Source organism: Streptomyces sp. NPDC058619 (assembly GCF_042717785.1).
In the GTDB taxonomy this organism is placed as follows: Bacteria; Actinomycetota; Actinomycetes; order Streptomycetales; family Streptomycetaceae; genus Streptomyces.
The window spans coordinates 1-54,518 of record NZ_JBHXQN010000028.1; the positions used below are offsets into that span (position 1 = coordinate 1).

At 73.0% G+C, this 54,518-nt stretch carries 53 protein-coding genes and 6 pseudogenes (1 of these 59 running past the window's edge); 38 read left to right on the forward strand and 21 right to left on the reverse strand.

Annotated elements, in window-relative coordinates; translation table 11 throughout:
• Positions 1-190: 190 nt before the first annotated feature.
• From ACFWTC_RS24705 to ACFWTC_RS24755, 11 genes and pseudogenes are all read left to right on the forward strand, one after another.
• Positions 191-1,249, forward strand: coding sequence for a VWA domain-containing protein (locus ACFWTC_RS24705; protein WP_384074551.1), 1,059 nt, complete (start codon positions 191-193; stop codon positions 1,247-1,249).
• A gap of 68 nt (positions 1,250-1,317) precedes the next feature.
• Positions 1,318-1,641 carry a hypothetical protein gene (locus tag ACFWTC_RS24710; protein WP_383932374.1) on the forward strand — a complete coding sequence of 108 codons (324 nt, stop codon included), beginning with the start codon at positions 1,318-1,320 and terminating at the stop codon, positions 1,639-1,641.
• A gap of 117 nt (positions 1,642-1,758) precedes the next feature.
• Entirely contained in the window at positions 1,759-2,151 is a 393-nt protein-coding gene (locus ACFWTC_RS24715; RefSeq protein ID WP_383932373.1) for a DUF3662 domain-containing protein, read from the forward strand.
• 69 nt (positions 2,152-2,220) lie between these two features.
• Positions 2,221-2,445 carry a hypothetical protein gene (locus ACFWTC_RS24720; RefSeq protein ID WP_383932371.1) on the forward strand — a complete coding sequence of 75 codons (225 nt, stop codon included), beginning with the start codon at positions 2,221-2,223 and terminating at the stop codon, positions 2,443-2,445.
• Between the two features lie 138 nt (positions 2,446-2,583).
• Complete coding sequence (locus tag ACFWTC_RS24725) at positions 2,584-3,012, forward strand: hypothetical protein (RefSeq protein WP_383932369.1); 429 nt, start codon at positions 2,584-2,586, stop codon at positions 3,010-3,012.
• 79 nt (positions 3,013-3,091) lie between these two features.
• Positions 3,092-3,448: a hypothetical protein gene (locus ACFWTC_RS24730; RefSeq protein ID WP_384074553.1), complete on the forward strand. Its 357-nt coding sequence runs from the start codon at positions 3,092-3,094 to the stop codon at positions 3,446-3,448.
• A gap of 108 nt (positions 3,449-3,556) precedes the next feature.
• Positions 3,557-3,711, forward strand: a pseudogene (locus ACFWTC_RS24735) (5,10-methylene tetrahydromethanopterin reductase); the annotation flags it as partial.
• Positions 3,712-3,834: 123 nt separating this feature from the next.
• Positions 3,835-4,149: a GNAT family N-acetyltransferase gene (locus tag ACFWTC_RS24740; RefSeq protein WP_383932379.1), complete on the forward strand. Its 315-nt coding sequence runs from the start codon at positions 3,835-3,837 to the stop codon at positions 4,147-4,149.
• Between the two features lie 406 nt (positions 4,150-4,555).
• Positions 4,556-4,777, forward strand: a complete 222-nt coding sequence (locus ACFWTC_RS24745) for a hypothetical protein (protein ID WP_383932365.1) — start codon at positions 4,556-4,558, stop codon at positions 4,775-4,777.
• Between the two features lie 95 nt (positions 4,778-4,872).
• Positions 4,873-5,994, forward strand: coding sequence for a glutamate--cysteine ligase (locus ACFWTC_RS24750; protein WP_383932363.1), 1,122 nt, complete (start codon positions 4,873-4,875; stop codon positions 5,992-5,994).
• 178 nt (positions 5,995-6,172) lie between these two features.
• Complete coding sequence (locus tag ACFWTC_RS24755; RefSeq protein ID WP_383932361.1) at positions 6,173-7,075, forward strand: DMT family transporter; 903 nt, start codon at positions 6,173-6,175, stop codon at positions 7,073-7,075.
• A 37-nt stretch (positions 7,076-7,112) separates the two neighbouring features.
• On the opposite strand, the gene ACFWTC_RS24760 is transcribed toward ACFWTC_RS24755, so the two are convergent.
• A complete protein-coding gene (locus ACFWTC_RS24760) occupies positions 7,113-8,510 on the reverse strand; it encodes an STM4012 family radical SAM protein (RefSeq protein ID WP_384074556.1) in 1,398 nt (465 codons plus the stop codon).
• Between the two features lie 196 nt (positions 8,511-8,706).
• Between ACFWTC_RS24760 and ACFWTC_RS24765 the strand changes: the two genes are divergently transcribed.
• Positions 8,707-9,828, forward strand: coding sequence for a DUF1152 domain-containing protein (locus tag ACFWTC_RS24765; RefSeq protein WP_383932358.1), 1,122 nt, complete (start codon positions 8,707-8,709; stop codon positions 9,826-9,828).
• A 63-nt stretch (positions 9,829-9,891) separates the two neighbouring features.
• On the opposite strand, the pseudogene ACFWTC_RS24770 reads toward ACFWTC_RS24765, so the two are convergent.
• Positions 9,892-10,648: pseudogene (locus ACFWTC_RS24770) on the reverse strand (HEAT repeat domain-containing protein); the annotation flags it as partial.
• A 939-nt stretch (positions 10,649-11,587) separates the two neighbouring features.
• Positions 11,588-11,840: pseudogene (locus ACFWTC_RS24775) on the reverse strand (sigma factor-like helix-turn-helix DNA-binding protein); the annotation flags it as partial.
• A 403-nt stretch (positions 11,841-12,243) separates the two neighbouring features.
• Here ACFWTC_RS24775 and ACFWTC_RS24780 point away from each other — a divergent pair.
• Positions 12,244-12,492: a hypothetical protein gene (locus ACFWTC_RS24780; RefSeq protein WP_383932354.1), complete on the forward strand. Its 249-nt coding sequence runs from the start codon at positions 12,244-12,246 to the stop codon at positions 12,490-12,492.
• Positions 12,493-12,571: 79 nt separating this feature from the next.
• Here the strand turns inward: ACFWTC_RS24780 and ACFWTC_RS24785 are convergent, their stop codons facing one another.
• A complete protein-coding gene (locus ACFWTC_RS24785; RefSeq protein WP_384074559.1) occupies positions 12,572-15,610 on the reverse strand; it encodes an acyltransferase family protein in 3,039 nt (1,012 codons plus the stop codon).
• Between the two features lie 14 nt (positions 15,611-15,624).
• A complete protein-coding gene (locus ACFWTC_RS24790) occupies positions 15,625-17,352 on the reverse strand; it encodes a glycosyltransferase family 2 protein (protein WP_384074562.1) in 1,728 nt (575 codons plus the stop codon).
• A 353-nt stretch (positions 17,353-17,705) separates the two neighbouring features.
• Between ACFWTC_RS24790 and ACFWTC_RS24795 the strand changes: the two genes are divergently transcribed.
• Complete coding sequence (locus ACFWTC_RS24795; RefSeq protein WP_383931995.1) at positions 17,706-18,674, forward strand: TAXI family TRAP transporter solute-binding subunit; 969 nt, start codon at positions 17,706-17,708, stop codon at positions 18,672-18,674.
• A gap of 39 nt (positions 18,675-18,713) precedes the next feature.
• Here ACFWTC_RS24795 and ACFWTC_RS24800 read toward each other — a convergent pair whose 3' ends face one another.
• The 3 genes from ACFWTC_RS24800 to ACFWTC_RS24810 all read right to left on the reverse strand — a co-directional run bounded on the left by ACFWTC_RS24800 (position 18,714) and on the right by ACFWTC_RS24810 (position 22,426).
• Positions 18,714-20,093, reverse strand: coding sequence for an ATP-binding protein (locus tag ACFWTC_RS24800; protein WP_383931993.1), 1,380 nt, complete (start codon positions 20,091-20,093; stop codon positions 18,714-18,716).
• On the reverse strand, positions 20,090-20,839 hold the full coding sequence (locus ACFWTC_RS24805; protein ID WP_383931991.1) for a response regulator transcription factor: 750 nt from the start codon (positions 20,837-20,839) through the stop codon (positions 20,090-20,092). Before ACFWTC_RS24805 ends, ACFWTC_RS24800 begins: the two co-directional genes overlap by 4 nt.
• Positions 20,840-20,989: 150 nt before the next feature.
• Positions 20,990-22,426, reverse strand: a complete 1,437-nt coding sequence (locus tag ACFWTC_RS24810) for an MFS transporter (protein WP_383931989.1) — start codon at positions 22,424-22,426, stop codon at positions 20,990-20,992.
• A gap of 316 nt (positions 22,427-22,742) precedes the next feature.
• Between ACFWTC_RS24810 and ACFWTC_RS24815 the strand changes: the two genes are divergently transcribed.
• From ACFWTC_RS24815 to ACFWTC_RS24835, 5 genes are all read left to right on the forward strand, one after another.
• A complete protein-coding gene (locus ACFWTC_RS24815) occupies positions 22,743-23,714 on the forward strand; it encodes a zinc-binding dehydrogenase (protein ID WP_384074565.1) in 972 nt (323 codons plus the stop codon).
• An 86-nt stretch (positions 23,715-23,800) separates the two neighbouring features.
• Positions 23,801-24,364, forward strand: a complete 564-nt coding sequence (locus tag ACFWTC_RS24820; RefSeq protein WP_384074567.1) for a hypothetical protein — start codon at positions 23,801-23,803, stop codon at positions 24,362-24,364.
• A gap of 38 nt (positions 24,365-24,402) precedes the next feature.
• Entirely contained in the window at positions 24,403-24,591 is a 189-nt protein-coding gene (locus ACFWTC_RS24825; RefSeq protein ID WP_384074570.1) for a hypothetical protein, read from the forward strand.
• A gap of 76 nt (positions 24,592-24,667) precedes the next feature.
• Entirely contained in the window at positions 24,668-24,901 is a 234-nt protein-coding gene (locus ACFWTC_RS24830; RefSeq protein WP_384074573.1) for a hypothetical protein, read from the forward strand.
• A gap of 52 nt (positions 24,902-24,953) precedes the next feature.
• On the forward strand, positions 24,954-25,094 hold the full coding sequence (locus ACFWTC_RS24835) for a hypothetical protein (RefSeq protein WP_383932001.1): 141 nt from the start codon (positions 24,954-24,956) through the stop codon (positions 25,092-25,094).
• A gap of 73 nt (positions 25,095-25,167) precedes the next feature.
• Here ACFWTC_RS24835 and ACFWTC_RS24840 read toward each other — a convergent pair.
• Positions 25,168-25,413 (reverse strand): annotated as a pseudogene (locus tag ACFWTC_RS24840) (IS982 family transposase); the annotation flags it as partial.
• A 171-nt stretch (positions 25,414-25,584) separates the two neighbouring features.
• Between ACFWTC_RS24840 and ACFWTC_RS24845 the strand changes: the two are divergent.
• Positions 25,585-26,562, forward strand: a complete 978-nt coding sequence (locus ACFWTC_RS24845; protein ID WP_384074576.1) for a phosphotransferase family protein — start codon at positions 25,585-25,587, stop codon at positions 26,560-26,562.
• A 213-nt stretch (positions 26,563-26,775) separates the two neighbouring features.
• Here the strand turns inward: ACFWTC_RS24845 and ACFWTC_RS24850 are convergent, their stop codons facing one another.
• Together ACFWTC_RS24850 and ACFWTC_RS24855 are read right to left on the reverse strand one after the other, a co-directional pair.
• Entirely contained in the window at positions 26,776-27,174 is a 399-nt protein-coding gene (locus ACFWTC_RS24850) for an SsgA family sporulation/cell division regulator (protein ID WP_383931978.1), read from the reverse strand.
• A 173-nt stretch (positions 27,175-27,347) separates the two neighbouring features.
• Positions 27,348-27,671 (reverse strand): DUF427 domain-containing protein, encoded by a 324-nt coding sequence (locus ACFWTC_RS24855; protein WP_384074578.1) that lies wholly within the window; start codon positions 27,669-27,671, stop codon positions 27,348-27,350.
• Between the two features lie 455 nt (positions 27,672-28,126).
• Between ACFWTC_RS24855 and ACFWTC_RS24860 the strand changes: the two genes are divergently transcribed.
• From ACFWTC_RS24860 to ACFWTC_RS24875, 4 genes are all read left to right on the forward strand, one after another.
• Complete coding sequence (locus tag ACFWTC_RS24860) at positions 28,127-28,366, forward strand: DUF6059 family protein (RefSeq protein WP_384074630.1); 240 nt, start codon at positions 28,127-28,129, stop codon at positions 28,364-28,366.
• Positions 28,367-28,373: 7 nt separating this feature from the next.
• The gene (locus ACFWTC_RS24865) at positions 28,374-28,694 is read left to right on the forward strand and encodes an STAS domain-containing protein (RefSeq protein WP_383931972.1); all 321 of its coding nucleotides are present in this window, start codon (positions 28,374-28,376) and stop codon (positions 28,692-28,694) included.
• A gap of 901 nt (positions 28,695-29,595) precedes the next feature.
• Positions 29,596-29,808, forward strand: a complete 213-nt coding sequence (locus tag ACFWTC_RS24870; protein WP_384074633.1) for a SpoIIE family protein phosphatase — start codon at positions 29,596-29,598, stop codon at positions 29,806-29,808.
• A gap of 483 nt (positions 29,809-30,291) precedes the next feature.
• Complete coding sequence (locus ACFWTC_RS24875; protein ID WP_383930745.1) at positions 30,292-30,714, forward strand: subtilase-type protease inhibitor; 423 nt, start codon at positions 30,292-30,294, stop codon at positions 30,712-30,714.
• Between the two features lie 409 nt (positions 30,715-31,123).
• Here ACFWTC_RS24875 and ACFWTC_RS24880 read toward each other — a convergent pair whose 3' ends face one another.
• Together ACFWTC_RS24880 and ACFWTC_RS24885 are read right to left on the reverse strand one after the other, a co-directional pair.
• Entirely contained in the window at positions 31,124-31,555 is a 432-nt protein-coding gene (locus ACFWTC_RS24880; RefSeq protein ID WP_383930742.1) for a pyridoxamine 5'-phosphate oxidase family protein, read from the reverse strand.
• 70 nt (positions 31,556-31,625) lie between these two features.
• On the reverse strand, positions 31,626-32,594 hold the full coding sequence (locus tag ACFWTC_RS24885) for a hypothetical protein (RefSeq protein WP_384074581.1): 969 nt from the start codon (positions 32,592-32,594) through the stop codon (positions 31,626-31,628).
• Between the two features lie 369 nt (positions 32,595-32,963).
• Here ACFWTC_RS24885 and ACFWTC_RS24890 point away from each other — a divergent pair, with 369 nt between their 5' ends.
• The 4 genes from ACFWTC_RS24890 (at position 32,964) to ACFWTC_RS24905 (ending at position 37,117) form a co-directional block, all read left to right on the forward strand.
• A complete protein-coding gene (locus tag ACFWTC_RS24890) occupies positions 32,964-34,268 on the forward strand; it encodes an extracellular solute-binding protein (protein ID WP_384074584.1) in 1,305 nt (434 codons plus the stop codon).
• Between the two features lie 14 nt (positions 34,269-34,282).
• A complete protein-coding gene (locus ACFWTC_RS24895) occupies positions 34,283-35,266 on the forward strand; it encodes a carbohydrate ABC transporter permease (RefSeq protein WP_383930734.1) in 984 nt (327 codons plus the stop codon).
• 95 nt (positions 35,267-35,361) lie between these two features.
• Complete coding sequence (locus ACFWTC_RS24900) at positions 35,362-36,186, forward strand: carbohydrate ABC transporter permease (protein ID WP_383930762.1); 825 nt, start codon at positions 35,362-35,364, stop codon at positions 36,184-36,186.
• 358 nt (positions 36,187-36,544) lie between these two features.
• Positions 36,545-37,117 (forward strand): hypothetical protein, encoded by a 573-nt coding sequence (locus tag ACFWTC_RS24905; RefSeq protein ID WP_383930759.1) that lies wholly within the window; start codon positions 36,545-36,547, stop codon positions 37,115-37,117.
• A gap of 88 nt (positions 37,118-37,205) precedes the next feature.
• Here the strand turns inward: ACFWTC_RS24905 and ACFWTC_RS24910 are convergent, their stop codons facing one another.
• A complete protein-coding gene (locus tag ACFWTC_RS24910; protein WP_384074587.1) occupies positions 37,206-38,573 on the reverse strand; it encodes an AI-2E family transporter in 1,368 nt (455 codons plus the stop codon).
• A gap of 591 nt (positions 38,574-39,164) precedes the next feature.
• Between ACFWTC_RS24910 and ACFWTC_RS24915 the strand changes: the two genes are divergently transcribed.
• A complete protein-coding gene (locus ACFWTC_RS24915) occupies positions 39,165-39,317 on the forward strand; it encodes a hypothetical protein (protein ID WP_383930764.1) in 153 nt (50 codons plus the stop codon).
• An 81-nt stretch (positions 39,318-39,398) separates the two neighbouring features.
• Here ACFWTC_RS24915 and ACFWTC_RS24920 read toward each other — a convergent pair whose 3' ends face one another.
• Both ACFWTC_RS24920 and ACFWTC_RS24925 read right to left on the reverse strand, forming a co-directional pair.
• Positions 39,399-41,708 (reverse strand): protein kinase, encoded by a 2,310-nt coding sequence (locus ACFWTC_RS24920; RefSeq protein WP_384074590.1) that lies wholly within the window; start codon positions 41,706-41,708, stop codon positions 39,399-39,401.
• Between the two features lie 209 nt (positions 41,709-41,917).
• Positions 41,918-42,565, reverse strand: coding sequence for a sortase domain-bontaining protein (locus tag ACFWTC_RS24925; RefSeq protein ID WP_384074592.1), 648 nt, complete (start codon positions 42,563-42,565; stop codon positions 41,918-41,920).
• Positions 42,566-43,002: 437 nt separating this feature from the next.
• Here ACFWTC_RS24925 and ACFWTC_RS24930 point away from each other — a divergent pair, with 437 nt between their 5' ends.
• Genes ACFWTC_RS24930 through ACFWTC_RS24940 form a run of 3 tightly spaced genes read left to right on the forward strand, consistent with a single transcriptional unit; the run spans position 43,003 to position 45,507 of the window.
• Complete coding sequence (locus ACFWTC_RS24930; protein WP_383930725.1) at positions 43,003-43,851, forward strand: ABC transporter substrate-binding protein; 849 nt, start codon at positions 43,003-43,005, stop codon at positions 43,849-43,851.
• Positions 43,848-44,648 carry an amino acid ABC transporter permease gene (locus ACFWTC_RS24935; protein WP_383930722.1) on the forward strand — a complete coding sequence of 267 codons (801 nt, stop codon included), beginning with the start codon at positions 43,848-43,850 and terminating at the stop codon, positions 44,646-44,648. Before ACFWTC_RS24930 ends, ACFWTC_RS24935 begins: the two co-directional genes overlap by 4 nt.
• Before the next feature lie 7 nt (positions 44,649-44,655).
• The gene (locus ACFWTC_RS24940) at positions 44,656-45,507 is read left to right on the forward strand and encodes an amino acid ABC transporter ATP-binding protein (protein WP_383930719.1); all 852 of its coding nucleotides are present in this window, start codon (positions 44,656-44,658) and stop codon (positions 45,505-45,507) included.
• A gap of 339 nt (positions 45,508-45,846) precedes the next feature.
• Here ACFWTC_RS24940 and ACFWTC_RS24945 read toward each other — a convergent pair.
• Positions 45,847-46,446 (reverse strand): annotated as a pseudogene (locus tag ACFWTC_RS24945) (LysR substrate-binding domain-containing protein); the annotation flags it as partial.
• Between the two features lie 164 nt (positions 46,447-46,610).
• On the opposite strand from ACFWTC_RS24945, the gene ACFWTC_RS24950 reads away from it, so the two are divergent.
• Positions 46,611-46,724, forward strand: coding sequence for an alkyl sulfatase C-terminal domain-containing protein (locus tag ACFWTC_RS24950; RefSeq protein ID WP_384074636.1), 114 nt, complete (start codon positions 46,611-46,613; stop codon positions 46,722-46,724).
• 65 nt (positions 46,725-46,789) lie between these two features.
• On the opposite strand, the pseudogene ACFWTC_RS24955 reads toward ACFWTC_RS24950, so the two are convergent.
• Positions 46,790-47,491: pseudogene (locus ACFWTC_RS24955) on the reverse strand (chitinase); the annotation flags it as partial.
• 217 nt (positions 47,492-47,708) lie between these two features.
• Here ACFWTC_RS24955 and ACFWTC_RS24960 point away from each other — a divergent pair.
• Positions 47,709-47,858, forward strand: a complete 150-nt coding sequence (locus ACFWTC_RS24960; protein ID WP_383930716.1) for a hypothetical protein — start codon at positions 47,709-47,711, stop codon at positions 47,856-47,858.
• A gap of 51 nt (positions 47,859-47,909) precedes the next feature.
• On the opposite strand, the gene ACFWTC_RS24965 is transcribed toward ACFWTC_RS24960, so the two are convergent.
• Together ACFWTC_RS24965 and ACFWTC_RS24970 are read right to left on the reverse strand one after the other, a co-directional pair.
• Positions 47,910-48,389 carry a DUF2269 family protein gene (locus ACFWTC_RS24965; protein WP_383930713.1) on the reverse strand — a complete coding sequence of 160 codons (480 nt, stop codon included), beginning with the start codon at positions 48,387-48,389 and terminating at the stop codon, positions 47,910-47,912.
• Between the two features lie 92 nt (positions 48,390-48,481).
• Entirely contained in the window at positions 48,482-49,165 is a 684-nt protein-coding gene (locus ACFWTC_RS24970; protein ID WP_384074595.1) for a DJ-1/PfpI family protein, read from the reverse strand.
• A gap of 228 nt (positions 49,166-49,393) precedes the next feature.
• On the opposite strand from ACFWTC_RS24970, the gene ACFWTC_RS24975 reads away from it, so the two are divergent.
• From ACFWTC_RS24975 to ACFWTC_RS24990, 4 genes are all read left to right on the forward strand, one after another.
• On the forward strand, positions 49,394-50,347 hold the full coding sequence (locus ACFWTC_RS24975) for a GlxA family transcriptional regulator (RefSeq protein ID WP_383930707.1): 954 nt from the start codon (positions 49,394-49,396) through the stop codon (positions 50,345-50,347).
• Positions 50,348-50,440: 93 nt separating this feature from the next.
• Entirely contained in the window at positions 50,441-51,274 is an 834-nt protein-coding gene (locus ACFWTC_RS24980; RefSeq protein ID WP_383930704.1) for a PP2C family protein-serine/threonine phosphatase, read from the forward strand.
• A 62-nt stretch (positions 51,275-51,336) separates the two neighbouring features.
• Positions 51,337-52,338, forward strand: a complete 1,002-nt coding sequence (locus tag ACFWTC_RS24985; protein WP_383930751.1) for an MASE1 domain-containing protein — start codon at positions 51,337-51,339, stop codon at positions 52,336-52,338.
• A 604-nt stretch (positions 52,339-52,942) separates the two neighbouring features.
• Positions 52,943-53,290, forward strand: a complete 348-nt coding sequence (locus ACFWTC_RS24990; protein ID WP_384074599.1) for a MazG-like family protein — start codon at positions 52,943-52,945, stop codon at positions 53,288-53,290.
• A 1,192-nt stretch (positions 53,291-54,482) separates the two neighbouring features.
• Here the strand turns inward: ACFWTC_RS24990 and ACFWTC_RS24995 are convergent.
• Positions 54,483-54,518 carry the end of a VOC family protein gene (locus ACFWTC_RS24995; protein ID WP_384074602.1) on the reverse strand. The gene runs 270 nt beyond the window's last position, so only the last 36 of its 306 coding nucleotides appear in the window; the start codon falls outside the window, past its right edge; it ends in the stop codon at positions 54,483-54,485.

Sequence of the window (54,518 nt, forward strand, 5' to 3'; positions counted from 1 at the left end):
CGACGAGCAGAACCCCTGACCGGAGCCGTGGAACCCGGCGCCCACCCGACGCGACAGCCGGGCCACCAACCTGCCCATCACCCGCCCGACAACCCCAAAACGGGCCGCCGGAAAATCCGACGACCCGTCACGAAAGATCGAGGCTAGTGTGAATACATCACTCGGGGAGCTGTGGAGAAGGGGCAGGAACATGGCTGCGAAAAGAATCCAGCACAAGGTCAATCACGTCGCGCTGGTAGTGGACAGTTCGGGTTCCATGCGTCCGCGCGAGAGCCAACTCATCCGCGTCGTGGACGAGTTCGTGGCGGGCCTGAAGGCAGAGTCGGACAAGCTCGGTCACGAGACCCGGATCAGCCTCTATTCCTTCGACCACAGGGTGGAAAACCTGGTCTGGGACATGGACGTGAAGCACCTGCCGTCCATGCGGGGCCTGTACAAGGTCAACAACGGGGCCACGGCCCTGATCGAAGCCTCTCTGAAGTCCCTCGACGACCTGGACCACATCTGGGAGGAGTACGGGGAGCACAGTTTCCTCCAGATCGTGGTGACGGACGGCGAGGAGAACGCCTCCGGCGGGGACAGGCGCCACGACGGCGACATGGCCGTCCTCGGCCCCTGGCTCGACAAGATCTCGGCGAGGATGGGCGCGCTCCCGGGCCACTGGACGTCCGCGATCCTCGTGCCCAACTCCCTGGCGAAGCGAACCGCCCAGAACTACGGCTTCCCGGCCGGGAACATCGCCGTCTGGGACGCGGACTCCCAGGAGGGTGTGAAGGAGGCGATCGGTACGGTGCGCGCCGCCGCGACCAGCTTCCTCCGCGGCCGGGAGAAGGGCGTGCGCGGCACGAAGAACCTGTTCGCGGTGGGCCAGGACATATCGATCGACGACGTGCGGGCGAACCTCGAACCCGTCCCGGCCGACAGGTTCCGGCTCCTGGAGGTCGCCACGGACGTCGCGATCCGGTCCTTCGTCGACGCCCACCCGGACGTGACCTACCAACGCGGATCCTGCTACTACCAGTTGGGTACGCGGGTCCAGGTACAGCCGGACAAGGAGGTCATCGTGGTGGAGAAGGACACCGACCGCGCCTACACGGGTGACGCGGCACGCAGCCTCCTGTTCGGCACCGGCATCCAGGGGACCGTCTCGGTGAAGGCGGGGAGCAACCCCAAGCTGGAGGTCTACGTGCAGAGCCGCTCGGTGAACCGCAAGCTCAAGGCGAAGACGCGTCTGCTCATCATGCTCTGAGGCGGACGGGCCGACGTTTCGAGGGGTTCCGGCCGGTAGTCTGCCCGGGTTCTGGGTAGTTGCTCGCCATGGAATCGCTGAGGCCCGCCCCCCTTGCCCCGCGCGCCGTCAGGCAGCTGCGCCGCATCCGCACCGTGTACGCCGCGGGAATCGTCCTGTGGGCGGCCGGCGCCGCCTGGGAGGGCGGGCAGCATCCCGGAAGCCGCCGGATGTGGGTGTCCCTGATGCTCCTGGCCGTGTTCGGCGGCCTGCTGTCCCTCACGGTCGCGTCCCTCTGGCGCCACCAGACGGCGCTGCGCCTGCGCGCGGCTGCCCGCCGCATCCGCCCCGGAGCCCGGTCGGCCCAGGTCACCGCGCGGTCCGCCGCCGGCCGCACGCCCGCGTCCGGATGACGGCAGGCACGGCGTCGGCGCCCAGCGGGAGTTGCCGGTCCGCGGGCGCCCGCGGACCGGGCCTCCGTACCCGACCAGGAAGGGGCTAAGGCGGCGTACGGCGGGCAGACGCGCACCATGAATGCCTTGAATCGCTGGGAGGACGCCGTCGAGCGCTGGCAGAACGCGCTCCTGGACCGGATCCGTCACCGCGAGCCGGTCGAGCTGGTGGAGGCGCTGCAGCGCGAGTGCGACGAGCAGGCCGTGGTGTGCAGCCGCTGCCGCGTCGTCGCGCCCAACGCCTACGAGATCGACCTGCCCCCGGACGTGTACCGGAAGATCGCCCGGCACGCCCGGAAGATCGGGCTGCAGCTCACCGATGCCCTCGTACGGCACGGCGAGAAGCACCACTACGAATGGGCCGGGCCCCTGGCGGTCCGCCTCCGGCCCGCCGACCTGGAGCCCGGCTCCCGGTACCGGATCTCCAGCGCGCCCATGGCGCACATCAGGGCGAATGCCTTCCCCGACTGATGGGCGTTGCGTCTGAGGGCGATTCGGCGGGGTAGTCGCTGGACGACAGCACCACCGAAGGAGGCCGACATGACAGACCAGAACAAGCCCCGCCCCCCGCGGACCACACCGTCCGAAGCCGTGGGTGAAAGCGGCGACCACGAGGCCCGCAAGGAGGCGGACGAGGCCGTCGTAGGACGGTCTCCGTCCAGCGAGGACGACGCCGATGCCGGGGGCCACTCGGCCAAGCGGCAGCGTCCGGGCATCGGCCGTGAGGAGCAGGCCCGCCCGGACAGCGGCGAGCAAGACCGCTGACGGCGCGTGCGCGGCGCCGGCCACCGTAGGCCCGCCCCCGTCCCGACACGGGGATTCGAGGCCGACGGCGGGGGTAGGCGCGCCCCGGCAGCGAGCCCCCGCCGGGGTGGGCCGGGCCCACGGAACGGAGTGATCGCAATGCGTACCGCAGCGGCCAGGGCGATGGGCGTCGCCACCCTCGGATACGGCGTGGCGGTCGCCTGCAGCCCCCGCATACTGGCCCGCCCCTGCGGGCTCCCCGAGCACGGCTCCTCCGCGCTGCTGATCCGGGCGCTGGGCGTCCGGGACGCGGTCATCGGCGCCGCGATGGTGACGGTCCCCGCGGGTGCCGCGCTGCGTACGGCCGTACTGTGCCGGGTCGCGGTCGACGCGGGGGACGCCCTCCTCTTCGGCACCTTCCTGGCCCGGCGCACCGAGCGCGCGAAGGCGGCCGCGGCCGCCCTGGCCTGGGCAGCAGCGTGCGGGTGGACACTGACCGACGGCGGCCGCGCGACCGCGCCGCTCGTACAGGAAGCGGCGAACGTCGCCGTGCGCGCCGCCCAGTCCGCGACCCGCGCCGAACTCTGACGGACTCCGACGGCGGCCCCAGGCCGGGCCCGGGGAAATCGGCTTGGGGCGACCGCCGAGGCTGGCTAGGCTCCGCATCATGAGGACGCGCGACCTGAGGTTCGGCTTGTACACTGACGAGCAAGGCCTGACCTGGGTCAGGGGGCTCGTCGCGGACGCGGTGGGCTCCCGGGCCGCCCGGGCCGCCGCTGAGACCGTCGCTCACGCCTTCCCCGGGAGCGGGCTGACGACCGCTGACGTGTACGACTTCCTGGCGGAGCAGTGGGCGGTGGAACACCCTGCGCAGAGCAGCGGGGAGCGGCAACCGATCGAGCTGCGCGTCCAGGTGGTGTGCTCCCTGCGGACGTGGCGGGCGATCCGCAAAGCGGTCGTCCGGGCCCTGTGCCCCGAGGGAACGGCGCCCCACGCCTGCCGTGTTCCGTGGACGGCACGCTGATCGAGGGACGCGTCCGGGATCGGCGCGCCGACCGCTGCCGCCCTCTGATCGGGCGTTCTCGGTCAGCTACCGGTACACGGTCCGGGGACGCCGTGCGCGAGTTACGGACAGCGGCAGCTGTTCCTGACGAACCGCGCCGGACTGCCGCTCAAGACCGTCCTGGAGCAACTCGACCTGCTCGGCGAAAAAGTGGTCCGGTGCTGCGCAAGGAGTTCGCCGTCGGCCGACCCGCCGGAACCCCGGCAACCCCGGCCGGTCCCTCCGCACCGGGCCCTGGCCGCCCGCACCGCCGAGGGCGGGGACCGGCAGTGACGCGGCCGCCGGCGGACCGGCCACTGGCACGATCCACCGCACGCCCCCTCGATCACGGCACAGGAGCAGCAAACATGGAACCCCACGCGGTGGACCGCCCGGAGAAGTCCCGGTACGAGATCCTCGCCGGCGAGGACGGCACCGAGACGGCCGGCTTCGCCGACTACCTCCTCTCGGAAGGCGAGATCGCCTTCGTCCACACCGAAACCGATCCGCGGTTCGCCGGCCGGGGCCTGGGCGGGCTCCTCGCCCGCGGCGCCCTCGACGACGCCCGGGCGCGCTCGCTGGCCGTGCTGCCCCACTGCCCCTTCATCCGGGGGTGGATCGGCAAGCACCCGGAGTACGCGGACCTGGTGCCCGAGGCACGCCGCGCACAGTTCGGCCTCTGAGCGGATCCCGGCCGCCCGCTGTCCGGACCGTGTCTGTTCATCCCTGTCCGGTACGGCAAGGATGTAACCGGTCGATCCGGCCCTCACGTGAACTCTGCGAACTCAGCGAACGCATCCGGGGGGATCTCATGGGCGCGAGGAAAACGCACACGGGCTGAGCGGTGGCGGGGAGCCTCCTTGCCGCGCTGGCGGTGGCCGCTCCGGCCCAGGCGGCCGCGGGGGGTCAGCCGGGGGCTGCAAGCCCGTCCCTCCAGGTGCTGGAGAAGCTGCCCGCCACGGAAGACCCGCGCCCGAGCCCCTGGGTGCGCCGGACCCAGGTCAGCGACATCGCGCCCGGGCCGTCCCGGCTGGCCGTCGGCATGTCCGGCCAGGTGCCCGTCTACTGGATCGGACCGGCAGCGGTCCGATGCGCGTCCTGCCCGGCCTCGCCCCGTCCCGCTACACCGTGGCGTTCGCCGTCACCGACGACGACCGGGTCGGCGGGGCCGTGCAGGACGCCCAGGGCCGGGTCCAGCCGGTCATCTGGACCTGCGCGGCCAAACAGGCGTTCGTCCTGCCGGGCGCCCGGTACACGCCGCAGCACCTGCCTGCGGCCGCCCCGGGCCGACCGGAGCCGGCCCGCCGGTAGCTCCCGGCGCGTGCCGCACCACCCCGTTCCCGCATGAGTGACCGTGCGAGGGGCAGGGGCGGTACTGCACGAGACGTGAAACCGATTGGGGCGATGTGCGAAGCGTGGGCGTGGAAGAAGAACTGCTGCTGGTGGACGCCCGCAGTGGCGAGCCGCTGGCCCTGTCGGGGGACGTGCTGGCCGCCGCGGACCGATCCGCCGGGCACCTGCCGGGCAGTGGCGAGGAACCTGGCCACACCTTCGAGAAGGAGCTGCACGAGGAGCAGGTCGAGTTCGCCACCAAACCGGTGACGGAGATGGGCGAGCTCCTGGAGGAGATCACCGGATGGCGGGCGGAGGCCGCCCGGCACGCCGCGGCCTCCGGGGCGCTGGTCGCCGCCCTCGGCACCTCCCCACTGCCCGTCCGGCCGTCCATGAGCCCCGGCAGGCGGTACGAGTGGGTGGGCGAGCAGTTCGGCCTGACCGCGCAGGAGCAGCTGACGTGCGGCTGCCACGTCCACGTGTCGGTGGAGTCGGACGAGGAGGGCGTCGCCGTCCTGGACCGGATCCGCCCCTGGTTGCCCGTACTGACCGCGATGAGCGCGAACTCGCCGTTCTGGCAGGGCGAGGACAGCGGCTACGGCAGCTACCGCAGCCGGGTCTGGAACCGGCTGCCGTCGGCCGGACCCACCGACGTCTTCGGGTCCGCCGACCGCTACCACGAGCAGGTCCGCGCCATGGTCGGCACCGGCGTGCTGCGCGACGAGGGCATGATCTGGTTCGACGCCCGGCTGTCCGCCGCCTACCCGACGGTGGAGGTGCGGGTCGCGGACGTCTGCCTGGACGCGTCGACCCCGGTCCTGCTGGCGGCCCTGGTGCGCGGCCTGGTCGAGACCGCCTCCCGCGCCTGGCGCGACGGGCAGCCGCCGGCCGGGATCAGCACGAGCCTGCTGCGCCTGGCCTCGTGGCGGGCCGGCCGCTCCGGCCTGGACGGACCGCTCCTGCATCCGCGGACCATGCGGGAGACCTCGGCCGCGGAGGCCGTCGAGGCGCTGTACGCCCACGTGCGCGAGGCCCTGGCCGACCACGGCGACGACGAACGCGTCCGGGAGGGCATCGCCGCTCTCCTGGAGCGGGGCAACGGCGCGCGCGTCCAGCGCGAGCTGCTGCGTACCGAGGGGAGCCTCGCGGCGGTGGTCACGCAGTGCGCACGGCTCACGACGCCCCCGGCCGGCTGACAGGGCCCTGCTGGAGGACGGCCGCCCGCGCCGCTCCCCTCCGCGCCGCCGGCTGATTGGTGCGAACCCACGGACCGGTCGCCTTGAGGGCCGGGAATCTCATGGTTTCACCCAGTGGGTCTGCGGAGCCGACCCCGGATACGTTCGCCACGTTCCGGAATCCGTGGAGGGGGGCATCGTGGGCGCTGTGGCATCCGTGCTGGTGGCGGCGGTCCTGTGGGGAACCGTGGGGCCGGCGCAGATCTGGGCCGACACCGGGATGCCTCCGGCGGCGCTCGGCGCCGCCCGGATGCTGCTGGGCGGGCTGGTGCTGAGCGCGCTGATGGTCCGGCCGGCGGGCCTGCGGACGCTGGTGCGGCCCGGGGTACGCCGCTGGGTGGGGCTGTCCGTCCTGGTCACGGCGGCCTTCCAGGTCTGCTTCCTGGAGGCCGTCGAGCGGTGCGGGGCCGCGCTGGCGACCGCGGCGGCCTTCGGGACCGTACCCGTCGTCAGCGGGGTGTGCGCCCGGCTGTTCTCCGGCGAGCGGATGACCCGACGCTGGCTGTGGGGGACGGTCTGTGCCGTCGCCGGCATCGGGTTCCTGCTGCTGCCCGGCAGCGGGGCGCGCGCGGACGTGCCGGGCGTGCTGTGCGCGGTGGTGGCCGGGGCGGGCTTCGGCGTCTACATCACGGCGGTCAAGGAGCTCGGCGCGCGGGGCGCGGACCTCGCCACGGCAGCGTCGGTGAGCGTGCTGTGCGCGGGGCTGCTGGTCTCGCCCTTCCTGCTTGCAGCCCCCGGGGGACCGGCCGACCCGCGCACGCTCGCACTGATCGCCTGGCTCGGACTCGGTACGACCGCGCTCGGCTACCTGCTGTTCACGCGCGGTGTCGGACGGCTCAGCGCCGCCACCACCGGCACGCTGAGCCTGACCGAGCCGCTGGTCGCCGCCCTGCTAGGCGTCGCGCTGCTGGGCGAGCGGCCCGGTCCGCTCGCTGCGGCCGGCGGGGCGCTGCTGCTGGGCGGGCTGGTCCTCGTGTCCCTGCCGTACGGGCCGCGGGGACGGGCCGGGGCGGAACCGGCTCCGGCGCCCGCGCCGGGATGACGGGACGGCGGGCGCCGGGCCGGACGGTGCGACCGGGTCAGCGGTCCCGGTAGGAGGACATGGTCTCGCGCACCCGGGACGAGAAGAACATCGGGCCCACCGCGTCGGCCCAGGCCATCCCCTCCGGGGTCAGCGCCAGCGTCCCGCCCCGCTCCCGGAGCCAGTTCTTCCCGAGCAGGCTCGCCAGCTGGCGGGCGAAGTCGTCCTCGAAGCGCGTGGCGAACCGCCGCTCGTAGTCGGCCGCCCGCAGACCGGTCGTCTCCAGCAGGTGCTGCAGCACGTACATCCGGCGCCGCTCGCCGCCGTCCATCCGGAAGGCCCACTGCGCGCGCTCGAACTGCGCGGTCGGGGTCGCGATGTAGTCGTCGATGATGCGGCGGACCTCGGGCACCGCGACCGCGTAGTCCGTGGTGTAGTGCAGGTCGGTGGTGAACGACCGGGCCCCCACGCCGAGTCCGACCATGCCGGCCTGCTGGTTGTACTCGCTGATGCTGCTGCCGTCGGTGTCCTCCACGGCGGCGGTGCCGGCGCGCCGGAAGACCCGCATGGAGGTCTGCTCGTACCCCGCGGACAGCAGGTGGTCGCGCCCGTAGCGGTACAGCCGCAGCCGCTGCTCGTTCCAGTCCTGGAGCGCCGTGGCGTGGCGGCCGCTGAGTCCGGTCAGCGGGCGCACGTACAGGGGGTACAGGTAGACCTCCTCCGGCTCCCAGGTGAGCGCGGCGTCCAGGGAGACCTTGAACGTCCGCTCGGTCTGGCCCTCGATGCCGTAGATGAGGTCGATGTTGAGGATCGGGAACCCGGCCGCCTTCAGCCGGGCGAGCGAGGCCTCGACCTCATCGCGCTTCTGCGGGCGGACGGCCGCCCGGGCCTCCTCGTCGATGAAGCTCTGTACGCCGATGCTCAGCCGCGTCGCGCCGCGCTCGGCCAGTACGCCGATCCGGTCGGCGGTCGCCGTGGCCGGCGAGGTCTCCACCGACCACGACGAGGCCTGGAGGTCCGCGCCCATGACGTTCTCGCAGATGTCGCACAGCCGCGACAGCTCCGCCGCCGTCAGGTAGGTGGGGGTGCCCCCGCCGAACGCCGCGAGCGGGAACCGTATCGGCTCGCCCTGCGCCTCCAACGCCTGTCTCGTCACCTGGGCTTGGCGCTCCAGCGTGCCGAGGAAGTCCCGTGTGACGTCCTCTGGCGCCCCGGTCCGGGTGAAGAGGTTGCAGAACCCGCACCTCATCTCGCAGAAGGGGACGTGCACGTAGAGGGAGAGGGCGTCGAGCCGCTCCGTGGACCACAGGTCGCGCAGCAGCGGTCCGTCCTCCAGGAGCCGGTAGGCCTTCTGGTGCGGGTAGGCGTACACGTACTGCTCGTACGGGGTCTGCGGCTCGGTGGCGGGGAGACGGCGGGGAACCGTGGGCACGGGAAGCGGAACGGTGGTTGTCATAGGGGGACGTGACTCACTTTCGGAAGTGATCGTGATCGCCGTATGTGACACTGCGTCACCCTAGGGTGGTGTCGTCGTCCGCTTCAGTAGTGTGAACCGCATAAATCGGGTTTGGCGGCATGGACGTTCACATGCACTTTTCGCGATGCCGCCGTCGAGGTGGCGGCGCGGTGGCAGTTGGGGTTCCGTGTCGGGCATGACACGACTTCTCGTCGCGGCGGGGGGTGGCGGTGACGCCATCACGGCAGCCGTGCTCCACACGGCTCTGCACGGAGCGCGGACCCCCGCGCTGGTCCTGACCTACGCCTGGGAGCGCCTGGTCGTCGACCCCGTCCCGGGGCCGCGCCGGGCCGCCGACTTCACCGGCACCGAACCGGCCGCCCCGGGACTCGCGCTGGTCACACCGCAGACCCGGCCGATCGCCCCGGCGGGCTCGCTGCTCCCGCGTCTGGCGACCGGGCTGGGCCCCCGGCTCGGGCTGCTCGACCCGTACGACGGCGCCCGCGGCCTGGCCCGGCAGATCGGCGCGGCCGCCCGCTGGTGCCGGGCCGTGCGGATCGACCTCGTGGACGTCGGCGGCGACATCGTGGCGAGGGGTGACGAACCCACCCTCCGCAGCCCGCTCGGCGACGCCCTCGCCCTCGCGGCCTGCGCGGCGACGGGCCTCCCCACCACCGTGTACGTCGCCGGTCCCGGCCTCGACAACGAGGTCCCCCCGACCGAGCTGCTGCCCAGGCTCGGCGAGCCCGCCTTCGTCCTCACCGCCCCGCACACCGACGGGGTGATGCCCGTCTTCGACTGGCATCCGTCCGAGGCGAGCGCCCTGCTCGTCGCGGCCGCCCGCGGGGTACGCGGAGTCTGCGGGACCCGGGACGCCCCCCGCCCCGTCCTCCTGGACGACTCGGCGTGCCGGGTCCACCGCCTCACCCTGGACCGCGCCCTAGCGCTCAATCCCCTCGCCCGCGCCCTGGCCGGCTCCACCAGCCTGGACGAGGCCGAGGCGGCCTCCCGCGCGGTGTGCGGCTTCTCGGAGATCGAGCGGGAACGCCACCGGGCGGGGACAGGTCCCGGGACGACACGCCCGCCGGGCTCGTACGGTGCCTGTGCCGGGGACGCCGAGACCGCCGAGGCCGTCCTGGCCCGGTTCGCGGCCTGGGAGCGCCAGTTGCTCGCCGACGGCCTCGCGTACGTCACCTCCCGCAGGATCACCGAGGAGCTCGGCCTGACGACGCCGCAGGCCCGGACCCTGTTCGACGCGCTTCGCGCGACCACACCCCCGCGACAGGCCCCACCCCTGTGGCGGCTGCGACGAGCGTGACGGCCGGGGCGAGCGGGCCGGTACGCCCCTCGGGCCTCCTGCCCGCGCAGGTCGGCTGGTGCGTCACCGTTCGGCGCGCAGCCGGAGCAGGTACGTCGCGGTCAGCGCAACGGCCCGGTCCTCGTCGTGCGACAGCTCCACGAGGGCCCGGGACGCCTCCGGCCCCGGGACGTCGGCCAGCGCCTGCGTCAGCCGGCCGCGGGCGGGCGCTCCGCCGGTGTCGTGGGCGAGGCGGTCGACGAGCCCGCCCGCGATCCGGCCGGCCATCGCGGTGTCGCTCGCCAGTACGCCCAGCGCGTCGGCCGCGTCGACGTCGTTGCGTCCCGTCGCGATCATGTCGATGAGGGTCGGGACCGCGTCGGCCGTCCCGCGCGTCCCGAGCGACAGGGCCGTGTACCCGCGGACCCTGGCGTCGGGGTGGGCGAGGGCCGACACGGAGCTGCGCGGCGGCCTCGTCGCCGGGCAGTTCGGCGAGGGTCCGCACGGCGCGTTCCCGCACCGCGGCCGCCGGAGAGCCCAGGTCCTCCGTCAGGAGGGGAGGAACGCCGTCGCCCGATCGCGCCAGCGCCCAGCGAAGGGCTCCGGCGACGTTCGGCTCCGCCTCGCTCAGGGCCGCCTCGACCAGGGCCTCGGTCGGTACCTGCACCGCGTCGACCGACGAGAGGGCCGCGCGCTGGCGGGCGTCGGCGCTCTTCGAGCCCGGCGCCTGGAGGAGCGAGACGACCCGGAGGACGTCCTCCCAGCCGGCGGGATCCGCCGCATCGATCCGGCGCAGCCGCGTGAGCAGCTCGGTCTCGGCCGCGATGCGTTCGCGCGTCTGTGGGCCGCGGCGGACGCCCGCAGGGCCGGCTCGACCGGTTCGCCCAGTGCCCGGCTGAGACTGAGCTGCGTCTTCGGCCGGCGCACCAGCGCGACCCGCCGGCCGGAGCCGGCCGCGGCCGTCTGAGCCGGACCACCGGGCGGCCTTCGGGGCGGGTGGGCGGGCGGGGTGCCGGGTGTCGGGGCCGTCACCCACATGAGGGTTCGGCGTCGCGGTGGTGCGGGCGCGGATACGGTCGGGGAACGGCGGCCGCTCGAACCAGTCGGAGAGCACCCGCCCGTGCGGCGACGGACGGCCCCGAACCGTCCGTCGCCCCCGTGGCCCCCGTCGCCCCGGTGTCGAAACGGGGTCACGCGCAGCGGGAGAGGCCGCCCTATCCTGCATACGGGTGAACTCCGTCCCGTGCCCGTAACGCGGATACGGACGGATTGTCATACGGTCATGACGACTTCGCGCACGATGTCCCGGCTGTCGGCCGGGGAGACCGCCCAGAACGCCCTTCCCCCGCCGGACGAACGACGCAGGCTCCGTGAACTGTGGGACCTGACCCCCCACCAGGTGGCCGTGGCCTTCGGCGTCCGGGCCGCCACCGTCCTGAACCGCGGGAGGCGCGGCTCAGACGATCCCATCACGACCACGTGTACCGGGATCGCCCGCGCCGCGGCCGGGCCGCAGTTCGAGGCGTACGACGTCCATGACACCGGAGGCGATCCGGGACGTGTCCGCACGCCAGTCGGCCCCGGCCTCCTCGCCGTCGCGGCGCACGGTCCCGCAGCAGTGCGAGGTCCGCCAGGGCGGGGGTGCAGTGGGGGCAGCCGGCCGTGTGCGGGTCGGCGGCGCCCTGCGGGTCGCGTTGCTGCTGGTCCCACAGCGCCGCGAGGTCCCTGCCGCAGGGCAGGAAGCCGTCGTCCTCGGCGCCCGGACCGTGGTCGGGTTCGTTCATCGCCATGCGCCCATCGCCTCCGTCAGACAGCGCCGAGCGCGAAAGACTCTGGCCCGTACGGCTTCCTGGCTGATTCCCACCATCTCCGCGATCGTCTCGTACGGCATCGTCTCGATCTCCGCAGCACCCAGCACACGCGCTGTTCCGGTGAGAGCAGGGCCATCCCTCTCCCAGCGCCCGGACCGCGGCCTGGGACTCCGCGGCGCGTTCGGGGGAGTTCAGGTGATCCGGCGCGGCCCGCTCGGGAACCTGCCTTCAGCGCGGTGGTCACCGGGCGGCTGCTCGCACGGCCCGGCGCGCGCGCCGTCCTGCACGGGAGAGGCCCCAGCGCCCTGTCCCTTGCCCCGGCTCGTCCTGGACCACGCAGCGTTACCGGACCGGGGCCTTGCCGTCCTGGCCGGAGGGGTCGGGCCCGGGGCCCGTATCGGTTGGGCGCCGCAACCCCTGGGAGCATACGTGCACGTCGCGGCAGGTGTACGACGTGGACGTCGGCTGGACAGGGGTGCGGGAGCTGCGCGTGCGGGGCGATGAACCCATCTGTGCCCTTTGATCCGCCATTGGAGTGGCGGGCCGTTTCTCGTGACGTTACGTAACGTTGAACCGGCCGACGCGTCCTTCCCGGCGCGTTTTCCAAAGATCCATTGGAGTAGTCATGCGCATGCGCTCTGCCCTCACCGCCTCCGTCCTGGCCGCAGGCATCCTGCTCGGGGGCGCCGGCGCCTCGCTGGCCAACGAGGGAGTCGAGGGCGAGGCCTTCTCCGGCGGGCACTCGAGCTTCGCGTTCACCTGCTCGTCGGCGGCCGCCGTTCCGGCGAGGTTCGGTCCCGTCTGGACCTCGACGTGTTCTGGCGCGGCCGAGCGGGACCACGCGGAGTACGGTCACTTCATCGGCCGTGGCTGACACCTAGGCAGTACCGAGGGGACAGTCGACCAGTCGGGCCGGCTGTCCCCTCGGTGTTTCCGCCCGTAACGGGCGCGTCCTAGCCGGCACCCGCCCGGATCGAGACGGTGACGTGGTCGACCCGCATCGGACGGCCCGGTTCGGTCGCGGGGCCCGCGGTCGCACCGTCGGCCTCCGGGAGCTTGCCGCCGATGGCCACGTTGAGGATCAGGAACACCCCGTGGTCCACCGCCCGCTTCCAGGTCCCGCTGTCCATCCGGTCGGCGGCCACCCGGTGGTACACGCGGCCGTCCAGGTACCAGCGCACTTCCTCCGCGCCGGGCGTGCGGTCGACCTCCACGGCGTACGAGTGGAACGCGGTACGGCAGCCCGGGCACGGCTGCGGACCGGACGTCAGGCCCACGGGCTCCGCGCACGGGCCGCCGCTCGGTACGCCGCAGTGCATCGAGCCGAAGACGGTGTCCCGCCCGTTCACCGACTCCATGACGTCGAGCTCCCCGACACCCGGCCAGCCGGTGTACCCGTCGCGCAGCGGCGCCCCCAGGGTCCAGAACGCCGGCCAGTAGCCCGCGGCCGCGGCCCCGGTGACGTCGGGCAGCGCGATCGAGGCCTCGATGCGCAGGGTCCCGCCGGGCGGGGCGGCGAAGTCCGAGCGCTTCGTCTCGATGCGCCCCGAACTCCACGCGCCGTCCTGCCGGGTGGGGACGATCTCCAGTGCGCCCTTCCCGTCGAGCCGGACGTTGTCCGTGGAGTCGGTCATGGTCTCGATCTCGCCCGTGCCCCACTGGGGTGCGGGGCAGCCCGGGTAGCAGGTGCCCACGTCGTGGATCCAGTCGGCGGCGGACGGGGCGCTGCCCGCCGGGCCGTCGAAGTCGTCGCGCAGCAGCCGGGTCCACCCGTCCGCGGCGGGCGTCCCGGACGTGCCGGGCGGGGGCGTGCCGGCCGGGGTCCGCGCCGGGAGGGCGCCGGACTCGGTGAGCAGCCGCTCCAGCCGGGGCGTCAGGACGACGGCCGCCACGTTGGTCAGGTGGGCGTCGTCCCGGTAGAGCAGGATCCGGTCCACCACGGCCGGGCAGGTCGGTCCGTCGCCCGGGCACAGCACCGGGTTCACGCTGATGCTCCGTACGCCGGGCAGCGCGCCGGACGCGATGCGCAGGGCCAGCGGATCGGGCTGCCGGGAGCCCGCGCGGCTGAACGCGCAGGCGCCGGGGGACTCCGGGCTGCCGGACACGCACGCCGGGACGTCCGTACCCGGTACCGGGGTGTCCTCGATGTAGACGATCGGTACCCCCAGGGCCCGCAGCGGCTCCAGGGTCCTCTCCCAGCCCTCGGCCAGGAGCTGCGCGTCGGCGGTGTACCGGTTGAGCGAGGCGATCACGATGAGCCGGGGCTTCGGCTGCTTCCGCAGCCGCTCCAAGGCGTCCGCCCGCCAGGTGTCGCACTCCCGGTACACCCGTCCGAGCTGGGGGCTGTGCACCTCCAGCCGGGGCAGCGGGCAGCCCTGCTTCACCAGCTCCTGCAGCGCCCAGCCCCGCTCGGCGGCCAGCGCCAGCATCGGGGAGAACCACTGGCCCGCGTGCGAGTCGCCGAGCAGCACGATCCGGTCGGGGCTGTCCACCGCGCCGAACAGGCAGTCGGGGCTGCTGGTCACGGCCGGGGCGACCTCGCACGGCGCGTCCGGCGGGAAGTCCTTGCGCGCCTGCAGGGGACTCGGGACCACGGGGCCGCCGGCCGGCGGCGCCCCGGCGGTCCGCATCAGCAGGGAGGGGCCGGAGGCGGCGCCCGGGGGCAGGCCCTTCGTGTCGCCCGGGGTGGCCGGGCCCAGCAGGTGCAGCGTCGTGCTGCCCACGACCAGCGCCAGTACGACCGGCAGCACGATGGCCGAGACGCCCACCGACAGGCCGCGCCGGGGGAGTTCGGAGACCGTACGGCTGCGCCGCAGCGGCTGTTCGACCCAGCGCATGGTGGCCAGGGCGGGCAGGACCGCCGCGAGGGTCAGCGCGGTCTTGGCGGGCCAGCCGAGCGCCCCGAACCGGGCCTCGGCCAGGACGAGCACCGGCCAGTGCCACAGGTAGAGGTTGTAGGAGAGCCGTCCGACCGCGCGGGGCGCCCGGCCCGCCAGGAGCCGCCCGACGCCGTACGCGCCCTGGACGTTGCGCTCGCCGCGGCCGGGTATCGCGGCGAGGATGACGGCGGCGGTGGCCAGGGTCGGCACGAGCGCCGCGCGGCCGGGGTACGGGGTGGAGGCGTCGTACGACACGACGCACCAGCCGATCGCCGCGGCGCCGGCCCAGCCGCAGAGCAGCCGCAGCGGACGCGGGCCGCGCATCAGGTGCCAGGGCAGCAGTGCGAGGAGCGCGCCGACCCCGAACTGCCAGACGCGCGACGGCGTTCCGAGGTACGCGAGCGACACGGAGGATCCCGTCCAGTGCAGGGACAGGGCGAACGAGCCGAGGACCAGGGGCGCCGCGACGAGCGCCACGGCGGAGCGCACGGCCCGCCCGCGGCGGACCGCCCGGGCCGCGCAGAGCACGATCACCGCCAGCAGCGGGGCCCAGAACAGGTAGAACTGCTCCTCGACGGCGAGGGACCAGAAGTGCAGCAGCGGGCTCTGGCCGTGGCCGGCGGCGAGGTAGTCGGTCTGCTGCGTGACGAACCGCCAGTTCGCCACGGACAGCGCGGACGCGACGACGTCGTACTCCAGGTCGGCGCGGCGCAGCGGTACGGTCAGCCAGGCACCGGCCATCGCCACGACGCCGAGCACCACGGCGGCGGAGGGCAGCAGCCGGCGGGCGCGCCGGGAGAAGAAGTCCCCGAGGCGGATCCGGCCGGTGGTGACCGCCTCGCGGACCAGCAGCCCGGTGATGAGGTAGCCGGAGATGACGAAGAACACGTCCACGCCGACGAAGCCGCCCGCCGTGCCGGGAACTCCGGCGTGGAAGGCGAGGACCGCCAGGACCGCGACGGCGCGCAGCCCCTCGATGTCGGGGCGGAAGGCGGAGCGGTGCGGGCTGGGTCCGGACTCGCCGCCGGAGCGGGATCCGGACGCCGGAGGTCCGGGCGGCTGCGCGGCGCGCCTGCGCCGGTGGCGCAGGCCGGGTGCCACGGGGAACGACATGGTGGTGACGCCTTTCAACTCAGCCAGGGGAGCATCGGGTTGACCCACCCGGATGCCAGCAGGCCGGTGAGCAGGAGGACCGCCGAAGCGGCGAGGGTCTCGGGCCAGCGGCGGGGGAGCATGCCGGTCCGGGAGAGCAGGGAGGCCCGTACGCGGGCGCGCAGGGGTTCGGCGTCCGGGTGCCGGGCCGAGAGGGCCGCCGCGCGGCGGGACCGGGCCGCGGGGCGCAGTTCGGCCGTCAGGTCCCGGATCAGCGGGACGTTGATCTGGCACTGCACCAGGAGGTAGAGGAGAAGGCCCCAGTTGGGTTCCCAGCCGTTGCGGACCACGGCCAGCGCGAGGCCCGCGGCGGCCGCGCCGTTGGACAGGACGAGCCAGACCAGGGAGACGGCGACCACCCGGCGGGCCATCCCGCCCGAAGCCGTCGCACCGCGTGCGCCGGTGGGCACCCAGGCGGCGCTGCGGCCGCGCAGGGTGTGGAGGAACGCGGTCGCGGCGGCCACGCTCGTCAGGACGTTCGCCCGGATGACCTCCACGCGCCAGCGGGTACGGCTGATCCGGGGCAGCAGCACGTGCCAGAGCCACAGCGGGGCCAGCAGCGGCAGCACGTGCCAGGGGCGGATGTGGTCGGGGTACCAGAACATCATCACCAGCGGCGGCAGCGGCGCGGCGAAGGTGTTCACCGCCGTGGTCAGGTATCCGACGATGCCCTCGTAGAAGCACAGCCGCATCCGCCAGGGCGCGCGCATCCGCTTGAGGACGGGCGTGCCGAGGAGGTGGAGGTTGCCCATCGCCCACCGGTACTGCTGGTTGACGAAGGAGGTGAGCTCGTCGGGGGAGGTGCCCTTGGCCACCAGCACTGGTACGTACAGGGTGCGAAACCCCTGCTCGTAAAGGGCGAGTCCGGTGTACAGGTCCTCGCTGTGGTCGAGCCGGGCGAAGCCGCCGGCCAGGTCGATCGCGCTGCGCCGGTAGACGGCGTTGCTGCCGCAGCAGATGGCGGCGTCGCTCGCGTCCCGGGACGGCTGGATCCAGCGGAAGAACCACTCCTGGGCACAACCGGCCGCCCGCTGGATCCAGTCCATCGTCTCGTCGGTGTCGAAGCACTGCGGGCTCTGCACGATGCCGACGCCGGGGTCGGCCAGGTAGGGCACGAGGTGGCGCAGGAAGTCCGGCCGCGGCGCGAAGTCCGCGTCCAGGATGGCGATGAACTCGGCGCTGCTGAGGGCGAGCGCGTGGTTGAGGTTGCCGGCCTTCTTCAGGTGCCCCCGGTCGGGTCGCACGACGTACGCGTAGCCGTACGAGGCGGCCAGCGCGGCGACTTCGGGGCGGTCGGCGTCGTCCAGGATCCAGACGGTGAGCGCGCCGGGCCAGTCGACGGCCGCGACCGCGCGGTAGGCGTTGGCCAGTACGGGGAGGGGTTCGCCGCAGGTGGGCAGGTACAGGTCGACGGACGGGAGGTCGGCGGGCCGCCAGGCGTGGACGAGCACCTCGTGCGACTGCCGGGTCAGCCGGCGCTGGCGCAGGCTGTTGACGGAGGAGAGCGCGAGGGCGACGACGTTCAGTCCGAGGACGGCGAGGAAGGCCCACAGGGCCGGGGTCCGCAGCGCGAAGGTGAACATGGTCGCCGCGGTGAACACGAAGGCGAGCGAGGTACTGACCAGGACCCAGCGGCGCTGCGGGCCGAAATACCAGTAGAGCTCCTCGTCGGATGGCGGTTGCGGAAGGTGATGCACGGTCATAAAGCCCCCCACGGCTGTGTATGTGCCCGTTTCAGATGGCCCACCCTAATGCCAAAGGTATAGACCATTGACCCGAGACTGGGGCAACGGGTCGAATGAGACACGGAATTGGCGAGTCCGGCATGGTCCAGACCTCTGCCCCGACGCCATTCGACCGGCAGCACCCGACCGGCCCGGGAGGGTGCGGGCCACGCGGGGGTGAACAGTCCCGGAAGTCTTGCGCGCCCGGCACCCGTGGGTGCGCACCCACGGGTGCCGGGCCTCCGTACGCCCGCGTGCCCGTACGCCCGTGTGTTGTACACCCGTGTGTCCGTGCGCCCCCGCCGGTCCGGCGCAGTGGTTAGGCTTCCGCCGTGACCAGCGCGCAGTGGAACCGCCGACGGGCGGTGGGCGCCGGACTCGGCGCCGTCACCGCGGCGCTGTCCGGGTGTGCGGGCCGACCCGGCCCCCAGCGGGGGCTGCGCCTCGCGACCGGGCCGGAGGGCGGTCCGTACAACGCGTTCGGCAGGGCCCTCGCCGAGGCCGTGACGGCGGGCGGCGGTCCGCTGGAGATCACCGCGGTCGGCACGGCGGCGAGCGTAGACAACCTGCGGAAGCTGGGCGACGGCTCAGTGGACCTGGCCCTTGCCATGGCGGACGTGGCCGAGGGTGCGGTGGTGGGACGCGAGCCCTTCTCCCGGCCCGCGGAGGTGACCGCGCTGGCCCGGGTCTACGTGAACCACACGCACCTCGTCGTTCCGGCGCGGGGGCCCGTACGGGCGGTGGCGGACCTCGCGGGCCGCACGGTCGCCTCGGGGGCCGAGGGGTCGGGGGTGCAGGTGGTGGCGGGCCGGGTGCTGCGCGCGGCCGGCCCGGGAGACGGCCGCTTGCCGGTCCGCGAACTGCACCTGGGCCTCGACGCCTCGGTGGACGCGCTGCGCGAGGGTTCGGCCGACGCGCTGTTCTGGTCCGGCGGCGTGCCCACGCCGGCCCTGTCGGAGCTGGCGCGCTGGCTTCCGGTGCGGATGCTGCCGCTGGACGGCTACGTGGGCGCGCTGCGGGAGCGGTACGGCCCCGTGTACTCGGTGGTCACGCTTCCGGCCGGGGCGTACGGGCTGACCGAACCGGTGGGGACCATCGGCGTCGGCAACTACCTCCTGGCCCGCGCGGACGTACCGGACGGCGCGGTACGCGACCTGCTGCGGGTGCTGTTCGGCCGGTGGCGCGACCTGCTGCGGGAGGTGACCGCGGGAGCCAGGCTGGAGCCCCGCTTCGCCATCTCGACCGGGGGAGTCCCGCTCCACCCGGGCGCGGTCGCCTACTACCGGTCCGTGTACGGCTGAGCGGTTGCGGCACGAGTCCGGTCGGGGGGAGGGGCCGGTTCACGGGGGCCGGAGCCGGAACTCCACGGCCAGGCCGCGCGGCGCGTTGCCGCCGACATCGAGCCGGCCGCCGCCGGCGCGGGCGATCTCGTCCGCGATGGCCAGCCCCAGCCCGCTGCCGCGGACGTTCTGATGCTCCGGGGCGCGGGCGAAACGCCTTACCAGCAGGTCCAGTTGGTCTTCCGCAACCCCGGGTCCGTCGTCGGACACCCGGACCACCGCGTCCCCGTCCGTGCCGTGCGCCGCGCACACCGACACGCGGCCGCCGCGCGGCACGAACTTGACGGCGTTGTCGAGGAGCGCGTCCAGGATCCGGCCGGCCGCGTCGGGCAGGGCCCGGGCCCTGAGGCCCGCCGGAGGGCACGAGAGCGTCAGCGCCAGCCCGGCGTCACGGAAGACCGGGGTCCAGGCGGCCACCCGTTCCCGGACGGCCCGGGCCACGTCCTGCTCGTCCGGCTCCACCGTGCCCGACTCCACCCGGGCGAGGGCCAGCAGACCGTCGAGCAGCTCCTCCAGCCGTTCCGCCTCGTCCAGCGCGCGGGAGTGCTCGGTCCGGCCGGTGCCGGGCGCGAGGTGCGGCTCGATGTTCTCCAGCTGAAGCACGAGCGTGGCCAGCGGATTGCGCAGCTGGTGGGAAGCGTCCGCCACGAAGTCGCGCTGGCGCCCGATGGAGGCGGTCACGGCCTCCGCCATGGTGTTGAAGTGCCGGCGCAGACGGCGCAGTTCCGGCGGTCCCGTGTCGGAGGCGGCCCGCGCGCCGAGGCTGCCGGCGGTGAGCCCCTCCACCGCCCGGTCCAGGTCGAGGACCGGGCGCATAAGCCACCGCGAGATCCCGGCCGCCACCAGGGCCGCCGCCGCGAAGGCCGCCACCGCCGCCACGGCGATGAACGCCCAGCGCACCGCCACGTCCCGGCGTGCGGCGTCGGTGCGGACGGTCATCAGGACCGCCCCGCTGACGCGCTCGTCCCGGCCCACCGGCTCGGCGAGCACGGCGGTCTCCGGCCCCCAGGGACGGATGACGGGCAGCTGGTCGGTCGAGCGGCCGGTGAGGGCCCGGCTACGGGCGTCCGACACCGCGGACGAGGCGACCGGGGCGTCCCCGCTTCCGGCCCGGGCCACCGTCGCCCCCTGGGTGTCGACCACGACCACGCCGGCTCCGTACAGCTGTGCGTACCGGCTGATCTCGGCGGACAGCTCCGCACGGTCGGCGTCGGTCCGGACCCGGTCGGCCAGGTCCGCGAACCGCGCGGCTTCCGAACGCCGCTGCAGGAGCAGGTGTTCGGTGCGTCCCCGCGCGTAGGCGTCGGCCAGGGGGACGCAGAGGAGCAGCGCCGCGACGCCCATGAGGACCGTCAGCACGGCAAGGAGCCTGCGCCTCACTGCCCGCTCCGCCCGCTGCGCTCGTCCCGCCCGCTGCGCTCGTCCTGCTCGTCGGGGGCGGACGGGCAGCCGAGCTGGTAGCCGAACCCGCGGACCGTGCGCACCAGCCCGGAGCGGCCGGTCTTGGCCCGGATGCCCGCCACGTGGACGTCCAGCGAGCGGGAGGCGGCGAGGAAGGCGTCGCCCCAGATCCGGTCCAGGATCTCCGCGCGGGAGTGGACCTCGTCCGGGCGGGCGGCCAGATGCGCCAGTACGTCGAACTCGCGGCGGGTCAACCGGACGCATACACCGGCCACCGTGACCGTCCGCCCGGCCAGGTCGACTTCGACGTCGCCGGCGCGCACCGCCCGGCCCTCCCCGTCCGCCGGCCCGTCCCCGGAGCGCGGTGCGCGCGCGTCCGTCCGGCGGCGCACGGTGTCGATGCGGGCGATCAGTTCGGCCATCCGGAACGGCTTGACGACGTAGTCGTCGGCTCCCGCCCGCAGGCCCTGCACGATGTCGCGCTCCTCGCAGCGGGCGGTCACCACGATGAGGGGCGCGTCGCAGACCGTACGCAGGAGGCGGAGCAGCTGAAGGCCGTCCAGGTCGGGCAGGCCCAGGTCGAGCAGGACGAATTCGGCCTCGTGGGCGTGGCGCAGGGCGTCCAGGGCGCGGCCGACCCGGCGGACGGTGTGTCCGCGCTGGGCGAGCGCCGTGCCGAGGGCCTGGGCCATGCGGTCGTCGTCCTCGACGAGAAGCGCGTGCATAGACAGTTCCTCGTGACGCCCGGCTCGTGACCTGTGGACCTGTGGACCTGTGGACTTGTGGACGTGCGGACCCGGGGACCCATGGACCTCTGACCCGTGATCCCGGGGCAGCAGCTTAGGGGAGCCGCCGCCCCGGGTCATCGGGGCCGGTCAGCGGGCGGGCTCGGCGGGGGCCGCCGCCGGACGGTCCTCGGCGGGTCCGCCGTCGGAGCGCCCGGCGTCGGCCCCGGTTCCGTCCGAGGCTTGGCCCGCGTTCCGGTCCGCGGCCTCGGCGCGGCTGAGCGCGACGTTGCGGGTGTCCGGCATCAGGACGTAGGTCACGAGGGACACCAGCGCGCACCCGGAGACGTACCAGAAGAACATCGACTCGCGGCCGCTGCTCTTGAACCAGAGCGCCACGTACTCCGCCGTGCCGCCGAAGAGCGCGTTGGCGATCGCGTACGGCAGCGCCACCCCGAGGGCGCGCACCCGGGTCGGGAAGAGCTCCGCCTTGACCGCCGCGTTGATCGACGTGTACCCGGTGACGATCACCAGGGCCAGCAGGGACAGGCCCAGGGCTGACCAGTACGAGGACGCCGATCCGAGGGCGGTCATGATCGGGTACGTACCGATGGTGCAACCCACCGCGAAGGTGATGAGCAGCGGGCGCCGGCCGACGCGGTCCGACAGCATCCCCGCGAACGGCTGGAGGACGGCGAAGAGCGTCAGCGCGGTGAAGCTGACCAGGGTGGCGGTCGTCTTCTCCATGCCCGCGCTGCCGACGAGGTACTTGGTGAGGTAGGTGGTGTAGGTGTAGTAGGCCACGGTGCCGCCGAGGGTCAGTGCCATGACCAGGCCGGCCTGCCGCCGGTACTCCCACAAGGCCTTCAACGAGCCTCGCGCGGTGGTGTCGTGGGCGTCGGCCGACGCCTCCTCCTGGAAGGCGTCGGTCTCCTGGAGCCTGCGCCGCAGCCAGAAGACGACCACCGCGAACAGCGCCCCCAGGAGGAACGGGATCCGCCAACCCCAGCTCTCCAGCTGGTCCGTGGTGAGCGTGTGCTGCATCGTGATCAGGATCCCGAGCCCGAGCAGCTGGCCGCAGGTCATCGACACGTACTGGAACGACGAGCCGAGCCCGCGCCGGTCGCGGGCCGACGCCTCGGTGAGGTACGTGGCGCTGGCCGCGTACTCGCCGCCGATGCTCAGGCCCTGGAGCAGGCGCGCGAGCAGCAGCACGAGAGCGCCGAAGTACCCGGCCTGGCCGTAGGTCGGGGCCACGGCGATCAGCAGGGCGGCCACCGACATCATGGTGACGGTGAGCGTCAGCGCGCTCTTTCGGCCGTTCCGGTCGGCGGCGCGGCCGAGGATCCACCCGCCCACGGGACGCATGAGGAAGCCGACGGCGAAGATGCCCGCGGTGTTCATCAGCTGCGTGGTCGGATTGTCGCCGGGGAAGAAGGAATCGGCGAAGTAGATCGCGAAGCTGGCGTAGACGAACCAGTCGTACCACTCGACGAGGTTGCCGAGGGACCCGCCGATCAGTGCCAGGCGGCGCTTCTTGCGCTCCTCCGCGGACGACGGGGCGGGCTTGACGGTGGACGGGGGCATGGCGGCTCCAGACAGGCAGGCGGACGGTGGGGCGGACGGTGGGGCGGGAGGAGGCGCCCGGCGACTCGTCAGCGGCGGGGCGGCTACCAGAGCATCGGATCGCCTCCGGACCCGGACAAGGCCGGGCACGGAGATCTAACGTCCCGTTAAGGAAGTCCCCGGTTCCTACTCCGGCTCCTGCTTCTGCCGCGGCTCCGGCTTCACAGGCGGGCGGAGGGTCGGTCGCGCGCCCGCTTGACCTCAACCGCGCTTGACGTTGGAGACTCGTGGCACGGGCATCGGAGAGACCGGAGGCCCGGGCGGAGGGACAAGCGCTATGCGTGCGACACAGGCGAGGGAGTTCGGCGGCCCGGAGGTACTGGTTCCGGTGGAGGTTCCGGACCCGGTGGCGGGCCCGGGCCAGGTGCTGGTCGCCGTGGCGGCAGTCGACACGATCTTCGTGGAGACCCAGGTGCGCAGCGGGTGGGGCCAGGAGTTCTTCCCGATCACCCCGCCGTACGTGCCGGGCGGCGGCATCGCCGGTACCGTCCGCGCCACCGGCGAGGGCGTGGACCCGGGGTGGACCGGGCGCCGGGTCGTCGCCTCGATCGGCTCCACCGGCGGTTACGCGGAGCTGGCGGTGGCCCCGGTCGAGGCCCTGGCCGCGGTGCCGGACGGGGTTTCCCTCACGGACGCGGCAGCCCTGGTGCACGACGGCGTGACGGCGACGAAGCTGCTGGACACCACGGCCCTCAAGCCCGGGGAGCAGGTGCTGGTCGTGGGTGCGTCGGGCGGCATGGGCACCGTACTGGTCCAGCTGGCCAAGGCCGCGGGCGCGCGGGTCGTGGGCGTGGCTCGGGGCGAGCGCAAGACCGCACTGGTACGGGAGCTGGGCGCGGACGCCGTCATCGACGGGGCCGCTCCCGACTGGGCCCGGCAGGCCCGCGAGGCGCTCGGCGGCGGGGGAGCGGACGTCGTACTGGACGGGGTGGGCGGCGAGATCGGCCTGGCCGCGTACGCCCTCGTCGCGGACGGCGGCCGCTTCTCGGCGCACGGAGCCCCGACGGGCGGCTTCGCCCCGGTCGACCCGGCGGACGCGGCGGCCAGGGGAGTGCGCCTGCTCGGCATCGGAGACGTCCAGATGACCGTCCCCCAGCACGCCGGTTTCGCGGCCGGGGTCCTCCGGTCGGCGGCCGCGGGCGACCTCCGCCCGGTGATCGGCGGTACGTTCCCGCTGGACCAGGCGGCCGCGGCCCACCGGGCGATCGAGTCCCGGACGCTCCTGGGCAAGACGGTGATCACGGTCTGACGGAGGCGGGGCCGGGGGCGAGGGTCGCCCCCGTACGGGGGAGGCGGCACACGGGCGCGGAACGTCGGACGCGGACCCCGGCCGGCATGTCAGAGTGGCGTATGACCACCCTCGCCCAGCTCCGCAGGACCGCGCTCTCCCTCCCCGACACGGGCGAGCACGCCACCTCCTCCGGCCTCGTCTCCTTCACGGTGCGGGACACCTGGTTCGCGGCGGCGGACGACGCCGGCCGCGTACGGCTCCGCCTCCCCGCGGCGGAGGGGGACGAGGTCCTGGGGGCGCATCCGACCGCTGATCGCCTGACGCGGGGCGCGGCGGTGATCGGCGTACGCGTACCGCTGGCCGACATCGACGGCCAGCGACTCAACCACTGGGTGCGCCGTGCCTGGCTCGCCCGCGCACCGAAGCGCCTCGCCGCCCGGGCCGAGGCCGGGGACGCCGTGGCCGCCGGCGAGGTCGGCGACCTGCCCAGGGCCATCGGGGGACCCGCCACACGGGCGCTTGCCGGAGTCGGCATCACCACGCTCGCGCAGGTCGCCGGACTGACCGGGGCCGAACTGCGGGCGATGCACGGAGTCGGCCCGAAAGCGGTGCGCATCCTGACCGAAACCCTCGACGCGGCGGGGCACGCACACCCGCTCACAGGCTGAAACCGGCGAACAGCCGGTCCCGAGACGTGCAGGTGGTCGTGCTGTTCGGTTCCGTCACGGTCCTGATCGGCGTGTCCTCCGACGTGCGAACGACCGTCGGGTTCGCCGTGCTCGCGCCGGTCTTCCTCGTATGGCTGACCTGGTACGGCCTCCGGCAGCGCGGCGTGCTGCGGGACATGGCCCGGGCGCTCTGGGAGGGCTCCGGGCCCGAGCCGGCCCACCGGTGAGCTGCAGGGTTCCACGACGCGGAGCTGGGCAGACGCAGGCCAGCACAACCGTACGAATCGAGCGAGGAGAAACCCGATGTCCGACGCTTCGGAGCCGGAGCTTCCGGCGCCCGTACCGGAGAAACGCAATCCCGTCACCCCGGACCTGCCCCCGGTCGGACCGGGTGCCCCCGACCTTCCGGGCGCCGGTGGTGATGCCCCCCGACCCGACGACGCCAACGACGCTGAAGGCGCCGACGAGGAGCAGAAGGCGGACAAGGGCGCGGGAGACGGTTCCGGACGGACCAAGGCCCAAGAGCCCCCGGACTAGATGATCGATTCCAGGGGGTCTGTCCCTTGTCTATGAATCCAGCATGTTTGTCGTGGAACCCAACCGCCGCTGGCTGAGCGCGTGCCGGAGAAGCGCGGCAGGCTTCGCGGAGGCCATGGCCTCGGAGGATGACGGTGGCCTCCCCCACGCGGGGGATGCCACCGTCCCGCTCTCCCTCCACCCGGCCGTCTGAGTCCGTCGCGCAGGATGATGAAGTCTGTCTGGCGGCGCGTGACGATGGGTGGCATGAGCATCCAAACGAGCGACTCGACGGTCTCCCGGCAGCGGCCGCACTCCACGGGTGGGGAGTCCGCTATCCACACGTCATCGCTCCACACGGAGGTGACGCCGAGCATGGCCTGCGTCATCGCGAGCGTGACCAGCTCGGCATCGGTCAGCCGCGGAGCAATCCCGACGGCCGGACGCCAGGGTGCACGTTGCGGCGACGCCTTCATAAGGTCGTCGGTCTTCACGTGAAATGCGGTCGCGAGGGAGTTCAACTCTGTCTTCACACAATGACGTTGGGCTCCCCAGCCTCATACGTGCAGCCGATCCCTTGGAATCGATCATCTAGGCTGCGGCGGCCGTTCCGACCCCGACCCCCGATCCCCGGCCCCGGTTTGACACTGTTGGCGAACTCGGTTCACGGAATGCGTTCGCTGGGAGACGGATAGTCTGCCTCCATGGGTGAGGGGACCGAGGACGTCGGCGTGGATCTCGATAGTCAGGGTTGGGGTGCCACGCGCTCCTGGGTGGAGAAGGAGCTGTCCGCGGCGGAGCGCATCGAAAAGGTTGAGCGGCTGCGCGGCGGCTGGACGTCGGAAATGCGCCGCCTGGGCCTCTCCGGTCCGGCTGGTCGGCGCTCACTCGTCCTGCGGTCCTTCGTCAAGCCCTTCTTCGTTCGGCACGCGGAGGGCCTGTTGACCCGTGAGGCGGCCATCCTGCGCCTGCTCGGTGACACGGACGTGCCCGCGGCCACGCTCGTGGCGGTGGATGCGACGGCGCAGTACTGCGACTATCCCTCCTTGTTGATGTCCCAGCTGCCGGGAACCGTGCGCCTGGACGATCAGGGTGCTGATGACCGCGCTGAACTGCTGGCCCGGCAACTGGTGCGTATCCATCGGCTGCCGGTGACCACGCAGCAACGGCCTCGCACCTACCAGGCCTGGGCCTCTACCGAGCGAGTGACTCCGTCCGCAGCCACCGAACGGCCTGAGCTCTGGCAGCGGGCTGTCGACGTCATCCGCCGCGAGCCCCCGGCCTGGCAGGGGTGCTTCCTGCACCGGGACTTCCATCCCGGCAACGTCCTCTTCGCAGGCACCAACGATGATCCTCAGATCAGTGGGGTCGTCGACTGGGTGGAGACCTCTTGGGGGCCGGCCGACCTGGACGTGGCTCATTGCTCGACGGCTCTCGCCCTGCTGCACGGGGTTCCCGCGGGCATGCGCTTCGCCGATCGCTACGTCGCCGCGGGAGGAACCTTGGCCGAAGACGGCACCGCCCATCTCTACTGGCGGCTGCTGGACGCGCTGGGTTTCGCTCCGGACGCGGAGAAGGTCGCTGTTCCCTGGCGTGAACTGGGCCGCGCCGATCTGACGGCCAGTGTCCTGACTCAAAGGCTGGAGGGATACATTGAATCCCTTTTCAGTCGCTATGCCTGAACCGCCGTAGCCGGTGTGAACGCCTACGAGCAGGGGCTCTACGCGGTGGGTACCGATACCCCACGGGCCCGGACCCGTGTTTCTCACCTGGCAACGCTCCGAAGCAGTGCACCCGTTCCAACAGCAAGTCGGGCGATGAACTTCCACCGCCTCAAAGCCTGGTGGATTCCCGGGCCTTGCAGGGACGGCAGGCAGCCGTCGGGGGCCGGGGGTTCAGCGCGTCAGGAGGTCCTCGAGGAAGCCGTCCGCGTCGAAGGTCTCGGAGCCCGGTGCGGTGACGGCGTACGTCTCGTCGAGGAACCCGGTGACGGCCCGCGCGTTGACGAGCAGGACCACCCCGGGCCCGCTGGCAGGATCCCGCAGGCCGATCCGGAGCTCCTCGCCGCCGGCCGTCCGCTGCGGCCGGAAGGTGACGTCACCGTCACCCACCGGACCGCGGAGGCCGTCCGCCATCATCTGGCGCTCGAAGTACCAGTGCGGCAGGACCGTGTCCCCGGCGAAGAACTGTGCCCGTACGGCGTACGGGTCGGCGCTGTCATAGGAGAACCGGCCGAGGAGCGGCACCTCGCCCCCGGCCGCGTCGTGGAGGCGGACGGCGATCAGAGCGGACACACGGGACAGCAAGGCGGGCCTCCGGGGATGGACTGGTCGTCCGACCCGTATGCCCCGTCTGAGCGCGGGCACGCTGCACCATCCGGACGAACCGCGGCGCCGGAGCGCGCGAGCCGCTCCGGGTGGCCGGTGGTACAGCAGTTGGCCGTCCGGCGGGTCGGCCGGCCGGCGGCTCAGACGGTCTCGGTGTCGTAGAAGCAGAAGCGGTCCTTGATGGCGGCGACGTCGGGCTTCGGGTCCGCGTACGCCCAGACGAGGTCGGCGGCGCCGGGCACGGACCAGTAGCCGGCGTCCCCCTTGAACGGACAGTGGGTGCGGGTGTCGGAGGGGGTCAGCAGGTCGGTCCGCACGTCCTCGGCCGGCAGGTAGTACCGCGGGGGGCAGCCCGTCTCGCGCAGCACCAGGGGCCGCCGGCTCTCGGCCAGCACCCCCCCGTCCTTCACGACGCGCACGTGCTCGGTGCCCTGCTCGATGGTGATGTCGTGTCCACGTGTCATACGCTCCTCAGCGCGCACGGCCGGGGAATTCTTCCCGCGCCACCCGCCGGGAGCCGTGGAACGTCAGTCCCACCAGCTGAGCAGCAGGTCACTCATGACCTCGGGCCGTCAGAATCGGATCTGCGCGAGTTCGGCCCGCAACGAGTCGCCCACGTCCACACCGGACACCGGCGTGTCGGGCCGACCCGTTCGAGACGGGAAGAGGACCCAGCAGTTCGTAGCGCATCGATTCCCCCGTGACGTTGCGGGAACACGCTTTCGCGTCCCTGCGGCCTCACTGTCGGAGACCGGCCCTGTCCACGCATCGGGGAAGGCACGTACGTATCGCGATTGGCCGGAATCATTCGGCCGGGGAGCGTCGTCCGGTGCGTGGGATCCGACCCCGATCATCGCGTTGATCTGGAATTCTGGTGTGGCTATGGACAGGTCGGAAAGCTCCGCGGATGTCCTCGTCCATGTCGCGCTGTCTGAAAGTCCTGGGGGAGTGGATCGTCGCCGCAGGAGGGATGTGGCCCCCGGTGCCGTCGCCGCCCACCGGCTCCCGTCCGGTGGGACCGCCGCCCGGCCATCCCGAGCGCCTCGGCCCCGGCGATCCACTGACCGTGTTTTTGAACTCATGGTCCGCAAGGAGCTGCCGGGCCGGCCGTGACGCGGCTCCGGCACCGCACGGCCGCCGCGGCCGATCTTCGACATAATCGGCCCATGCCGACAAGCGCCGACCCTCCCGCACTACCCGTCGTCGCCCCGCACGGGGACCTGGACGCCGACACCATCGCCGCGCTGACGGCCGAACTCGAAGCCGCCGTGGCCGAAAACCCCGGGGTGATCCTGGACGCCGGCGGCATCACCTTCAGCGACTCCTCGTTCCTGCGCCTGATGCTCATCACGCACCGGCGGGTCGACCTGCGGATCGCCGCCCCGTCCCCCGTGGTGGCCCGCCTGTTCCAGCTGGTGTGCGTCGAGGACGTCCTGCGGCTGTTCCCCACCGTCCAGGCGGCGCGTGAGGCGGCCCCGAGGCCCTGAGCGGGCCGCCCGGGCGCCGCAACGCGGCAGGAGGGCCGTCGGCGCCGTCCGCGTCGGCTTGCCCGCGGGCGCCGGGTCCTATCGACTCGGCTCGCGCTCCGACCCCGTGACCTGGGCCGGGGCACCGGAACGCCGTGGGCGCGTACACGAGGGGAGGCGCACGCCGTGGATGATGAGGTGCCCGACGGGCAAGGACACGAGGATCCGCCGCCGTTCCCGCGGGAGCTGCTGTCGGCGGATCCCGGCAGCGCGCTCAACCGGCTGATGGCGCACACCCCGTGGTCCACGACCGTCCTGGGGCCGGTCGACACGTGGTGTCCGGAGCTGCGCACGGCCGTGGGCGTGTGTCTGAACTCGCCCTTCCCCATGCTCGTCATGTGGGGACCGGACCTGGCGATGGTCTACAACGACGCCTTCGTCCCGATCCTCGGCGCCAAGCACCCCGCCCTGGGGCAACCCTGCGCCACGGTCTGGGCCGATGCCTGGCCGGTCGTCGGCGGCATGCTCGGCAACGTCATGGCGCGGGGCGAGTCCACCCACCACGAGGACCTCCGGCTGACGCTGCGGCGCCACGGGTTCGACGAGGCCGTCTACTTCACCTTCGCCTACAGCGCGATCCCCGTCGCCGGCGGCGCCGTCGGCGGGGTGTTCACCGTCGTCACCGAGACCACCGGGCAGGTGCTCGGCACGCGCCGGATGCAGACGCTGCGCGAACTCGGCGAGGCCCGGTCCGCGCAGGTCTCCGACGCCGGGGAGGCCTGCGCCGCCGCGGTGCGCGTGCTCGCCGCGCACCGCGACGACGTGCCCTTCGGCGCCGTCTACCTGCTGGACGAGGACGGCGGCCGGGCCCGGGCCGTCGCGTCGGCCCGAGACGACCACCGCGATCCCGGACGGCTCCACCCTGCTCCTCTACACGGACGGTCTGGTCGAGCGCCGCGGCGAGGTGGTCGACGTCGGCATCGACCGGGCGGCCGCCGCCCTCGCCGGCACCCTGCGGCGGGCCCCCGACGCCGCCGCCAACCACGTCTGCACCGCCCTGCTCGGCAACGGCCACCACGAGGACGACGTGGCCCTCCTCGTCTACCGCTCGGGTCACCGCTCTGCGGCCCGGTGACGGCCGGCCGGCCGCGTAACACTGCCGACAGGAAACCGTCGCACGGGAATCGGAACGGGCCGTCGACGGGCCGTTGTTCTCCCTGACATGACTGTGGGATTGGCCCTGCTGGGAGAGCCGGCGGGCTGAGGGCCGGCCGCCCGCCCGCACGGTGACGCCGCGATCCGCCCGCGCCCTCCGAACGGAGAGATCCGGTCAAGCTGGATGGCCGTCCGGTGAACCGCGCGGGGCGGGCCGCAGGTCAGCGGGCGCAACCGGGCACGTCGGCGCGACGATCACCCCCTGTTCGCACCCGGCTACGGAGCGGTCGCACCCCACATGAGCTGGCCGAACGACCATTCGGTTACCGTTATGCGGACGCCGTGTCCGTAAATCGATCGCGGGGACGCAACTCCCCTTCGGATCCGACAGACTTGCTGACATCGGAACGCGAAATCGAAAATAAGAATCGCGTTCAACCAGCGAATCGAAAGTGAGCTCGTCGTGCGTTACCGCGCCGCCGCTGTTTCCGCCGCCGCCCTCGTCTGTCTCGCCGGCGCCACCGGCCTGGCCGAGGCCCGGCCCGCGAGCCTGTACGCCCCGTCCGCCATGGTCTTCACCGTCGCCCAGGGGGACGACGCCACGGCCACCGTCGTGCGGGCTTCCACCCTCAGCTGCGCCCCGACCGCCGGCGGGACGCACCCCGACCCCCAGGCCGCCTGCGCGGCCCTGAACGCCACGGCCGGAGCGTTCGACGGCCTGCTCGCCGCCCCGGACCCGGACCGCGCCTGCCCCATGCACTACGACCCGGTCACCGTCACCGCGGACGGCGTGTGGCAGGGCAGCCGCATCGCCTGGAAGCACACCTTCTCCAACTCCTGCGCCATGTCCGCGACCCTGAACGGGAACTCCGTCTTCGCGTTCTGACCCCGTTCGCAGGACAGGCCCGGACTGTGCGATCGACGGGTTCGGTGCCATGCAGCTCAAGTCCGGCGTGGTCAGGAAGGTCTGACCCACGTCGGGGTGGGGGTAGCGGCCGCCCGCGAGTTCCCCGTAGACGGTCACCACGGGCGAGGCCTCCGCCCCGCTGTGTTCGCGCAGGATCCGTGCGCAGTGCGTCGCGGCGACCGCGAGAGCGGGCCGGATCCGGACCACGCCGAAGAAGTCGTCCAGTCCGCCGTCGCCGAGCAGTTCGCGCCGCTTGGCGGGGTGCGCGCCCGCCGCGTCGTGGGTGCCCGGCTCCGCCGGATCGCCGAACCCTATGAAGCCCCCGTCGCCGCCGCCCGCACCGATGCCGCGCCCGGCCACCACCCGACCCGCGGGGCGGGGGAGGAGGTCAGACCTCGCCGAGGTCCGAACTCAGCCACCGCTCCGGACGCATGTGGAACACGATCTGCTCGCCGTGGTCCTTCCAGGCGAAGTCCACGTAGGCGTTCACCTTCTCCGCCGGCAGGTACCGCGAGGAGATCTCCACCAGCTGTTCGCGCACCGCCGGTTCGGTCGACACCACCGAGCCCTCGACCGACACGTAGCGGATCGTCGGTTCCAGACGGTCGACCATCAGGCTGAACCGGCCCGCCGCCCTGATCAGTTCGGCCTTGCGGGAGTCCCGGCCGGTCATGATCCAGAGGTCGCCGCCGGGAGCGTACTGGTACCAGATCGGGACCGTCAGCGGTGCGCGGTCACCGTCCGGGCCCGCGCTCACGGCGAGCGCGGCCACATGGGGCTCGGCGAGGAAGAGCTCACGGTCGGTTCGGGACAGGGCCACGGCACGCTCCTTCGGCGGGGAGAAACCTACGCAGGGACAACGACGCCCGACCCCGTGGCTGTTCCCGGTGTCACCCGCGCGGGCCAGTCGGCCCTGCCGTCGCCTTGTCGTCAGCGGTGACGTTGCTTGCCGCCGGGCCGGCCGCCGACTCGCCCGCCGCGGGACGGGGCGCGGTGTACATGACCGAGCCCTGCTTGTTCTCCTTGTCGACGACACCCTTCTTCGCGAGGGTCTCCAGTGTGTTGCGCACCACCTGGGTGGAGGCCGGGCGGCCGGGGTGGGTCTGCGCCAACGCCGTGGTGACCTCGCTGACCATGCGGGGTTCCGCGGCGCCGACCAGGAGGGCCAGGACGAGCTCGCGCAGCGGGGGCTCGGTCGTGGCCGTCGGCGCCGGGGCGGCCTTCTTCGCCGGGCCGCCCTTCGTGCCGCCCTGCGTGGCGGTGGGGGTGGCCTTGGCGGTGACGGCCTTCGTGGTGGCGGCCTTCGCCGTGCCGGTCGTCGTGCCGGCCTTCGCCGCGGTGGCGGTGGTGGCCTTCGCGGCTGCCGGCTTGCGTGCCGCGGTCTTGGCCGGTGTGCCCGAGGCTCCGGACGCCGTCGTGGCCGGGGCGGCCGGGGCGGACTTCCTGGGGCGTGCCGCCTTCTTGGCGACGGCCGCTCCGCCAGTGGCCTTCCCGGCCCGCCGCGGCCGGGGCACGCTCTCCGCCGCCGGCGTTCCGGCGGCCGCCGCCGACAGGGCGGCCGTGACGATCGCGGGCGTCCGTACGGGCTGCGCCGGCACCTGGCCGTCGCCCGCTCCCGCTCCCGCTCCCGCTTCCACTACCGCGCCGGCCGCGGCCGCCGCTCCCTCCGAGGCCGGGGGCAGCGCGCCCTGCATGCCGCAGAGCCAGCTTTCGTCAGCCCTCAACTGCTGTAGGCGGGCGTCGAGTTCGGCGATCTGGGCGGAGGCGGCCTCCTGTTCCCTGCGATTGGTCTCGAGGTCGACTGCGAACCGCTGCGCGTACAGGCTACGGATGGGTGTGGTGTCCGGCTCGTTGGCCATGGCGGCTCACTCTCCTCATACCTCACAGTGTTGCTGCGGGATGCTACTCGCCCCCGGGCGGCCGCAGTTCCGTCCCGGCAAGATCCGCCACCCTGTTCTGGCGTTCGGAAACCCGAGGTCCAGGGCGCTCCGCGCACCCCGCCGCGGGTGCGGTTCGCTCCGGCGGCCGCCTTTCCGACGGTTCCGCGGGTGCTCCGCAGGGCCGGACCGCCACCCCGTGCGTTGCGCAGGACGCTTCGTCCTGTCACAGAGTGGTTGAGACCACTTGTCCCCGTGTTTAAGTCGTTCTAGCCTCCTCCCAGTTGTGCAATACGGAACAGGCGTTGCGCATCATGCAACGCACTCGCTCTCGTCTCCTGGGGATCGCCAATGAAGCTCCGCTCCCGCATAGCCGTACCCGTCGCCGCGTTCGTCCTGGCCGGCCTCACCGCCACCGCCTGTGCCCCCCAGACCGCCGTCAACGACGCCTCGAAGGACGAGAAGTCCGGCACCCTGCGCGTCTGGCTGTTTCAAGAGGTCAACAACGACCCGAAGAAGAAGGTCGTGGACCAGGCGATCGCCGCGTTCACGCAGCAGCACGCGGGCACCGAGGTCGAGGTCGAGTACATCCCGGTCGAGACCCGGGCCCAGCGCATCAAGGCCGCCTTCAACGACCCGAAGAGCGCACCCGACCTGATCGAGTACGGCAACACCGACACTGCCGGATACGTCAAGGACGGCGGACTCGCCGACATCAGCGAGGAGTTCGGCGACTGGGCGGAGGCCAAGGACACCGACCCCACCGCCACCAGGTCGGTCACCGTCGGCGGGAAGGTGTACGGCGCCCCGTTCTTCGTCGGCGTACGCGCCCTCTATTACCGCACCGACGTCTTCACGGAGCTCGGACTCCAGCCCCCGAAGACCCAGGACGAGCTGGTGTCCACGGCCAAGAAGATCCGCCAGGCCAAGCCCGAGCTGTACGGCATCGCCGTCGGCGGCGCGTACACCTACGGTGCGATGCCGTTCATCTGGGCCAACGGCGGTGAGCTCGCCGACGAGAGCGGCGGCGCCCACACCTCCGCGATCGACAGCGCCGCCGCGCGCAAGGGCATCGAGACGTACACCTCGCTCTTCGGCGACGACAACTGTCCGGCCGCCAAGTGCGCCGCGATGGGCGGCAACGCGACCGTCACCGCCTTCGCCTCGGGCACGGCGGCCATGGCCATCGGCGGCGACTTCAGCCACCAGGCCGTCGAGGCCGGCGCGGTGAAGGGCAAGTACGCCGTCGTACCGCTGCCCGGTGTCAAGGAGGGGGACATCGCCCCGGCCTTCGCGGGCGGCAACAACATCGGCGTTCTGAAGAGCAGCACCCACCGCACCCTCGCCGTCGACCTCATGAAGCGGTTCGCGGGTAAGGACGCCCAGCGCGGGCTGTTCGACGCGATGGGCTTCCTGCCGACCTACACCGACGTCCGCGCCGAGGTGGCGAAGAAGGACCCGTTCGTCGAGCCGTTCGTCCGGACCCTCGCGGCGGGCACCAAGTTCGTGCCGGCCTCCGCGGGATGGGGCCAGATCGACGCCTCGGCCGTCCTGCCGACGATGTTCCAGGAGATCGTCAGCGGCAAGAAGGACGTGGCCGCCGCCTCCGGTGACGCGGCGAAGAAGATGGACACGGCCTTCTCCGACGCCGGCTGACCGGGCCCGCCGAGATGCCGCACGAAGCGACGGCCGCCCTGCCGGAGGCGCCCCCGGGGAAGACCGCCCCGGCCCCCGCACCGGCCCCCGCCACTCGGCCCCAGAGGGCTTCCGGGGGACGCCACGGCAGCCGCTGGACGCACTGGCTCTACCTCGCACCCGCACTCCTCGTACTCGCCGCGCTGCTGGTCTACCCGATCTACCAGCTCGGCCTCATCTCCTTCCTCGAATACACCCAGGCCCAGGTCAGCGGCGGTGAACCCACCACCTTCAAGGGCCTCGGCAACTACCGGACCCTCTTCTCCGACATCCAGTTCTGGCAGGTGCTGCTGGCGACCGTCGTGTTCGCCGCTGCCTGTGTGGTCACCACGCTCGGCGTCGGCTGCGCGCTCGCCGTCCTGCTCACCCGCATCAGAGCGCTCCCCAGACTCGCCCTGATGCTGGCCGCGCTCGGCGCGTGGGCGACGCCCGCCGTCACCGGCTCCACCGTCTGGGTCTTCCTCTTCGACCCCGACCACGGCCCGGTCAACCGGTTGCTCGGCCTCGGAGACTTCTCCTGGACGTACGGGCGCTACAGCGCCTTCGCCCTCGTCCTCTTCGAAGTCGTCTGGTGCTCGTTCCCGTTCGTGATGGTGACCGTGTACGCGGGCATCAAGGCGATCCCCTCCGAAGTGCTGGAGGCAGCCTCGCTGGACGGTGCCTCCCAGTGGCGGACCTGGCGCTCCGTCATCGCGCCGATGCTGCGGCCCATCCTGATCGTCGTCACCATCCAGTCGATCATCTGGGACTTCAAGGTCTTCACCCAGATCTACGTGATGACCGCCGGCGGAGGCATCGCCGGACAGAACCTCGTCCTCAACGTCTACGCGTACCAAAAGGCCTTCGCGTCCTCGCAGTACAGCCTGGGCTCGGCGATCGGCATCGTCATGCTGCTGATCCTGCTGACCGTCACCCTCGTCTATCTGCGCCTCATGCGACGTCAGGGAGAAGAACTGTGAGCCGCACCGGCACGCTCCCCACCGCCACGCCTCCCACACCCCCCGAGGCCGCGAAGGCAGCCGGGGCGGGCGCGGCCCGGACGGGAAGGCCGCGCGTGCGCCGCCCGTGGCGGCTGGCCGCGGAGACGTCCGCGATCGTCGTCGCGGTGGTCGTGGCGTTCCCGCTGTACTGGATGGTGCTCTCCGCCTTCAAACCGGCCGGTGAGATCCAGTCGACCGAGACACGCCCGTGGACGCTGTCCCCGTCGCTCGACTCGTTCCGCCGGGTTTTCGAGCAGCAGGAATTCGGGCGCTACTTCCTCAACAGCCTCTTCGTCGCGGGAACCGTCGTCCTCGCCTCCGCGCTGATCGCGTTCCTCGCGGCGACGGCGGTCAGCCGCTTCCGCTTCCGATTCCGTACGACCCTGCTCATCATGTTCCTCGTCGCGCAGATGGTGCCCATCGAGGCCCTGACCATCCCGCTGTTCTTCCTGATGAGGGACACGGGGCAGCTCAACACGCTCTGGTCGCTCGTACTGCCCCACATCGCGTTCTCGCTGCCGTTCGCGATCTGGATGCTCCGCGGTTTCGTCAAGGCGGTGCCCGAGGCGCTGGAGGAGGCCGCGTACATCGACGGCGCGAGCCGCACGCGCTTCCTGTGGCAGATCCTCTTCCCCCTGGTCTTCCCGGGGCTCGTGGCGACGAGCGTCTTCTCCTTCATCTCCACGTGGAACGACTTCCTCTTCGCCAAGTCGTTCATCATCAGCGACACCTCGCAGTCGACCCTCCCGATGGCCCTGCTGGTGTTCTTCAAACCGGACGAGAACGACTGGGGCGGCATCATGGCCGGGTCCACCGTCATGACGGTGCCGGTGCTGGTCTTCTTCGTGCTCGTCCAACGCCACCTGGTCTCCGGCCTCGGCGGAGCGGTGAAGGACTGAACCGGCGCGCCGGCCGGCGCGCCCCGTGGCGTCCGGTCCGGGCCGTCGCACACACCGGGCCCGGACGGGGCGAGGACACCCGTCCGGGCCAACACGATCACCGGCACCGGGGCCCTGCGCCCTCCGTGCCTCTCAGCGCCCCGGTGGGCCGCCGTTGACAGGTGCCCGGCCACGTGCGAAAAAGACGAGTAGGCCGTGTTCGGCCACATGTCCCCTCCTCGACGCGACGTACTACGCCTCGCGGCCCGGCCGCCGGCGTGTGTCCGTACCGGACCGAGCCCGCGTGACACACCACCACGCTCCCCGTCGAACGGCTGGCATGCCACCACATACCTGAACGGACGGCCCTCCCTTGACCATGATTCCCGGATCTCGTGTCTCGGGGCGGACCTGGACGGTCCGCCTGACCGGCCACGGAGACCACACCGTCTCCGTCTCCTGCGGCGTCGAGGCGTGCCGCATGCCGCCCCGCTCGAAGGACGTCGCGGCCATGCGGCGTTTCGCCGCCGAGCACGTCCGCGCCCACGCGCGCCTCGCGACGGTCCGGCCCAACGCCGCGTGCGCCTGCCGGGCCGCCGAGTGCGCGTTCCACGAGCACACCCGAACGGGATGTTCCGGCGCCCCGCTGCTGCTCCTCGTCCACAACCCCGCCGTCGGCCAGGTGTGGACCCTCGCGGAGATCTGCCAGGCGTGCGCGCCGCTGATCTCGCACACCACGGTCCTCGGCCGCTCCCAGCGACCGGCCGCGGGCCGTGCCGTGCCTGCCGGGGCGGCGGCGCCGGCTCCGGACCAGAGCACCGCCGAAGCCCCCGCGGGATCCGTTCCGGCGCGGGTGGCGGTGCCCGGCGGGTTCTCGTCCCCGGAAGCGGCGCCCGAGGCCGTCGCCCGCCGGCGTCCCCACCAGGGGAACTCCCGCCGCCGCACCCGCTGAGCGGTGACCGCCGAGCCCTGAGCGGCGGACCGCCGTACGGCAACGGGCAACGGCAACGGCAACGGTTTCGGCTACGGCTCGGTTGCGGCTATGGCTGCGCGCCGTCGCCTGTCTGTCGGGGGGCGCCGGTGTCCTGGTGCCCGTCGCCGTGTCCGTCCCCGCCGGGGAGATCCGCTCCGACCAGGCCCTCGTTCGCGGCGGCGGCATCGGTGCTGTCCGGCGTCGCGGTTCCCGACGCGCCGCGCGCCCGGAGGTACACGACCACGGTGTTGGCGACGGCGACGAGCGGCACCGCTACGACGGCTCCGCCGATCCCCGCGACGGTGGCACCGGTGGCGACTGCGAGGACGACGGCCAGGGGATGGACCCGCACCGCCCGCCCGAGGATGAACGGCTGGAGGACGTGCCCCTCGATCTGCTGCACCACGAGGACGATCACCAACGCCATGAGCGCGGTGAAGACCCCCTGGGTGACGAGGGCGACGACGACCGCCAGCGCCCCCGAGGCGACCGCACCGACCAGGGGGATGAACGACGCCAGGAAGATCAGGACGGCGATGGGAACGGCGAGGGGTACGTCGAGGATGTAGATGCCGACGCCGATGAACACGGCGTCGATCAGGGCGACGATGACGGTTCCGCGGACGTACGCGGTGAGCGTCCGCCAGGCGCGCGGCCCGGCTCCCGCCAGACCCGGACGGGCCGAGGACGGGACCAGCTTGAGGGTCCACTCCCAGATGCGCGTGCCGTCGTACAGCAGGAAGAGGGTGCAGAACATCGCCAGCAGCAGCCCGGTGAGCCCTTCGACCAGTACGGTCACGCCCTGCAGACCGGTGGAGGTGATCTCGCTCGTACTCGTCCCGATGCTGTCGCTCAGCCGGTCGGCAATGTCGTTGATCTGGCCTTCCGTGACGTGCAGCGGGCTGTTGACGAGCCATTGTTTGAGCTCCCCGATGCCCTCCTGGACCCGTCCGGAGAGGGTGCCGAGATTATCGAGGACCTGCCAGACGACGAACCATCCGACGAGTCCGAGGACGACGAACCCGAACACGGCAGTCAGCGCGGTGGCCAGCCCGCGCGGGACGCCGCGCCGCTGGAGCCGCGCGACGGTCGGCTGGAGCAGCGCGGTGATCAGGAGGGACACGGCGAAGGCGAGCACGACCAGCCGCACCGCGCCGATCACCCGCATCAGCACCCAGACGCTGGCGGCCAGTACCAGCAGTCGCCAGCCGGCTTCCGCCGCCACGCGCACGCCCCACGGCACCGCGGCGGCCGCGTCCCGGGCCGCTATGCGGTCCGAACGCTGCCCCTCGAGGTGAAGGGCGTCGTCCCACGCCTCGACGTACTCCGCTTCCTGGCGGGCCTGGAGCTGGGCGCGGCGCTCACTGAAGCCCGCGACCCCCGCCTTGGCCCGGCCGAACCATCCGCTCGGGCCGAGCGATCGAGGTGGATTCACCACGGATTCCTTCTTCTCGTTTTCGTTGCGGAACTGCCTGTCGGACACCGGGATCGGTTCTCGAATCCCGGCGCGACGGTCGGCGCCCGACGGAGTGCGGGCGGTCCGGTGACGGCCCGGGCGCCGCCCGGTCAGCTCCGTCGCCGGAGCCTCACCGTTCGCCGCTCCGGGCGAACTCACGGAACAGGACGGCCAGAGCAACAGCCATGACCAGCAGATGCACCCATGCCTGGTTCACCGCAACCTCCTCGCTGTGGCGGGCTCCGCGCCACGCCCGTATCCGTTTCGCTCCGCACGTGCGCAAGGACAGCGGTCCGTGCCGGCCGATCGGCCGCCGGAACGGCGATCCCTCGACTCGGCGCTGTGCAGCCCGCGTGCCCCCGATCCGCGTCCTTACGCGCGGCCCGCGCGGAGCCGCGTACGGAACCGGGCCCGCTCGCGGACGGGGAGGCTCACGCCGTGGCCGAGCGGGTGAGGAGTCGGCCTCGCGGCCAGGGCGGGGGCTCCACCCGGTCGGGGCGTGCGGCCTCCGGCGCCGGGAGGGGCGACGCCTCCTCCGCGGTCATGCGGTCATCCACCCCGCCGACTTCGATGACCTGGTCCGAAGTGGTCAACCCCGTGGCCGGGGCGCTCCTCGCCCGCGCCGTTGTAGACGCCTCCGGCACCTGGTCCACCCCCGGCCCCACCGGCGGCAGCGGCCTGCCGGCCCCCGGCGAACGTGCGGCGGCCGTCCCCGTCGGGTGAATGATCACCGCACGGCCGACGGGCCCCTGACGCCGGCGTCGGGCGCACGGACCGTGCGCCCGACCGCGGTGCCCGTCGGGCTCAGCGCCAGGACGGGTGGGCTTCGGAGGCGCCGCCGCTGGTGAGGGCGCGCTCTCCGGTCTTGTCGGTGCGGACGGCCCAGACCACCGGCTTCTCGTACGGGCCGCGGACGAAGGCGACCCAGTTGCCGTCGACGGACCAGGACGGGTCCATTTCGTGCTCACCGGTGGCCACCAGGTCGCGGTCGTCGGCGCCGTCCGCGCCCACGAGGCGGATGTCGCCCTGGGTTCCCTTGCCGGAGGTGCCCGCGGTGTACACGAAGCTGCCGCCGTCCGGAGACCACACGGGATCGAGCGCGGGGTGGGGAAGCCGGGTCAGCTGCTGGGGGGCGCGGCCCGGCGCGGTCGGGTCGACCAGGTGGATCTGCCAGTTCTCGGGACCGGCCTCCAGACAGACGGCGATGTGCTGGCCGTCCGGTGACCACGCCGGGTCCTCGACGGGTCCGGTGCCCGTGGTGAGCTGCTGAGCCGATCCGTCGGCGACGTTCACCGCGAACAGTTGTTGTACGCCGTCCTTCTTGCGCAGCACGGCAAGCCGGGTGCCGTCGGGCGACCACGAGACCCTGCCGCCGGCGATGGCGGCGATCCGCCGCGCGTTCGAGCCGTCGGCGTTCGCGGTCCAGACGGCGGTGCCTTCGGACGTGGTGCGGGTGAAGGCGAACGACGCGCGGTCGGGGGACCACTGGGGCAGGACGTCGCAGGCGTCCCCGGGGATCAGCCGGCGGGGGGCGTCGGTCCCCGCGTCGCGGCGAGCGATCACGCCGTGGCACGTCGCGGGCCAGCCGGGGGCCGTGTCCAGCCGGATCAGCACGGGGTCGGTGGGGAAGGGGGCCGGGGCCGACGCGGTGTCGCTGCCGCTGGGAGTGACGGCGCCGGGCTTGGCGCCGTCGTCGGAGGACCCGTTCCAGGGCTGCCACACGAACAGGCCGCCGGCCGCGAGAGCGGCCACGAGCGCCGCCGCGACCACCGCGCGGCGGCCGCGCCGCGGCGGGGTCTCGCTCCGGGGGCGCGCGGTGTCGGGCTCGCCCGGCACGGTGACGGCCTGCCACGGACCCGCGCCAACGGGGCCGTGGCCCACGTGCCCCGGATCGGCTGCGGAACCGTTCGCGGGTACGGGTACGGGTACGGGTACGGGTACGGGTACGGGTGCCGGTGTCGGCGCGTCGGTTGCGGTTCCGGGTGCGGTGGGGTGCGGGGAGGCCGCGACGGCGGGCCGGGTTCCCGGAGCGGCGTCCGCTGCCGAGGCCGCCGAGGCCGCCGAGGCCGCGGCAGCCCGCGGAGGTTCCGTACGGGGGTCGGGAGCCGTCGTCGCGACGGCACTGGGGTCCGGAGCGGCCGTATCCGCGACCTCCGGGCGCGTTGGCGCGAGTTCCGGCGCCGGGATCACCCGCGACGCACCCTGAGAGCCCGGCGTGTTCGGCGCCTCGGCCGCGCCCGGCTGCTTCGTCGGGTCGTACCGGGGCAGCAGCTGCGTCGCCGCGTCCGGCAGCCAGCAGTCACCGGCCGGGTGGCGGATCGTCAGGCGGCCGAGGAACGCCGTCGGGGTGGGCCGGTCCGCGGCGTCCTTGGACAGGCAGGCGGCGATGGCCGCGCGGAGTTCGTCGGGGACGGCGGCCAGGTCCGGTTCCTCGTGCACGACCTTGTAGTGCCGGGCCGCCGACGGGCCGTCGCCGAAGGGGGAACCGCCCGCGGCTTGGGCGAGCACCACTCCCAGGGCGAACATGTCCACCGCGGGAGTGACGACGCCGCTGGTGAGCTGCTCCGGCGCCAGGAACCCCGGGGTGCCGATCTGCAGCCCGGTCTGGGTCAGCGCCGTCCCGTCCAGAGCGCGCGCGATGCCGAAGTCGATGACGCGCGGCCCGTCCTCGGCGACGATGATGTTCGCGGGCTTGAGGTCGCGGTGGATGACCCCGGCCCGGTGGATCGCCTCCAGCGCCTCGGCGAGACCGGCCGCCAGGACCGTGAGCGTGTCCACGGGGAGCGCCCCGACACGGGCGAGGACCGCTTGCAGGGTGGGGCCGGGCACGAAGGCCGTCACCAGCCAGGCCGGGTCCCCTTCCGGATCGGCGTCGACGACGGGCGCCGTGTGGAAGCCGCCGACCCGGCGGGCGGCCGCGACCTCGGCGGCGAACCTCTGCTTGAAGCCGGGCTCCGTGCTCAGTTCGGGACGTACAACCTTGACGGCCACGGCGCGGCCGGACGGGGAGCGGCCCAGGTAGACCACGCCCATGCCCCCCTGCCCGAGCCGTCCCACCAGCCGATAGCGGCCGTCGCCGACCGCGATGGGATCGCCCGTTTCGAGCGGCTTCATGTTTCCCCCGTTTCGAACCCTGTGCCGTGACAGCATCTCCCTACCTGCCGCGCCGCGCACCAGTCAAGCGGAGTCCGGCCGCCCCGGACGCGCGCCGCCGGGGACCGGCACGCGGGGGCCGCGCGCCCCAGGGGGCCGCACCGGGCCGAGCCAGCGGCAGAATGCGTGCCGCTTCACCCCATCAGGCCAGAGCACGGCCCGCGTTGGCGTCAGGGCTTGGTGCCGGTGAGGACACCGATCTTGTCGAGACGGTGTTCGGGATTGTTCTGCGCGTCCCGCCAGAAGTTGCCCGCCGCGTCGTCCTCGGGCGTGAGGCAGGTGGTCACCGTGATCATCGCCCGGGTCGGGGCCGCGCCGGGGGAGCCGGGAACCGCGGCGCGCTGCGCGGCCATGGAGGCCGGCGACCGGAACGATGTCGTCCGGGTCGAGGTGATCGTGTACTGGTACGTCACGCCGCCGGCCGTCACGAACACGGAAGCGCCCGTCGGCAGCGACGGCAGGGCCCGCAGTGGTCCGCCCGCCGCGACGCGGTGCCCGGTGACGATGTAGTTGCCCACGTCGCCGGGACCGACACCGCCGGCCGGACCGTACGGGCTGGCCGCGGCCCCCTGGTCCTGGATCCGGGTGCCCGGGGCGTCGTCGGGGCTGCCCGGGTACGGGATCACGGGCAGCCCCGACACGCCGATGGCGGGGATGGACACCGTGGCGGTCTGCACGAGGGCGACGGCCCGGGCAGGTGCCGCGGCGGGCTGGGACGGGAACGCGGGCACGCTCGGAGCCGCCATCAGGACGGCGAGCGCGGCGCCGGCGAGTGCCGCCGGCACGGTACGGGAGGCGAGGAACGGCAACTGGCGCATGGCGGGGTCCGTAGGTCGGCCGGGCCGCACGGGGTCGTTCAGGCCCGGTTGGCCCTTCCAGCGTCCCACGCGCCGGCGGTTGCGGCAGCAGATGCGGCGGGGCACCCCGTCCCCGCGTCCCGCCCCGCCCCGGGCCCGCCGCCCCGTCCCCGGGCCCGGCCGCCCCGCCGCCGCCCGGTCCCGAGCCCGGCCGCCCCGCCCGGCCCCCCCGTGGCCGTACCTCAGACCACGAGCCGGTCGGTCGCACCGGGCGAGCGCCGGATCAGGGAGTGCCGGAGGGCACGTCCACGGGCATCGCCGATCATGGCCGGATGTGTGTGCCCCTCCCCGGAACGCATCACGAATGATCCCTCGTCGCACGCCACCCGTGGCTTACGATCTCGGCGGACGGTCTCGTCCCGGGACCGCCGCACGCCCCGCACTCGTGGAGGTCAACCGTGTTCCGGACGGCCAGAGGAAACCGCAGTCGCCGCAGTACCTTCCGGATCCGCACCGCAGCCGGCGCCGCGACCGCGGGCGTGTTCCTCGTCGCGGGCTGTTCCTCGGGCGGCGAAGGTGCCGGCGAGGCCGCGGGAGGGGTACCCGTAGTCGAGAAGGGTCACCTGACCACCTGCACCCACCTGCCCTACCCGCCGTTCCAGTTCGAGCAGGACGGCAAGGTCGTCGGCTTCGACGTGGCGCTCGTCGACCTCGTCGCGAGCAGGCTCAAGGTCGAGCAGAAGATCCTCGACACGCCCTTCGAGAACTTCAAGACCGGCGCCTTCCTCAACTCCGGCGAGTGCGACCTCGCCGCGGCCGGCATGACGATCACCGACGAGCGAAAGAAGAACGTCGACTTCTCCGTCCCCTACTTCGACGCGACGCAGGCGCTCCTCGCCACGAAGAAGAGCGGCGTCACCTCCCTCGCCGACGTCAAGGCCAAGTCGAAGAAGCTGGGCGCCCAGGCCGAGACCACCGGCGAGAGCTACGCCAAGTCCCAGGGCTTCGACCCGGTCGCCTTCGAGAGCTCGGACGCGGTGCTCAACGGACTGCGCACCGGCCAGGTCGACGCGGTCGTCATCGACTACCCGGTCGTCCAGGGCTGGCTCAAGGACCCGAAGAACGCCGCCGAGTTCACGCTCGGGCAGAACATCGAGACCGGTGAGCAGTACGGCTTCTCGGTGAAGAAGGGCAACAGCGCCCTCGTGGCCGCGATCGACAAGGCGATCACGGACGCCAAGGCCGACGGCACCTACAAGAAGCTCTACGAGCAGTGGATCGGGCCGCTGCCCCAGGCCGCGCCGTGACGTCTCGCCTGACCCGGCGGCAGCGGCGCCGGATCTCGCAGGGCATCCAGTACGCCGTCTTCGTCGCCGTGCTGGTCCTGATCGGCGTCCTCGCCGACTGGGACCGGCTCCAGAACCAGTTCGCGCAGAAGGACCTGGCGCTCCGACTCTTTCCGGACATCATCACCATCGCCCTGCGCAACACGGTGATCTACACGACGTCCGGGTTCCTGTTCGGGCTGGTGCTCGGCCTCGTCATCGCGATGATGCGGCTGTCCTCGGTGGCCCCGTACCGCTGGGTCGCCGGCGTCTACATCGAACTCTTCCGGGGCCTTCCCGCCCTGCTGATCTTCATCTTCGTGGGCGTGGCGGTTCCGCTGGCGTTCCCCGGCACCGAGATCCCCGGTGGTACGTACGGCAAGGTGGCGCTCGGCCTCGGCCTGGTGGCCGCGGCGTACATGGCGGAAACGATCCGGGCGGGCATCCAGGCGGTTCCCAAGGGCCAGATGGAGGCGGCCCGTTCGCTGGGCTTCTCGCACGCCCGCGCCATGGTGTCGGTGATCATCCCGCAAGCCTTCCGCATCGTCATCCCGCCGCTGACGAACGAACTGGTCCTGCTGTTCAAGGACTCCTCGCTGGTGCTGTTCCTGGGCGTGACCCTGCAGGAGCGGGAACTGACGAAGTTCGGACGGGACCTCGCCAGCCAGACCGCCAACTCCACCCCGATCCTCGTCGCGGGCCTCTGCTACCTCCTGGTGACCGTGCCGCTGAGTTTCGTGGTGCGCCGCCTCGAGGCCCGCGCGGACAAGGCCGCGTGAGGACCAGATGCCACGGAAGACGGAGACGGTGGACGACACGATGGCCACGGACCGGCCGGAGATCGAGATCAGGGGGCTGCACAAGTCCTTCGGCGACAACCACGTCCTGCGCGGCATCGACCTGGAGGTCGCCCGCGGCGAGGTCGTGTGCGTCATCGGGCCCTCGGGCTCGGGCAAGTCGACGCTGCTGCGCTGCGTGAACCTCCTGGAGGAGCCGAGCGACGGCCGGGTCTTCGTGGGCGGCACCGAGGTCACCGACCTCGACGTCGACATCGATGCCGTACGCCGCCGCATCGGCATGGTATTCCAGCAGTTCAACCTCTTCCCGCACGTGAGCGTGACGGAGAACCTCACCCTGCCCCAGCGGCGGGTGCTGGGCAGGGACAAGGCGCGGTCCGCCGCCGTCGCCCTGGAGAACCTCGAACGCGTGGGCCTCGCCGACAAGGCGGACGCCTACCCGGCGCAGCTGTCCGGCGGCCAGCAGCAGCGGGTCGCCATCGCACGGGCCCTGTCGATGGGGCCGGAGGTGATGCTCTTCGACGAGCCGACGTCGGCGCTCGACCCCGAACTCGTCGGTGAGGTGCTGTCGGTGATGCGGGTGCTGGCGGGCGAGGGGATGACGATGATGGTCGTCACCCACGAGATGGGCTTCGCCCGCGAGGTCGCGGACCGCGTCGTGTTCATGGACGGCGGAGTGGTCGTCGAGCAGGGCCCGGCGGCGCAGGTGGTCGGCAACCCACGGGAGGAACGCACGCGGAACTTCCTCAACCGCATCCTGGACCCGGCGGCGGCCGAGGTGCCCGACGCCGAGGCCGGCCCCCGGCCGCAGACGGAGGACGGCGGGTCCGGTACGGGGTGAGGCGCGGCCCCTTGAGACGCTGCCCTGGGGCGCCGTGGGGGGCCCGGGGCTCTGCACCCCGTACGCGGCTGCACCGTACGCGGCTGCACCTCGTCGTACGCCACCTCCCCCGGGCCCCGCGCCCTCACGCGCCCGCGCGTCAGCGGCGGGCGCCCGAGGCGGCTTCCGGCCCCGCGGCGCCGGCCGGGGGAGCGGCGCCCTGCCGGAGCGCGTCGAGCAGGTCGCGCACGGCGGGTCGGCCCATCGACACCTTGCGGACCGCCGCGTAGACGGCCCTGACCGGCGGGGGTCGCGCACCTCGCGCACCTCGCGCACCACGACCCCCGGATGACGGTTCCCCAGCCCCATCCTGGGCATCAGGCCGATGCCCAGTCCGGCCGCGACGAATCCCTGAGCCGTCGGGTAGTCCTCGCTCTCCACCACCACGAAGTCGAGGCTGAAACCCGCCGCCGCGCAGGCTTCGAGCACCGGCTCCAGACAGGGGCCGGGCGGCTCGCTGCCGACCCACGGCTCCTCCGCGAGGTCCACGAGCCCGAGCACCTCCCGCGCGGCGAGCCGGTGCCCGGCCGGCAGGACGGCGTCGTACGCGTCGTCGAGCAGGTGGACCAGGTGCACGTCGTCCCGCGGCCGTGTCCGGGGCGCGATGACGAGGGCGATATCGGCGCGGCCCTGCTCCACCTCCAGCAGCGGGTCCTCCGGATCGGTCATCCGCAGATCGATCCACACCTCCGGGTGGGCGCTCCGCAGTTCGGCCAGCGCCGGGGCCACGAGGGCGGCGCCCGCGGTGGCGACGTAGCGGACGGCGAGCCGCCCGGTGCGGCCCGCCCGGAGATCGGAGAGGGCGGTCTCCGCCTCGGCGATCTGCTTCCCGATGACCGCCGCGTGTTCGGTGAGCAGCCGCCCCGCCGCCGACACCGACCCGCCTTCGCCTCGCACCACTGGCCCACCTGGGGCACCGAGCGCATCACGACGTACCTGCGCACCCGGCGGGACCTGTACGCGTACCTCCACGACCAGACTCTGCGGCTGCTCAACGAGGGCCGCCCGCCGAGGGGCCGGCCGAGCTCACGCTGGTCCTCACCAAGCCGCAGCTGCTGGCCGTCCTGGGCGGACAGGAACCGGACGGCGTCACCAGCACCGGCGACGCGGGCGCGCTGGCCCGGTTGAGCGCCGCCCTCGACACGGCCGACACCGGCTTTCCCATCGTCACCCCCTGACGCGTCCGCGCTCCGGTACGAGGGCCGAAGCGCGGAACGGCGGGACGGCGGAGCGGCGGTACGGGTCAGCCGGTGAAGCCGGCCGTGATGGCGGTGAACTGCCAGTCGCTCTGGGCGATGCCGGAGCAGGTCTCCTGCAGCCCGCCGCCCGGGCAGCCGCGGTCGCGGTTGACCGACCAGAAGGCGAGCCGGGCGATGTGGTGGGAGTTGGCCCAGTCGCGGATGCCGGTCCAGTTCTGGACGGTGGTGGTCTCCTGGGTGTCGCTGATGCCGTTCATGCCGGAGATGCCGATGTGCGCGTAGGCCGTGGCGTCGTCCCAGCCGAAGGTGGACTTGAGCTTGGTCCTGAGGCCCTCGGTGGCGCTGACGGTGCTGGCGTACATGTCCGTCGAGGCGTTGCCGAAGTCGAACGGCATGATGGTGAAGACGTCGATGTCGGCGCCCAGTGCCTTGGCCTGCTCGATCAGGCGGTTGCCCCACGAGGTGGGACCCGTGGCGCTGGTCCCGAAGGTCAGGATCGTCTTGAGCCCCGGGTTGTTCTGCTTGACGATCTTGAGGGCGCCCAGGACGCGGTCCTGGACCACCGCGTTCTCGAACTCGTCGGTGTTCTCGATGTCGACGTCGATGGCCTTGAGACCGTACGCGTCGATCACCTTCTGATAGGCGCCGGCCAGGGCCTCGGGGGTGGCGCAGTTGGGGCCGAGCTTGTTGCCCTGCCAGCCGCCGATGGACTGGACGATGTCGCCGCCCGCCGCCCGGATCGCGTTGACGTCGCAGGAGTCACCGGTCACGTCGGATCGGCCGCAGCGCGCGCCCTCATCGAGCCGGGCGAGCCGCGTCATCGTCCGCTCGCAGGAGAAGGCCGCGCCCTGGCTCGCCGACGGAGCCGCGGCGGGCCGACACCGCCGCCCTGACCGAGGCCCTTACCGGGGCGGTAGGCGCCTTCCTCATGGCGCCGAGGCGGCGGTCGCGGCGTTCACCGGGATGGGGTTCCCGCCCGCCGTCGCGGAGCTCTACGCGGAGATGTACGCCGGCATCGCCTCCGGCCGGGTGGGCTTCGGTGACGGCGCCAGCGTTGAGCGCGGCACCACGACACCGGCGGAGTTCCTGGATCCGGTGCTGCGGGCCGGCTGAACCGTCCCCGGCGGGCGGCCGCCCGGGGTTCCCGCCCCGCGACCCCCGCCCTCAGGCGCCCGTGGTCGAACCCGGGCGGACGATCATCAGTACGGTCACGGTGGCCCAGAGCAGGTTGAAGACCCCCGTGTACATCCCCAGCCGCCCCGCGGCCCGCCGCACGGCCGCGGCGTCCGGGCCGCCCCCCGTGCCGTCGAGGGCGTCCAGCAGGCCGCTCTGCCGCGGCAGGACGAGCGCGGCGAGCACCGCCGCGGCGGCGACGGTCAGTGCGATCGACGTCAGGAGCCAGGGACTGCCGAGTACGTGGAGGCTGTTGGCGGTCGCGAGGCCGAACACCGGTACGGAGACCGCGACCACGGAGTAGACCTGGCAGATGCGGTGCAGGGTCAGCACCGTGGCGCGGGCCGCCGCGTCGTCGGGCGCCGCCAGGGCGCGGCGGGCGGCGGGCGGGAACATGCTGGCCGCCACGGTCACGGGACCGATGGTGATGATGGCGGCCAGGACGTGGACGGTCAGGAGGAACTTCGTCATGGGGGTCGCGGTGCTTTCGCTGGGCGCCGGGCGCGACGGTCGGTGACGGCGGGGTCGGTGACGGCGGGGTCGGTGGGGTGGGGTACGGGCCGTCAGAAGCCGGCGGGCACCGGCCCGGCGGCACGCCAGACGGTGCCCCGGCGCTCGTGGGCGAAGAGCTGCTCCACGGCGTGGGCGATCCGGGGGCCGAGCTCGCGCTCCAGCAGGTAGAGGCCCAGGTCCAGGCCCGAGGTGACGCCCGCGCCCGCCACCAGGTCTCCGTCGTCGACCACACGGGCGTCGACCGCGATCACGCCGGACGCCTCCAACAGGCGCAGGCCGAGGTGGTTCGTCGTCGCGTGCCGCCCCTCGATCAGCCCGGCCGCGGCGAGGAGCGCGGAGCCGCCGCACACGGTGGCCACGATCGCACCGGGACGCTCCAGCGCCTCCCTGAGGAGGGCCGGCAGTCCCGTCCGCACGGCGCGGGCGAGCAGGGCCGGGACGGAATCCCCGCACCCCGCGCCGTCGAGGTCCGGGGCGTCGGGGTCCGCGCCGTCGCCGAGCGGACCCACTGCTCCCGGGACGAGGACGAGGTCCACGCGTCGCGGGTCGAGCGCCGCCGTAGCCCGCAGGGTGAGGAGCCCCGAGCCGCTGGGCACCTCGCGCGGGCCCTCCGCCGAGACCAGCTCCACCCGGAGCGCGCCCGGCGCGGCGACCCCGCCGGCGAACAGGACCTCGTAGGGGGCGACGACGTCCAGCGGGTCGAATCCGTCGAACAGCACGATCTGGCACAGCATCCGGAGCGGTTCCTCTCTGTGGGCACCGGTGGGGATCCCCCGGTGACGGCGCCGCAACCGGCGCCGACACCGACCGTAGTCAGCGGCGTGGTCGCGCTGTAGTGGCTGGAATGCCAGATGCCAACGGGTTCTGGCCAAGAGCTGCGGCAGACACCTGACCTGGGAAGAAATGCCTTCGGGTGGGCCGCAATGTCGGATTCCAGTCCGGTGGACCCCTATGGTTGGGCCATGCACACCGTGGCCGTCCTCGCCCTGGACGGGGTCATCCCGTTCGACCTGTCCACCCCGATCGACGTCTTCGGGCGCACCCGGCTCCCCGACGGCCGCCCCGCCTACCGCGTCCGCGTCTGCGCGCCCGCCGAGGAGGTCGACGCCGGAGCCTTCACCCTGCGCGCGCCCTGGCCGCTGGCCGCGCTCGACGAGGCGGACACGATCATCGTCCCCGGCGTGGGCGACCCCTCGGCCCCCGTCCCCGACGAGGTCCTCGACGCGCTGCGCCGCGCGGCCGCCCACGGCACCCGGCTCGCCTCCATCTGTACGGGCGCCTTCGTCCTGGCCGCCACCGGCCTCCTGGACGGGCTGCGGGCCACCACCCACTGGCTCGCCGCCGCCGAGCTCGCCGCCCGCCACCCCGCCGTCGACGTCGACCCCGATGTGCTCTACGTGGACAACGGCCGGCTGCTCACCTCGGCCGGGGCCGCCGCCGGGCTGGACCTGTGCCTGCACCTGATCCGGTCCGACCTGGGCTCGGCCGTGGCCGCCGACGCCGCCCGGCTGGCCGTCATGCCCCTCGAACGGGAAGGCGGCCAGGCCCAGTTCATCGTCCACGAGCAGCCACCGGCCCCACGCGGCTCGGTGATCGAACCCCTCCTGAGGTGGATGGAGGACAACGCCCGCAGGGACCTGACCCTCGACGACCTCGCCGCGCGGGCGGGCATGAGCATCCGTACCCTGAACCGGCGCTTCCGCGAGCAGACCGGCACCTCCCCCCTCCAGTGGCTGCACCGTGCGCGGATCCGCCAGGCCCAGTACCTGCTGGAGACCACCGCGCACCCCGTGGACCGGATCGCCACCCAGGTCGGCTTCGGGTCGCCCACCGCTTTCCGGGACCGTTTCAAGCGCCTCGTCGGTACCAGCCCCCACGCGTACCGCCGTGCCTTCCAGGCGGCCCGCAGCGGCTGACCGCCGCTCGCGGTGTGATTGTCGGGCGGTCGAAATATGATGAGGCGGGGTTTCGTGCCGGGGCCCCGAAGCGGACGTCCCTCGGAGCGCTCCATGACCTCCCATAAGTCCACGCGGTCGGAGACCGCGGACGACTTGCTGACACGGCTCGGGAGGCTGACCGCCCAGGCCAGGGAGGGAGCTGAGCTCCACCAGGCCCGGGTGGAGCTGGCCGAGGCACTGCAGCGCGAGATCCTGCCCGCCTCCCTTCCCGCGCTGCCGGGGCTGCGCACGGCCGCCCGGTACGCACCCGCCCGACACGGCCTGAGCGTGGGCGGCGACTGGTACGACGGATTCCGGCTCCCCAGCGGCGCCCTCGGCTTCTCCATCGGCGACGTGGAGGGCCACGACGTCGAGGCGGCGGCCTTCATGGGACAGGTCCGCATCGCCGTACGCGCCGTGGCCGCCTCCGCCGCCGACCCGGGCGAGGTGCTGAGCCGGGCCAACGAACTCCTGCTGTCGGTCGACTGCGACCTCTTCGCGACCTGCACCTTCGTCCGCTTCGACCCCGTGACCTGGGAGATCCAGAGCGCCCGCGCGGGCCACGTGCCCGGCGTCTGGGCCACGACGAGCGGAGAGTACGGCGTCGTGGAGGACGAGGGAGGCCTTCCGCTCGGCATGCTGCCGGGCTCCGAGTACCCGGTCACCCGTCTGCCGCTGACGGCCGCCGGCTCGTTCGTCCTGGTCACCGACGGTGTGGTGGAGGGCCCCTCCTTCCCGATCGAAGCCGGACTGGCCCGGGTGGCCGAGGTGATCCGGGAGGGCGCCGGCGCGGACCCCGGCGAGCTCGCGGCCGAGGTGATGAAGGTGGCCGACTCGACCGGCCACGAGGACGACGCCGCGGTGCTCGTGCTGCGGCACGAGGGCGGTCCCGTCCGGATCGGGTGACGCGGCGGGCGCCGTAGCGCGTGTCACGCGCCGACGGCGACCGCTGACTGTTGTCTGATGCAGTGATGCGCACCGAGGGCTTCCGACGTCTGTTACCGGCTGTGCTTCGGATCGTCGCCGTGGCCGCCGCCTACTACGCGGGCGGGCGCATCGGCCTGCTCCAGCAGGTGGTCGTCGAGGGGGCGGTCGTCACGCCGCTGTGGCCGCCCACCGGCATCGCCCTGGGCTGCCTGCTATGGCTGGGCCTGGGCGTCTGGCCGGGAATCGCGATCGGCGCCCTGCTCGTCATCCAGTCGATCAGCCCCGTCGACCCCGTCGGGCTCGGGATCGTCGCGGGCAACACCCTCGCCCCCGTGTGCGCCTGCCTGATGCTCCGGCGCGTCGGCTTCCGCATCGAGCTCGGCCGGCTGCGCGACGGCGTCGCCCTGGTATTCCTCGGCGGATTGGTGCCGATGCTGATCAGCGCCACCGTCGGGGCGGGGCTGCTGGAGCTCATCGGCGCCCTGCCGGACGGCGGGTTCTGGACCGTGTGGTGGACGTGGTGGGCCGGTGACGCCATGGGCGTGCTCGTGATCACGCCCCTGCTCCTGGTGCTGCGCAAGGCCCGCCTGCCGCTGGAGATGTACCGGTGGGCCGAGGTGTGCGCCCTGGCCGTGTCCGCCGTCGGGATCACGCTCCTGGCGACCAGGAGCGACCTGGCGGTGCTCTTCCTCGTCTTCCCGCTCCTGATCTGGGCCGCCCTGCGCTTCCAGCTGGCCGGCAGCGCGCCGTGCATGCTGCTGGTGTCCGTCCTGGCGAACGCGGCAGCGATCGGCCGGCTCGGCCCGTTCCGCGACCACACGCTGCTCCAGGGCATGGCCAACCTCCAAGCCCTCAACGGGGCCGCCGCCCTGACCTCGCTGCTGCTGTCGGCCCTCGTCACCGAGCAGAACACCATCCGGCTCCGCATCGAGCAGGCGTGCCAGGACCTGGCCGAGGTCGTCGAACAGCTCGCCTCCGGACGGGTGTCTCACCGCTGGCCCGTACCGAGGGAGCCGGACGAATCCCGGCCGGACGGCGGCTAGCCGACCGCCCGCGGGGAGGCGGCCGCCAGGACCCGGACCGTGACGAGCCTGCACGCACGGTGACTCCGCAGGCTCCGCCGGGAGCGGCGGCGATCTCCTCGACGGGCGGGTAGCGCCGAGCCTCGGCGTCCAGGACCTCGGGGGCGGACGCGTACGGCCAGAAGTCGCTTACCAGCTTCGGGTCGCAGGTCAGGGCGACGGCAGGGCCACGGGTGACGCGCCGCATCTAGCGCAGGATCGCGGTCACGTCGCTCCACCGGTGGACGCCGATGGTGCCGTGGTGGGCGTCACCCGCACTTCCGTCCCTGGTGCGTGCGTTCGTGATCCCTACCTCGCCTCGCGAGCAGGAGCAGGGGGCACCGCCCCCGCGCCACGGGGGTGGGTCGCCGCCGCCCTCGGTTCCCTCGGACTGCCACGGCCACCGAGATCGCGTCCTCGTATCTCGTATCTCGCATCTGCGAGACGGGTCCCGTGAAGCGGCGCGCACATCACTGTCGCCTCCGCCGAGTCTGCGGTAAGTGCGGTCGGAGGATGTGTCCCCCGTCCCGGCGCGGGCCGGCAGCGGTAGAGTCCTTGCGCCGCTGACAGGAAGGCACCGCCCATCGTGACCACACCCGACCCGTGGGACGTCATCAGTGCCCTCGCCGCCCGGTTCAACGCCGCCGACGCCGCGCGCGGCATGCCGCCCGAGGAGAGTCAGGTGCTCCAAATCCTCAAGATCGGCGAGGAGTTCGGGGAGGCGGCCCAGGCCGTGATCGGAGCCAAGGGCACCAACCTCCGCAAGGGTCGCTCCCACAGCTGGGAGGACGTCCACGACGAGGTGTGCGACGTGATCATCACGGGCATGGTGGCACTCGCCCGGATGCGTCCCGACGCGGCGGCCTACTTCGCCGGGCAACTCGACCTGAAGGCGGGCAGGTTCCTGCCGGCTCCGGGGGAGGGCGGCGACTGACCGTTGCCGTCGGCCGCCGCTTACCGCTGCCGGGACGGCCACCCGGTCCCCCTGCCATGTCCGGTCGTATGGCGCGCCCGCGTACGCGTGTGTTCCGACAGCGCACAATCGCGGCCCGCGGAAAGCGAACTCGTCCTCCACGCAAAGCTGCTGGGACAGGTCACCGCCATCCGCTTCAGCCGCCGCGACCCGCTGGCCGACCTCACCGCCACCTGCCTGCGCCGCATCGCCCGTCACCAGGGCCGCCGCGCGCCCCACCCCGGACCCGGCGGGCCGGCCAGCCGTCGAACTGCTGCGCGCCCTGCTCGCGGCACGCCTCGGCGACCACCGCCTCGCCTCGGCGCCCCTGGACGACACCCTGCACCTGCGCATCCTGGAGTACGCCCGCACGCCCGCGCTCACGGGCACGGCGTGACTGTCCCTCTCTGCCGTACGGAGGTGTCATCTACCCATGCCGCAAAGTCTGTTGCCGCCCGATGAACGCCCTCCTCCGGGTCTGGTGGGCCTGCAGGTGACCCAGGGCCGCGGACCGGGTTGCTCGGGTGACATCCCGGGCCCGGCCGGCGGTGAGCGTGACGATCCGTACGTCGACCTCCCGCGGGCCGGTGTCCCCGCGGCGGCCGATCCGCAGTGCCCCGCGGAGCCGGGCGTCCGGTCCGGGGTGCCCTGGTCAGTGTGCCCGCCCGGTCTCCCGGGCGTGGCGTGGTCGCCGGGTCTTCTCGGCGGGTGCGTCACAGCCGCCGTCAGCCGGTGTCCATAGAAGTGACAGCACACAGCACGGCGTCGCTTCCCGCGGCGCCCGGAGAAGGGACCTACGGACATGACCACTCAGCAGACAGTCCCGTCGCCGAAGCCGAGCCCCACCCGCCGGGCGGACGGGCCTGAGACGGGCACGACCGGCATCTCCCTCGGCAAGGCCGGTACGGACGAACCGGCCGGGACGCGCGGGAAGACGTTTATCGCCGATGTCGTCGTGGTCAAGGTGGCGGGCATCGCGGCACGGGAGATCCCCGGCGTGCACGACATGGGTCAACGACGTCCACCTCCCCGAGGACGACCACCAGCCGGCGACCGACGACTCCCGCGTCGGGTAGCCCACCGTCACCGCGAACGCGCGCCGCGGCGCCCGCTACTCGGGGCTGTGGCAGACCGCCTCCACGTTGTTTCCGTCGAGGTCCCGGACGAACGCGCCTTAGTACGCCGCGTGGTACTCCGGCCGGACCCGGGG

What these genes read in the sequence shown, in the direction of transcription:
- ACFWTC_RS24915 (WP_383930764.1), top strand. Translation starts at nt 39,165, where the DNA reads ATGACCTGGTCCGAAGTGGTCAACCCCGTGGCCGGGGCGCTCCTCGCC.
- ACFWTC_RS24905 (WP_383930759.1), top strand. Translation starts at nt 36,545, where the DNA reads ATGATTCCCGGATCTCGTGTCTCGGGGCGGACCTGGACGGTCCGCCTG.
- ACFWTC_RS24740 (WP_383932379.1), top strand. Translation starts at nt 3,835, where the DNA reads ATGGAACCCCACGCGGTGGACCGCCCGGAGAAGTCCCGGTACGAGATC.
- ACFWTC_RS24780 (WP_383932354.1), top strand. Translation starts at nt 12,244, where the DNA reads ATGCGCATGCGCTCTGCCCTCACCGCCTCCGTCCTGGCCGCAGGCATC.
- ACFWTC_RS24790 (WP_384074562.1), bottom strand. Translation starts at nt 17,352, where the DNA reads ATGACCGTGCATCACCTTCCGCAACCGCCATCCGACGAGGAGCTCTAC.
- ACFWTC_RS24865 (WP_383931972.1), top strand. Translation starts at nt 28,374, where the DNA reads ATGCCGACAAGCGCCGACCCTCCCGCACTACCCGTCGTCGCCCCGCAC.
- ACFWTC_RS24820 (WP_384074567.1), top strand. Translation starts at nt 23,801, where the DNA reads ATGTCAGAGTGGCGTATGACCACCCTCGCCCAGCTCCGCAGGACCGCG.
- ACFWTC_RS24980 (WP_383930704.1), top strand. Translation starts at nt 50,441, where the DNA reads ATGACCTCCCATAAGTCCACGCGGTCGGAGACCGCGGACGACTTGCTG.
- ACFWTC_RS24730 (WP_384074553.1), top strand. Translation starts at nt 3,092, where the DNA reads ATGAGGACGCGCGACCTGAGGTTCGGCTTGTACACTGACGAGCAAGGC.
- ACFWTC_RS24965 (WP_383930713.1), bottom strand. Translation starts at nt 48,389, where the DNA reads ATGACGAAGTTCCTCCTGACCGTCCACGTCCTGGCCGCCATCATCACC.
- ACFWTC_RS24725 (WP_383932369.1), top strand. Translation starts at nt 2,584, where the DNA reads ATGCGTACCGCAGCGGCCAGGGCGATGGGCGTCGCCACCCTCGGATAC.
- ACFWTC_RS24975 (WP_383930707.1), top strand. Translation starts at nt 49,394, where the DNA reads ATGCACACCGTGGCCGTCCTCGCCCTGGACGGGGTCATCCCGTTCGAC.
- ACFWTC_RS24715 (WP_383932373.1), top strand. Translation starts at nt 1,759, where the DNA reads ATGAATGCCTTGAATCGCTGGGAGGACGCCGTCGAGCGCTGGCAGAAC.
- ACFWTC_RS24970 (WP_384074595.1), bottom strand. Translation starts at nt 49,165, where the DNA reads ATGCTGTGCCAGATCGTGCTGTTCGACGGATTCGACCCGCTGGACGTC.
- ACFWTC_RS24765 (WP_383932358.1), top strand. Translation starts at nt 8,707, where the DNA reads ATGACACGACTTCTCGTCGCGGCGGGGGGTGGCGGTGACGCCATCACG.
- ACFWTC_RS24885 (WP_384074581.1), bottom strand. Translation starts at nt 32,594, where the DNA reads ATGGCCAACGAGCCGGACACCACACCCATCCGTAGCCTGTACGCGCAG.
- ACFWTC_RS24925 (WP_384074592.1), bottom strand. Translation starts at nt 42,565, where the DNA reads ATGCGCCAGTTGCCGTTCCTCGCCTCCCGTACCGTGCCGGCGGCACTC.
- ACFWTC_RS24710 (WP_383932374.1), top strand. Translation starts at nt 1,318, where the DNA reads ATGGAATCGCTGAGGCCCGCCCCCCTTGCCCCGCGCGCCGTCAGGCAG.
- ACFWTC_RS24815 (WP_384074565.1), top strand. Translation starts at nt 22,743, where the DNA reads ATGCGTGCGACACAGGCGAGGGAGTTCGGCGGCCCGGAGGTACTGGTT.
- ACFWTC_RS24830 (WP_384074573.1), top strand. Translation starts at nt 24,668, where the DNA reads ATGTCCGACGCTTCGGAGCCGGAGCTTCCGGCGCCCGTACCGGAGAAA.
- ACFWTC_RS24940 (WP_383930719.1), top strand. Translation starts at nt 44,656, where the DNA reads ATGCCACGGAAGACGGAGACGGTGGACGACACGATGGCCACGGACCGG.
- ACFWTC_RS24855 (WP_384074578.1), bottom strand. Translation starts at nt 27,671, where the DNA reads ATGACACGTGGACACGACATCACCATCGAGCAGGGCACCGAGCACGTG.
- ACFWTC_RS24810 (WP_383931989.1), bottom strand. Translation starts at nt 22,426, where the DNA reads ATGCCCCCGTCCACCGTCAAGCCCGCCCCGTCGTCCGCGGAGGAGCGC.
- ACFWTC_RS24760 (WP_384074556.1), bottom strand. Translation starts at nt 8,510, where the DNA reads ATGACAACCACCGTTCCGCTTCCCGTGCCCACGGTTCCCCGCCGTCTC.
- ACFWTC_RS24960 (WP_383930716.1), top strand. Translation starts at nt 47,709, where the DNA reads ATGGGGTTCCCGCCCGCCGTCGCGGAGCTCTACGCGGAGATGTACGCC.
- ACFWTC_RS24705 (WP_384074551.1), top strand. Translation starts at nt 191, where the DNA reads ATGGCTGCGAAAAGAATCCAGCACAAGGTCAATCACGTCGCGCTGGTA.
- ACFWTC_RS24845 (WP_384074576.1), top strand. Translation starts at nt 25,585, where the DNA reads ATGGGTGAGGGGACCGAGGACGTCGGCGTGGATCTCGATAGTCAGGGT.
- ACFWTC_RS24720 (WP_383932371.1), top strand. Translation starts at nt 2,221, where the DNA reads ATGACAGACCAGAACAAGCCCCGCCCCCCGCGGACCACACCGTCCGAA.
- ACFWTC_RS24860 (WP_384074630.1), top strand. Translation starts at nt 28,127, where the DNA reads ATGTCGCGCTGTCTGAAAGTCCTGGGGGAGTGGATCGTCGCCGCAGGA.
- ACFWTC_RS24890 (WP_384074584.1), top strand. Translation starts at nt 32,964, where the DNA reads ATGAAGCTCCGCTCCCGCATAGCCGTACCCGTCGCCGCGTTCGTCCTG.
- ACFWTC_RS24895 (WP_383930734.1), top strand. Translation starts at nt 34,283, where the DNA reads ATGCCGCACGAAGCGACGGCCGCCCTGCCGGAGGCGCCCCCGGGGAAG.
- ACFWTC_RS24805 (WP_383931991.1), bottom strand. Translation starts at nt 20,839, where the DNA reads ATGCACGCGCTTCTCGTCGAGGACGACGACCGCATGGCCCAGGCCCTC.
- ACFWTC_RS24920 (WP_384074590.1), bottom strand. Translation starts at nt 41,708, where the DNA reads ATGAAGCCGCTCGAAACGGGCGATCCCATCGCGGTCGGCGACGGCCGC.
- ACFWTC_RS24785 (WP_384074559.1), bottom strand. Translation starts at nt 15,610, where the DNA reads ATGTCGTTCCCCGTGGCACCCGGCCTGCGCCACCGGCGCAGGCGCGCC.
- ACFWTC_RS24745 (WP_383932365.1), top strand. Translation starts at nt 4,556, where the DNA reads ATGCGCGTCCTGCCCGGCCTCGCCCCGTCCCGCTACACCGTGGCGTTC.